This window comes from Microcoleus sp. B4-C2 (assembly GCF_036705265.1).
GTDB lineage: Bacteria > Cyanobacteriota > Cyanobacteriia > Cyanobacteriales > Microcoleaceae > Microcoleus.
The window spans coordinates 48182-105852 of sequence record NZ_JAUBUB010000002.1 but is presented as its reverse complement, the minus strand read 5'-3'; the positions used below and the strand labels follow the sequence as shown (position 1 = coordinate 105852).

The window sequence follows — 57671 nt, the reverse complement described above, 5'->3', positions numbered from 1 at the left end:
ATCTTATTGTTTAGTTTATTCTAGCCTTTGCCAGGAATTATCCACCTCACCCGCCGCCTTCTTACCTGAATAAAAATCGGATAACGTTTATAAAATTTAACACTCCCGTCGCAGGCCCGACAGGTCCGATTACAGCGTTCATGCGATCGACAAAATTGACGAGACCCCTGCGAGATACGATAATCATGTCGTTGTTGCGAAGTTGAGGATTGGTTTCTTCGTTAATTCCTTGAGTTAAATTGACTTCGATCGTCCGTTTAGTAGCTGTACCGTCGTTATTGAGGCGGACTAGCTCAACTTTATCCCTTCTAGCTCTGGTATTCTCGTAGCCAAAAAATCCTCTGGAAACTAAAGCTTGATTCAGTGTGGCATTAGCTGGGAGCCTCAAGGGATCGAGGGATGTTCTGAGTTCTCCTACTACAAAAACGTTAATGCCGACGGGGGCAAAGTTAGTGCTAGCGAGTACGCCAGCTTCTGCCGGGTTAACGATCGTAGCTTTGGGCACGATGATCGTGTCTCCCTCCTGGAGGATGGTATCTTGGGCGCCGTCCCCGGACTCTAGGAACTGCCACAGGTTGACTGGGATAATTTGTTCACCTCTTCTGGTGACGCGCCGCACTTGGATTTGCCGGATGTCGGCATCCGATGTGATGCCACCAGCTAGCTGAATAGCCCGGATGACGGTGGGGAAACCTTCGCGGCTGAGGTCGTTGGTGGTATTGCCACCGATCACGACGTAAGCCCCGGGGCGGGTGACTTGACCAACGATGGAGATCGATCGAGGTTTTTCTGGGGGTGGCGAAAAGTTTGCCGTCGCAAATTGACGAGCTTCTGCTTGGTTGAAGTTGGCGACTGTGGGAATCACGATTGTGTCTCTGTCTTGCAAAATGATGTCTTGAGAGATGTCTCCTTCCTCCAAGAATTTCCACAGGTTGACATTGAGCACTTGATCGGGGCCGTCTCGTTGGGGACGGCGGACGCGGATGTTGCGGATGTCGGCCACACCCGTGACGCCTTCTGCGAGTCTGATCGCTTGGGTGACAGTGGGGTACTGGACACTCGGCGCGGCTCCCGGGCCAGGAGTTAGGGTAATGGTGAAGTTTCCGGGCCTGGTGACTTCTCCGATGACGCCGACGTTGAGGGGGCGGGCGGCGACGAGGCTGACTGTGACTATGGGGTCTTTGAGGACGCGGCGGTAGGCGTTGCGGATGATGTTGGTGGCTTCTACTAAGGTGCGACCGCGGATGGAGACCAAGCCGATCAGGGGCAGGTTGACTGAACCGTCGGAAAGGACTTCGTAGCCACGGCTAAGTTCGGGTACTTCGAGTATTTCTACTTGGATGCGATCGCCACCGCCGAGTTTGTAGCTTTCGGGCGATCGCCTAACGGGCGCAACATTCTGGGCTTGGTCTGCGCCTAGCGGGATGGGAAGTTGTGCCGGGGTGATCCTGGCATCAGCGAGGACACTGGAAGCAAACAAGACAACACCCACAACCGACGGGGCTATCTGCCTTGGAAAATGGGTGTTAACCATACACCACCTAATTTTATTGACTATGATTTATATAAGTGTAGCCTTTTTAGTGCTGGGTAAAAAGCTCATTATTTTAAGCGATCGCCGAAAAAACGATGCTGTATTTTTGCTTTATGCCTAATTTATGTGTTAGCGTGGTTGCGGGTTGACGGCTATATTTTATATCTATATAATTTGATATTGTTGGTGATAAAGGAAAGCAATTATGAATCAACCAGTGTCTCTACCCAATATGCTGAGAGAGCTGATTTTAGGTAGTTTTTCATTGACTTTGATGCTACTTGCTATAGTCGGGATGGCAACTATACTATTATTTCAATTTGCCAGCTATAAAAAAATCGGTTTGGCTTTAGAAAAAAGCTTTGCTGGTCTTTATATTTTTATCTCTCCCTTTTTGATACAACCTCCTTTTAATTACTTGCATTTTGTTAACTTGAAAGATCCAGAAGGGGGGATATTAAAACTAATACCTTATTTTTTTTACCCCTGGGTAGTATTAATTTTGATTTCAAGAATTAAAATTTTTATGAGCAATTTCATAGATATTCTTGCCAAAATATTGATAATGAATCCTTTCTTTTTACTTTATATATTACTTCCCTTACTGTCTACATTATGGTCTCTAGTTCCTGAAGAAACGCTAAGAGCAAGCCTAGCTTTCTCAGGATTTACTGCTTTCGGGTTTTACATTGCAGCCCAATATAAATGGGAGGATTTATCTCGTTTCTGGCGGTGGGGATACACGGCAATCGGTTTGGCAAGTTTTGTAATTAAACCCCCTGGAGCAGGCGATTTTGTTGGCTTGACCCAATCTAAAAATTCTTTGGGGGGAGTCTTAGCTCTCTGTACGGCATTTTGGTATTTGCATTATTTTCAAGGAGCTAAAACTCAGAAAGATCGCTGGATTGCTTTGGGAATGATGTTCTTTTCATTTTACCTAGTAAGGGCTAATAAATCGAGCGCGGCTCTAGTGATTACAATCCTATTAATAATTGCAGTGTCGTCACTAAACTTTCTACAAAAATTAAGTTTTCAGTGGGCCTTTACTGCGATTATATGTTTCCTGGTCGTCAGCATAATTATGACTGTTTTTGTAGTAGACAACCTAGAGGATATTATTGTAGGTGGCTTAGGCAAAGACTTGACTCTAACTGGGCGGACAGAATTCTGGCCGCAGTTAATTGCTGCGGTAAATCAGCGCCCCTGGTTTGGCTACGGATACGATGGATTTTTTCAACAAGATAAGCTAGGATCGGGTACTCCGGCTTATTTTATTTATACTCCTAATGGATTTCAACCGAAAAATCCTCACAATGGCGCGATCGGGATCTTGTTAGCCTTCGGTTGGCCGGGATTAATTTTAATGATGACTTCCTTGCTGCTCAATTTAGCTTACGCAGTTCGGTATTTGAGTCGTAGCACTCTGGAAGAAGCGGGAATACCTATTTGTTTTCTAGTCTCTATTATTATAAGCAACATCACAGAAAGTTATATTATAGAGATAGCAAATCCTTGGCTGAGTTACGCAATGTTGACGGTTCGACTGGCGATAGATAATGCTAACAATAGTTCTAACAGTAGCACCAGTAGCCCTCAAAGGCGTTCTTTAGCTCGCACTGTCCATTGAAGTAAGCATTGGGCGGATCGTGGGTCAATTTGGGGAGCATCTCATATTTGTAAAAACACTTCTTCTGGCTCCTTCCTTCTTCCTCTTTCCTCCTGCCTCCTGCCTCGTGCCTCCTGCCTCCAAACTCCAATTTCTAGGTGGGCTGCTTTCATTGAGATGCTCCCTCAAGTTGTGATATGTTGTTATAGGACCAACCAGTCTAATTTTGCGAGATTGCCGACCCTGCCAGAACTGCGTTTGTGTTTTGTAAAGATTTAAAATATTCTGATGCTAGATAAGTTAACTGCGGTCAGTAAAAGGCTCGGCCCTAATCTGCGCCAGGTACTCAGCAACATAGCTTGGCTGTTCACTGACCAAATCTTGCAGATGGGTCTAGGTCTGTTTGTCGGTCTTTGGGTGGCTCGCTATCTTGGTCCGACACAATTTGGATTGCTCAACTACGCGATCGCCTTTGTGTCGCTGTTTAGTTCGGTGGCAACGATGGGGTTGGGTACTCTGGTAGTGAGGAATATCGCTCGCGACCCAGAATGCAAAAATGAGACCCTGGGAACTGCCTTCGGACTGCAATTTACTGGTGGCTGCATCACTTTGTTGTTAACTGTCACCGTGATTGCGCTACTCAAACCCAACGACACTCTGACTCGGTGGCTGGTAGGTATCATCGCAGCCGGAACTATCTTTAATGCTTTTGAGGCTATCAATTTTTGGTTTCAGTCCCAAATCCAGTCAAAATATACAGTGTTGGCTAAAAATTCAGTATGTTTTTTAGTTGCTGCTGTCAGAATTGGGTTAGTAACAATTAAAGCCCCCCTGCTTGCCTTCGCCTGGGTTAGATTGACAGAGGTCGCATTGGTAGGAATCGCTTATGTATATTTTTATCAGCTTACGGGGAATAAAATTAAGGATTGGCACTTCAGTTGGGAAAAGTGTAAGGAACTGCTATCGGAGAGTTGGCCGATAATTTTGTCGGGATTGGCAATTTATCTTTACTCGAAAACCGATCAGATAATGCTCGGTGCGATGAATCAAAATGCTCAACTGGGCTATTATGCTGCCGCTGTTAAAATTTCGGAAATCTGCGATTTCTTGCCGATGATCATATCCAGCTCTATTTTCCCCAAATTAGCGAATTTGAGAAAGACAAATTATGAAGAATATCTAAATAAATTTCAAATTTACTCGGATATTATGATATTTTTCTGGTTGGGAGTGGCGATACCGATATCATTACTTTCTCCCTGGATAGTGCATCTGCTTTACGGGGAGAAATATGCGAAGTCAGCAGCGGTACTGGCTCTCTATGTTTGGGCGCAATTTGGCAGTAACTTTGGAGTAGCACGGAGTACATATTTGAACATAGAAGGTCAGTTGCGCTACGGTCTTTACTTGACTGTAGTCGGATCTATTTTAAATGTAGGGTTGAACTTTTTGCTGATTCCTAAGTATGGAGCTTTTGGAGCAACGGCAGCTACTCTGATAACTTATTTTTACGTGATTATATTAGTCAATTTCTTGATTAAGGAATTGCACCCCTTCGCAAATTTTATCTGGCGTTCGCTTAACTTATACAAGGCAGCTTGTAGAATCCGAGGATTAGTAAAGTGATTCAAATTAAACCTAAAATCGAACAGCGATCGAATTGCCCCTATTGTGGAACAGAACTTAATCCGAAAAATGTTCTGTGGCACGGTATCCACATTGTTCTAGACTCTAAGTGCGAGGGATGCGGCAGCGAGATAATCGACGATTTGAGAGTAGGTCATGGAGTGAAAAACTACATCCAAGTTAATTTAATAAAAGGAGAAATTTTTGCAGCCGAGGATTACAAGAAGGAATGGTTAGGCCAACCATTACTTAATTCACTCCAAAATCCTCAACCGGAAAAACTTGAGATTGTAAAAGAAATTTTTAAACCCTGCAATCGGGTAATTATCTTAAACTGTATCGATCATCTTTATGGTCATTCCCTGCTCAAGTTGCTAAATGCACAAAGGCACTTAGAATGCAACTCGGACTACGGGTTAGTTGTGATAGTTCCTAAGTTTTTAAGGTGGATGGTTCCTGATGAAGTTGCAGAAGTCTGGACCGTACCTATTTCTTTAAAAAATGGTCAGAATTACTATCCCAGCTTCGCCGAGTTTGTTGAAGAAGAAACTAAACGCTTTGATGAAATTTATGTCAGCGAAGCTCATTCTCATCCCAGTCAGTTCGACATCACGCGCTTTACTAGAGTTCCAAAACATAACTTTGAGAACAAAGAAATAAAAATTACTTTTATTTGGCGCGAAGATCGTTTATTAGTTAACCGTTTGCTGTTTCGAGTGCTTAGAAAAATAGATCAAAAAGCAATGTCACTGCCATTGCAAAATTTAAAAATTCAGCAGTTATTTGAGAAGATCAGGTTGCAAGTACCAGAAGCAAAATTTGCAGTAGCTGGTTTGGGGACAAAAACTAAGTTTCCAGAATGGATTGAAGATTACAGAGTGGATAGTTTTAATGAAAAAGTTGAAAAGGAAATATGCGGTATTTATTCACAAAGCCGCTTAGTAATTGGTCTTCACGGCTCTAATATGTTGCTACCTTCGGCTCATGCTGGTATGACAATTGATTTGATAGATGAGCGTTGGGGGAACTTTGCCCAAGATATTTTATACCAAGAACGTGACCCGAGAATGGCTAGTTTTCGCTATAGATTTTTGCCCTATCAGACTAGCAATGATACACTGGCATTCATAGCGGCTGTGATGGTTCTGAATTGGTCTAAGTTTAAATCCCAGATGACTGCTGATGTTATATAACATCGGGCTAATTAGACCTACTACCGAATCCGCTAGCCTTCAACTATTTTCCGTGTTATAAATATGGATGAACTTGTCAATGTTGTGAAAATCTTTGACATTTTTTCTCAACCATTTTTCATCATTGTCCCACCACTTAAACTTCAGCAGAAAATCAATCTTTTGTTCATCAAACCTATAGCGAATAAGTTTGGCCGGAATTCCTCCATATATAGCATAAGGTGGCACATCTTTTGTGACAACGGCTCCGGCTGCGATAATGGCTCCATCACCAATAGTTACACCATCTACAACAATAACATTTGAGCCAATCCAAACATCATTGCCGATATGGACAGTTTTTTCCTCTTCCTCAAAATATTTTTGGTCTACAAAGGTTGTCCCTACTAGCATCTTTGGCGAATAAAATATCGGATGGCTGGAAACAAAATTTCCCACAGGATGTACGCCTAAGCGAATGATGCAGTTTGGCCCTATCGAACAAAAATTGCCGACAACACCATTGAAAATTCGCGTATTATCGCGCACATAAGTGTAAGAACCAATGACAGAACCTTCTATGGCTACACGACTAGACACACTAACATTGTGACTGATAGTTGAATTTGTAACCAAAGCCATATAGTCTTGATAAAAATTATTATATTTAAACTTGTTTTTCCACCAATTGACTAAAAATCGCAGATATTCAGTGATTGGATTTTTGAGTATAGAACTGAGAAATGTTGAGATTTTAGACATGGTTACTAATTACTTAGTGAAGGTTAAATATTGTGTTCCCACATAGCTTATTTAATTTTTTCTTGATGCGCCTGATTAATGGGGGATGATAATCATAAAATGTATCTTGAGTGAATTGATCCGCTACAAAATTTCGGATCGCGTGGTTGGGATGCTTTAAAGGAAAGGTCATTGCTTCCGTTGGCATATTACTGTATATACTATCTTCTCCTGAAGTATGGGTGGCTTGACTGCCAAATCCAATATTAGAAATTAAATTGTTTTCTGGAATAATAGCAAGTCCATTTTGAACCCAACAAGTAAAAAGCCATCTAAAAAACCAATTGTTGACAGTTCCATCATAGGAAACCTGAAAAGCACTATCCCAAACTTTTACAGATTGAGGATTAGCTAATAAATTTTCGAGAAAACCTGCTTCCCGAAGTTGAGGCCATAACTTCATGTCAACATCATAGTATTGCCATGCTCTGCGCCAAGTCGCCCATCCCCAACAGTTACTAAAACGGGAAAAATAGTAACTGTCTTCTGTTCTTTTTCTACCAAATTGTAAATTTACGCCAGCGATTGACATAATCCGTTTGTCATCTCGATAATGCTCTAATAACTGTTCACAAAAAGGGAAGAAGTTCGGGTGTGGCAAACAGTCATCTTCGAGTATAATTGCTTCTTCTACGGTATTAAATACCCAGTCGAAACCGCTAGAAATGCGATCCCTGCAACCTAAATTAATCTCTGAATAATTTTTCAGAACTTCACAGTCCCAATCGACCCGATCGATAATTGCACGTACAGCGGCGCACTTTTCATCTTCCCCAGGTTTGTTGGCACGAGGGCCGTCAGCAATTACTAACAGCTTAGGGGGTTTAACTTGTCGAATAGCCTCGAAGACTTTTTCAGTAGTATCCACTCGATTGAAAACCACAAAAACAATGGGACTTTTTGTATGATAATGTGGCATTTAAACTGTTCAACTCCTACGAGTATAAATATTTTTGCTTAGTACAACTCATCAATATTATGAATGTGCTAGGAAGTTTGCAGGCTTCGCTTGTTAACTTAAGTTCTAAATTCCAATTTATCACCAAAAAGTTCGCGGGTCAACTATAATACAGCAATAGTTTACCCAGACAGACTTCTAGGACTGACGCTCTTAAACTCTAAAACCTTGATACCCCCACCCCGTTGCCCAAGTGGGGAACTCTTAAAGCCCCATTGTGAAAAGGGGGGGGGGAGCGACTGCGTAAGCCATACTTTCATTTTTGTAGCGACGGTTGCAACCGCCGAGCGAGTGGTAAAATAAAACACTGTTACTTTTAGCCTTACCTATCGTTAAAAGCAGCAAAATTGGGAATAATGAACCGTACTAAAATCGCCGCCCTTTTAACTTGCTTCAACCGCAAAGAGAAAACATTAGCTTGCTTAGATGCTCTTTTTAAGCAGGCACTTCCAGCCGATGTTGATATTTTAGCCTATCTAGTCGATGACGCCAGTACCGATGGCACCAGCGAGGCAGTTCGTCAAATCTATCCTCAAGTCAATATTTTTTCCGGCGATGGTAACTTATTTTGGAACGGCGGAATGCGTGGGGCTTTTACCGAAGCAATGAAAGATGATCCCGACTACTACCTATGGTTAAATGATGACACTCTTATTTATCGAGACACCGTAAGTGTATTGCTAGAAACAACTCAAAAATTATCAGAAAAAGGAGAAACAAAAGCCATCATTGGCGGTTCTACCTGCGACCCCGAAACGGGTAAAACAACATACGGAGGTGTGGTGCGAAATAACCCTTTGCACCCCTTCCGATATGGTATCCTCGAACCAACAAAAGAGCCTCAGATGTGCGATACTATGCACGGCAACTGCGTATTAATTCCCCGCAGTGTTGTGCAAAAGGTCGGCAACCTCGATCCGGCTTTTGTCCATTATATTGGCGATTGGGATTATGGTTTACGAGCCAGACAGAAAGGATGTACAGTTTGGATTTCTCCTGGCTATTTAGGCACTTGTTCTCTCAACCCCCAAGTGATCAAAACGGCTGCTGATAATTTAAGTGAAGGATTGGATAAAATGAGCAAACCGAAAGGTTTATCATTCAAAGATACTACCCTGCAACCGGCTCAAGAGTGGAAAGTATTTACTCAGCGGCATGGTGGCTGGTTGTGGCCAATTTATTGGCTGCTACCTTATCGCAGGTTAGTTTGGCTTTCAGTGTTGAGTAAACTGGGATTGACTAAAAACAAAACTCAAGGTGAATAGGATGGTTGATAGAAATGAACTCCGCATTGCTTGGCTTGTCCCGGAAGTGGAACTGGGAGCTTACTGGCAGCCTGTTTTGAGGGAATTTACGAAATTTTTTAAGAATACTGTATTTTATACTGGTCGTGTTTGGTCTGGGTTCGATCCGACCCTGCCGGGAGCATCGGCAATTCAGTTGGTAGGGGAGACTAAATTTGTCGAGACGGAAAAGATAGAAACAGGATACGATCGCGGATTCATTGTAGTATCGCCTAGTATTATCGGCTATTTGCTAAAATTTAGACCTCATGTGGTCTTTCCCCAAGCTTTCTCTTTGTGGACTGTAATTGTTGCGTTTTTAAAACCGCTACTGAGGTGGAAAGTTGCGATTATTTACGATGGTAGTTCCCCAAATACAGACTTTCGAGATTCCAGTTTTAGGACATTTGTGCGCCGCATCCTTGTGCGGTTTGCCGATGCTTTTGTTGCCAATAGCAATGCGGGTAAAAAATATCTGATGGAAGTTCTAAATGTACCGGAGGATAAAATTTTTACCCGAACCTATCTCGTACCTGATGCGGGAGCTTTGCTGAAACGATTAGATCAAACTCAGCCCCCCAACTTGCAGTTGAAACGCCCGATTTTTCTGTATGTAGGGCGCATCACGGCTAGAAAGGGAATTAAAACGCTTTTAGAAGCTTGCGCTCTTCTTAAAAGTCAAGGTTATGTTGATTATTCGCTGTTGATTGTTGGCAAAGGAGATCAGCGAGAAGAACTGGAAACATTTATTAAAGAGTGCGATTTTGAAGAGCAAGTAACGTGGGCGGGATGGGTAGAGTATGGAAATTTAGGTGCTTATTTTCAGCAAGCTGATATTTTTGTGTTTCCTACTTTTGAGGATGTCTGGGGTATGGTTGTACCCGAAGCGATGGTTTTGGGAAAACCAGTCTTGTGTTCAAATGGTGCAGCTTCCTGTGAGTTAATTATGTCAGGCGAGAACGGTTATATTTTCGATCCTAGCAGTGCTAAAGAGTTAGCGGAGAAAATGCAAGTTTTTCTAGATGCTCCTAATTTGATTGAGTCGATGGGAGAGCGTTCACGACAGATAATTTCTCAAAAAACGCCTGAAACAGCAGCTAAGGCTTACGTCGAAGTTACATCTTTTTTGATGGAGAATAGGTTAAGCAAGTTCGGCAACGGATGAGTGTAAACAATTTAATGGAGATATGGAAGAGGGAAGAGGGAAAATTTAGAAATTACCAATTAGCAATTACCAATTAGCCATGAAAGTTTTATTATCTGCGTTTGCTTGCGAACCGAATCTCGGCTCCGAAGAGGGAGTAGGATGGAATACTGTTATCCAATCTGCTAAACATCACGAAAGTTGGGTATTTACTCGCACGTTTTGTCGATCGTACATTGAAGCAGAACTAGAGCGGAACCCAGTGCCCAACCTGCACTTTGTTTATTTTGATCCGTTTGGGTGGAGCGAAGATTGGAAGGGGAAACAAGGATTGCTGCAACTTCACTACTATCTGTGGCAAATCTGGGCTTATTTTATCGCTCGGAAGCTCGATCGCGAAATTGGTTTTGACATAGTACATCACGTGACTTATGTCAAACATTGGTCTCCCAGTTTCCTGGCGCTGTTGCCGCATCCTTTTATTTGGGGGCCTGTGGGGGGTGCAGAGGCAGCACCAAAGCCTTTTTGGCAAGATTTTAGTCGCCGGGGGAAAATTTACGAAACGCTGCGGGCATTGGCTCAAAGCGTAGGAGAACGCGATCCGTTTGTGGGTCTGACGGCGCGCCGCAGTGCCGTGGCGCTGGCGACTACGGAAGAAACCGCAGCCAGACTGCGATTTCTCAAAGCAAAAAATGTGAAGATTTTCTCGCAAGTCGGTTTATCGCAGCAGGAAATTCAAGAACTAGAGAAATTTCCTACCCCGCCGGAGCAACCAATTAGATTCATCAGTGTTGGTCGTCTCTTACATTGGAAAGGGGTGCACTTGGGACTCCGTGCATTTGCGGAGGCGAAGCTGGAACAATCGGAATACTGGATTGTGGGAGACGGCCCGGAAAGGCAGCGTTTGGAAGCTTTGGCAACAGAATTGGGACTAGCAAATAAAGTATTTTTTTGGGGAACTTTATCTCGCACTGAAACTCTTTCTAAAATGGGGGAGTCTCACGTTCTCCTCCATCCGAGTTTGCATGACTCTGGTGGTTTTGTGTGCACGGAAATGATGGGGGTTGGTCGTCCCACAATTTGTTTGGATTTGGGGGGCCCGGCTACTCAAGTGACGGCTCAAACGGGGATTAAAGTGGCTGCTACTGACCCCGATCGCACTGTGCAAGGTCTAGCAGAAGCTATAGTGTCTTTAGCCCTAGATCGTGAATTGCGAGATCGCTTGGGTCGATCGGGTCAAACGCGCGTCAGGGAAATCTATGATTGGAATATCAAAGGTAAATTCTTTGCCCAATTGTGCGAAGATGTATTCGACGGAAAATCAGGATAACTTCTGATTTATTCGATCGGGCAAAACAAAGAAAACTATATTTTTTCAGGCGGTGAAACGTGGGCGTTGCAATCATTACTGGCTCGGCGGGTTTAATTGGCTCTGAGGCGTGTCAGTTCTTTGCCAAACAAGGCTTAGATATAGTTGGGATCGACAATAATATGCGCCAGTTCTTTTTTGGTGCTGATGGTTCTACAAACTGGAACCGCCAACTGCTCGAAAAGTCCTTGGGTACCAAGTATTATCACTTAGATGTGGACATTCGCGACTATGAAGCGATTACCAATATCTTTCAGCGGTACGGAGAGTCGATCGAATTAGTCATTCACACAGCAGCCCAGCCCAGCCATGATTGGGCTTCCCGTGCTCCGAAAATAGACTTTACCGTCAATGCCAACGGCACTCTCAATCTTCTAGAAGTAACTCGCTTGTACTGTCCTAAAGCGGTTTTCATTTTCACTTCTACCAATAAAGTATACGGCGATACGCCTAACAGTTTGCCTTTAATTGAATTAGAACACAGGTGGGAAATTGAACCTGGCCATACTTACGAAAGTGGCATTCGGGAAGATATGTCCATCGATCAGTGCCTACACAGTTTGTTTGGTGCTTCTAAGGTAGCTGCTGACGTTTTAGTCCAAGAATACGGTCGATATTTTAATATGAACACCGCTTGTTTTCGCGGCGGCTGTTTGACGGGTCCAAATCACTCTGGAGCTCAATTGCACGGCTTCCTCGCCTACTTGATGAAGTGTGCTGTCACGGGAACTCCTTACACAGTGTTTGGCTACAAAGGCAAGCAAGTTCGCGATAACATTCATAGCGCGGATTTAATTTCGGCATTTTATGAATTTTATCAAGCTCCCAAAAGCGCCCAAGTTTATAATACAGGAGGAGGCAGGTACAGCAATTGTTCGATGTTAGAAGCTATCCAGATGTGCGAGGCAATTGCGGAACGCAAGTTTAATTGGACTTATGCTGAAGGGAATCGCATTGGCGATCACATTTGGTGGATTAGCGACAATTCCAAATTTTCCAGTCACTATCCCAACTGGAAAATGAAATATAACGTTAAACAAATCCTACAGGAGATTTATGAATGTAACCGCGATCGTTGGCTGAGAGAGGATTCTAATGATTGAGCGGGGCAAAAAGAATGTGCTGGGAATTTCGGTAAACGATTGAAGAATACAAGGTTAAACAAATCTTAGGGGAGATTTATGAGTGTAACCGCGAGCGTTGACTTAAAGAGGTGCTCCATGATTGATAAAGGGAAAAAGAATGTACTGGGCATATTAGTAAATGCGGTTAATTATGAAGCGGCTGTTAGCAAAATTATTGCTGCAGCCAGCGCCGGAAAACCAATGTCAGTTTCTGCTCTCGCGGTTCACGGGGTAATGACTGGGGTTCTCGACAGCACTCATCGTTATCGGATTAATCACATGGACTTAGTATTGCCAGACGGACAGCCGGTCAGGTGGGCGTTAAATTGGCTCTACCATACGGAATTGCCCGATCGAGTTTGCGGGCCGAATGCGATGTTACAAATCTGCGAACGTGCGGCAGAAGAAGGATTACCTATCTATTTGTACGGATCTCAAGCTTCTGTACTGGAAGCTTTATCTCACAATCTCTGCCAGCGTTTTCCCAAGTTAATTATTGCTGGAACTCAGCCTTCTAAATTTAGGCACGTTTCGCCCCAAGAGAAACAAGAAATTGCACAGCAAATTCGCAACAGCGGTGCAGCAATTACCTTTGTCGGCTTGGGGTGTCCCCGGCAAGAAGTCTGGGCTTACGAATACCGGGACGACTTATCAATGCCGTTGATTGCTGTAGGTGCTGCTTACGATTTTCATGCGGGTAATTTGGCTAAATCTCCTGACTTTTTATCTAAAATAGGTTTGGAATGGCTGTTTCGGATGATGAAGGAACCTCGGCGCCTTTGGCAGCGGTATGTTTTTTTGAATCCACTTTATATCTGGTTGTTTTTGCTACAAGCTTTGAAAATCAAACAGTTCGACCCCACAGACGCCACGCCGCCTGTAGAAGAAGTATTATATGGTTGAAATTTAAACGTTTCTGGTGAATTATGGGCGATCACAAGTAAAAGCTAAAAAAGCAAACACATCGTAACTAATCGTTTTGAGGTGCAAGTGCGATCGCCTGTTCAAAAAAACTTCTATCAAATCCGCTGACATCGGAATTATAGTGGGAGGTTAAGAGTTCGCTATCCAAATCGCGAGTTCTTAACATCCCACTGAGATGATCTGAATATATTAGGGCTTGCTGAATAATCGATCGCATATTGCGTGGCGAAAGGTTTCGATCGCGCGAGCGAGAGTAAAGTCGCCGTGATAAACAGGTAAAATAGGTCAAAACCCGTGCATAGCCACCTGCGATCATGTACAGAAAAGCTGAGCTTGCTCCCCTCCAACCCTTAGACTTTGAACTAACCAACGGATGTAAATTGTCAGCCCTCAACCGTTGGGTAAAAATGGCCCAAATAATCCCGTGGGATGAATTTGAATCAGAATATGCGGCTAACTTCCCGACAGCGCATGGTGCACCAGCCAAATCTTTTCGGATGGCGTTGGGAGTATTAATCATTAAAAAAAAACTGGGAATTAGCGATCGTCCAAGAGTAGAACAGATTAGGGAAAACCCCTATCTACAATACTTTATTGGTCAATCAAGCTACAGTAACGAGCTACCCTTTGACCCCTCTCTATTAGTTCATTTTCGGCAACGAATTAGCCAGAATCTAATTAATAAACTTAACGAACGAATGGTTGAAAAAATCCGCTCCATCACCCCAGTTAAACCATAAAAAAAAAGGATTCGGACGCCAAAAATGAGTCACCCAATCGCGGAAAATTAATCATAGATGCTACCTGTGCCCCAGCCGACATTACCTATCCGACCGACTTAGGACTATTAAACAAAGCCAGAGTTCATACCGAAAAAATTATAGACATCCTGTATAAACAGATCAAATATCAAACCAGTAAAAAACCAAGAACCTACCGTAATCTAGCAAGAAAAGACTACTTAGCAGTAGCTAAACAAAGACAGCCCACCCGAAACAAAAGAAAACAGGCACTAAAAAAACAGCTCCAATATATTAAAAGAAATCTACCTCATATTCAACAGCTAATCGATGCAGGTGCGACCATAGAATGCCTGAACAAAAAGCAATATAAAACCTTGCTAGTCCTTACAGATGTCTATCGCCAACAGCAATGGTTATTTGATAATAATAAACAGAGTATTGAGGATAGAATAGTAAGTTTAAGCCAACCCCACATCCGTCCGATAGTCAGAGGAAAAGCCGGAAAAAGCGTAGAGAGGCGAGCCAAACTATCAGCTAGTTGCTTTGAAGGGTATGTATTCTTAGATCGGATGAGCTGGGATAATTTTAACGAATCAGGAGACTTAAAACAATAGTTCGGACAGTTTTTGGCCCAATGGCTTATGCTCGCTTGACTTTGAGCCACTGTGGATAATTAAATCAATGTCAGCTCCACCCCTGACTTACATTTAATTCGACTTTTTTATGCTCCTTGCCCCGCGTAAGCTTGTAGTATAGTTCCAAAAACTGTCCGGACTATTGTTAAAGAATTTGGAGATAATTATGTAATTAATTTTGCTTGACTACTTAATTTTCATAAAAAATATAAATTAAAGTTAAAAAAGTTAGACTAAAAAAAGTTTGATGGCTTTGATTTTTGAAAAATACCAGTAATATCATCACATCTGCGGAATGTGGGTTTTAGCTTAACTTGTCAGTAATGACGGCGCACTCATGAGCGGGCTGGGCGCTGATGGCGCACCTTACCCCAGATGGCGACTCAAAGAATTTGTTGGCCCTACTCCTATATATCTATTGTTCATATTTATAGTTGGTCGATCGTCCTTGACGCTACCCATACCTGCCGCTGCACCTCGGCCTCATCAGCTACACCCCTAAGTTTTTCGTTGTTAACTGCCCCAGAATTACCTCAAATGTAACGAAATATTACAAGATGACGCTAAAGCAGCATAGAGGCTTGACAGCAAAGAATTAAGCGGCTAATCTGATATACATACCCGGGTAAGTCAATTCACTGTCCTATGCAAGAAAAGCAAAAAGTTACATTGTATCTTCCACCAGAACTGCATCGCCAGCTCAAAATCCGAGCCGCAGTCGAAACTGAACCGATGTCATCAATTGCAGAAAGGGCAATTGTCTTCTACCTAGGAAATCCCGAACTGGTTGACGAAGTAGAAGCCTCCTACGGACAAACCCATCGGGTATACAACTGTCCAGAATGCACGGGTTCAGTAGTAATGCGAGATGGAGAACTGGCATCCGTAACAAGTCAGCCGAGCGTATTGGCTGAACAGGATCTTCCAGTAAAGCAGGTGTCGGGCGTCAGTGCCAGCACGGCAAAACCGGGAGAGGAAGAATTGGTTCCCTGCTAAGAATGCCTTGCTTCCCCAAAAAGCTAAAACTGAACATTTCAGTAAGAGGGCTAATGGCAGCATTGAGATTCAGCAAAGATAGCACCGTCTCTAGTGGGTCGAGGAATATGCAAGAAGAGATCAGTATTCTAATCCAAGCTCAATATCCTCTGATCTACCTCGTGACATCCGAGGAAGAGCGGTGTGAGCAAGCAATTTCGACAATAGCTCAAGCAAAACCACAGCGACGAGTATTTATCTGGACTGTAACTCACGGCATTGTGGAGTATGGTCAACCCCGCACCACCACCCAACACAACACCGTCTCGCCAGAGGCAGCAATTGAATGGGTGATCAGGCAGCGAGAACCCAACAGTAACGCTAGCATCTACATTTTCAAAGATTTGCATCCTTTTATAGATTCTCCTCCGGTAACGAGGTGGTTGCGCGATGCGATCGCCCACTTCAAAGGAACGCAAAAGACAATTATACTGATGTCTCCTTTGCAGCAAATTCCGATCGAGCTAGAAAAGGAAGTAGTGGTATTAGACTTCGCGTTGCCCGACATGAAGGAACTAAACCAAGTATTATCTGGTCAGTTGGAGCAAACGAAATCGCGACGCATTACCACAGAAGGGCGAGAAAAACTTTTAAAAGCAGCCTTGGGATTGACCAAGGACGAAGCTGAAAAAGTTTATCGCAAAGCCCAAGTTTCGACTGGGCGCCTCACAGAAGAAGAAGTAGACATAGTTCTTTCGGAGAAAAAGCAATTAATTCGGCGCAACGGCATTCTAGAGTTCATTGAAGAAGACGAAACCCTGGATGCAGTCGGCGGTTTAGAAGAGCTGAAGCGGTGGCTGAGACAGCGTTCCAACGCCTTTACAGAAAGGGCTAGAGAATACGGTCTGCCCCAACCAAAAGGGATGTTAATTCTCGGCGTACCGGGATGCGGAAAATCGCTGATTGCTAAGACCACCTCCCGCCTCTGGGGACTGCCCCTGCTGAGGCTAGATATGGGTAGAGTCTACGACGGCTCGATGGTGGGTCGATCGGAAGCCAACCTCCGCAATGCCCTCAAAACCGCAGAATCCATCTCTCCAGCCCTCCTCTTCATCGACGAACTAGACAAAGCCTTTGCAGGAGGCACTGGTTCTGCCGACTCAGACGGAGGCACCTCCAGCCGGATTTTCGGTTCGTTCCTCACTTGGATGCAAGAAAAGACTTCCCCAGTCTTCGTAATGGCAACAGCAAACCGAATCGAGCGGTTGCCGGGAGAATTCTTGAGGAAAGGCCGATTTGACGAACTCTTCTTTGTTGATCTGCCTACCAAAGAAGAACGCCAAGATATATTTAAGATTCACCTGTCAAAGCGCCGTCGGGAAATTACTCGCTTCGATTTAGAGCAACTTTCCAATGTTTCCGAGGGCTTTTCAGGTGCAGAGATTGAGCAAGCGCTAGTAGCCGCAATGTACGAAGCCTTCGCTCAAGATCGAGAGTTTACGCAGCTAGACATCATCGCGGCCATTAAATCCACAATGCCACTGTCTAAAACAATGACCGAACAGGTCACCGCCCTGCGAGATTGGGCTAGACAGCGTGCACGGCCCGCTGCGTCTTCCGTCGCTGAATATCAGCGAATGGAATTCTAAAAGCTTTCTCCTGGTCCAAACAGGAGCAAAGGCTAGCAACAGCTAGCAGTTCGATTCAAGAGCCGCCAAGCGGCACCGTTAAATCCAGACCGTTGTTGTTTCTCTCTCAGTTGTATTAGGAGGAAATCCAATGTCTCACTTTAGCACACTGCGTACCAAAATCACCGATGCCGAAATCCTGAAAGCTTCCCTGCGCGACTTGGGCATTTCAGTCAAGTCAGAAGCTGATGTTCGTGGCTATAACGGTCAGCGCGTTCGCTCCGACATCGTGGCGATTCTCGAAGGCGAATATGACCTGGGTTGGTCTCGCAATAGCGATGGTTCTTTTGACCTGATTGCCGACCTCTGGGGCGTCGCCAAAAAACACAATCAAACAGAGTTAATCAACTCTATCAACCAGAAGTACGCAGTTAACAAGACCTTGGCAGCAGTCAAGCAGCGCGGTTTGCAAAATGCCAACGTTAAGCTGGTAGTGCAAAACTAATTGATCTGCATGTTTCCAAGCTCGCGGGTTAACCAAACAAACGGGTTAACCCGTTTTTAGATCGCTAGGAGGTAGAGGGGGGTCTTGGGGCCGCCACATACTTTTTTAGCACCCCCAAGCAGCAGCTTTCAACCTGAAAGCTGCTGCTTTATGCTTTAATGCTCGGCTACCTAATGCTTGGGGCAATCGTCGATCGTTTGTTGATAAATTTCAAGTATTCGATCGACTTTGCGTTCCCAATCAAAATACTGCCGGACTCGTTCCCGTCCCGCACAACCCATACTCTGCCGCAATTCTGGTGACTGAGCGAGCTTGAGCATCGCATCTGTCAGTCCCTTGACAAAGCCTTCTCTGGAAGTGGGTTCTACTAAAATACCGCAAGTGGAATTCAGATAAGGATCGCGAATTAAATAATTTACACTCTTGAAAGTGGGGAGTAGGGGTTGGGCTTATAGCCCGCCCTTTCTGGACGGGCGGGACGCCCATCCCACAAGAACCATCACGCATTGTAAGTTATTTAATTCTCATTCCTAATCTGCCGGGCAGCCCCAGTTCGTTGCTATGACGGGTAAGCCCACTGCCATTGCCTCCATCACCACTGCCCCGCCGCATTCCCGCACACTGGGGAAAACCATTGCATGAGCTTGTTGCATTTTGAGAGCGCACTCCCCCTGAGACAGCCAGCCACTAAATACAACGCTGCTGTCGATGCCGAAGCGAGCTGTTTGAGCTTCGAGTTCCCCTCGGATTTGCCCATCACCGATGATTTCCAACCCACATTCGGCACCATCAACTGGCACATAGGCGGATTGAGGGGGGAAAATTGATACTCCCCACCGATGAATCGGGGGGATTCTTGATTAAGACCACAAAGGGACTTTCAAAGGCGTTATCAATGCACCTCTACCCACTCAGCGATTGGACAAATCCAAGCCTTGCGTATACTTTGTTTGTTTGTTTATGCTTTCAGAGTCCATCACAACGCCAGATAGGTACGCTCAATAATTCACTATTGCTTGTTTGGTCAGGCTACAGTCAAGCTGAGACGAACCAAAGAAAGGAGTTTCACCTTATTAAATTATTTCAACACGTGGATGGTTATTCTTAATCACGTTATAATTATACCGCTTTGTATTAATACCAATTCACTAAGCTGTTACGCATTTAAATTGGAAAATCTGGACAGGCTAGAAGCCCGTCCCACAAGAGTTTTATTGATTTTTGACACACAGTTTAAATGTAGAACAGCTTATGAAGGTACACGCTCATGTAGGCTAAAAGTAGAGGAGATGCAATATGGGCAACAAATTTAAGGTAGAAATCCAGGAAACGGTTGAGGAACTAGAGCATCGACTCGAACGGGCTATAACCGCAGTAAGTAAAGAAAAATTACTGCTATTATACTGAATTGCCACCAAAAAAATCAAAACAAGAGAAGAATTAGCCACGATGCACCGATCGAGACGAATCAACAATATATCGTTGGTTAAGAGCTTACAAACAAGGTGGAATTACCTCATTACTCACAGTAAAAAAAGCTCCCGGTAAGACTCCACATATACCGCCCGAAGTTAGAGAAAAATTAATCAAAAAACTGCAAGAGCCAGAGGGGGAAACAAGTTATGGCAAATTACAGATATGGCTAGAAAAAGAATGCGGAATCAAAGTGAGCTATAAAGTCGTACATGACCTAGTTCATTATAAATTAAAATCTTACCTCAAAGTCCCAAGACCCCAAAGCAATAAGGTGAACGAAGTTGCACAGACAAACTTCAAAAAAAAACTGTGGGAGATTATCAAAGTAATGATTAAATATTTCGGGACAGGACAGCCTGTAAGGATATGGTGTCAGGACGAGAGTAGATTTGGATTGATTACTATGCAGGGTAGGATGATTACATTGAAGGGGATAAAACCCGTCGGGAAAGAGCAATGGAAGCGAGGAAACTTCTATGTGTATGGAGTTGTAGAGCCATCAACAGGTGAACAATATTATCAATAATTTTCTCAGCTCAATCACAACTGCTTTCAAGAGTTTTTACATGGATTTGCTGAAAAATACTCAGACTATTTCAATCTAATTATCATGGATAATGGTAGCTTTCATAAAGCTCTCTTATTAGACTGGCATGACCATGTAATGCCAATATATTTACCTGCCTATAGTCCTGAATTGAATCCGATTGAAAGATTGTGGGAACCTACAAAAAAAGACCTCAAGTGGGAAAATTATTCGAGTTTAGATAAACTCAAAGAACAGGTAGATATAATTATCAAATCTCTCACGAATGAAGAAGTTTTATCTCTCTGTGGTTGGGACTATATCCTTGAAGCTATATTAAGTGCAGGTTCATAGTGAATTGGTATTAGTGAAAAAAACATTATCATTCTCGAAAAAGCTATAAAATCAGATCGGGGCAATCTGGAACGTCATCCACGAATCTAACCAACAAGTCAGAAAAAAAATGGGGATTGCATAACAATATCGATTGTTTTTCTCTGTCCTTTACAAAAAAAAATACCAAAATATGTTCGATATTGTTGCCAATATTCCAAGGCGACTAAGACCTCTTCTTCGAAAGTTAGGATGGTGCGAAGTCCTCTTCTGTCTTTATTATTTTCTACAGCAAAGTTCACCCTTGGCGTTAACTATTGCTTTGAGGGTTTGAATGTTGATACCAAATCAACGTGGAAATTGACAAGATTGCAAATTTATATAAGATTGATTTTTCGTGATTTACTTATTGTGTAATGACAACAGAACTTTCTAGCATCTTATCCTGTCTATGGCAAGACAAGAGTGAAAATAAGTTACGAGTTGGGATTCAATTAACTCAAGCAAAATGTTTCATTATATCATAAAATTATTTTACAATAGGTCTAAGCTGTTGGGCATCTAAATTGTATTTTTGGGGCGGGCTAAGAGTGCCAAACCCTACTCCCCACAAGACTTTTTTTAAATTTGACTATACAATTTAAATGCACTGGGAGCATCTCATATTTGTAAAAACACTTCTTCTGGGTCCTTCCTTCTTCCTCTTCCCTCTTCCCTCCTGCCTCAAAACTCCTGCCTCAAAACTCCAATTTCTAGCTTGCCTGCTTTCATTGAGATGCTCCCAATGCACTTCAGCTTAAGCTCAATGTAACGCAGGCACGGAACACCCTAACCAGGGTGATATGCGCCTGCGTTATCAAGAATCATCTCAATACAAATGAACCCTAACTATTCATCGGCAATCTACCAGATGCAGCCCGCTGCATGGTACTAACTCGCAGCGAGTTAGAGAATATTCCTTGACCTTGCAGTTCAGGGATAGCAGGTTTTACTTCTACTTTTACCACCCTGGCTGTGCAGATAAAAACCGTTTGATCGGCTAAATGGAAAGTCAACCAAGGTTGATTTAACAAATTCAGCAGTTCTTCTTGTAGTTCTTGTGCAGGTATCGGAATAGTGAAAGTTTCAGCCTGACCTTCCACATAATGAAATGTCACTTGAGTTGTGTTCTCTTTATCTTGAGTTAATTTGGCAAAAGAACCTGCGCGCATAAATTTTGCTCCCCAACTTTAGACTATAAAAAAATCAGAATTAAATCTAAAAAATTTGAATTCTGAATTGTTTAACTTTAACCTGTGACAGGGCTGAGGCAGAACTCAGAAGACTGAAGGCAGAATTAAATCGAGTTCAGCCTTCTAGTTTATAGCTGATTCCTGCGAGATCCTATACGTTAGCAGAAGATGTTGGCATCGCACTCATTTTCTCTAAATCTAGAACTTTTGCCAAGTCTTCTGCACTCATTAAACCCCGTTCTAGCACAATTTGCCGCAAAGATTTGCCGGTTTCTAGAGATTCTTTGGCGACGGCGGCGGCGTTGAGATAGCCGATGTGAGTGTTGAGGGCGGTAACGAGGGCGAGACTACCTTCAGCATAAGCGAGACACCGATCGCCCTTAGCTTCAATTTTGGCGAGGCATTGTGTAGTCAAAGCGCTGATGGTATTGCCCAAAATTTCGATGCTGTGAATGAGATTGTAGGCAATCAGGGGCATCATCACGTTTAATTCTAATTGTCCTGCTTGGGCGGCAAGGGCGATCGCGCTATCGTAACCCATAACTTGAAAACAAACCATCGATGTCATTTCTGCCATCACAGGATTGTATTTTCCCGGCATAATGGACGAACCAGGTTGCACAGGAGGCAGTTGAATTTCTTTCAAACCCGTTTTCGGCCCGGAGTCCATCAAACGCAAGTCGTGGGACATTTTAACGCAATCTTGAGCGAGATTTCGCAGTGCACCGGACACATTTACAAACGGTGCCATACTCTGCATAGCTGCCATTAAATGCTTTGCTGGTTTCAGGGGTTGGTCGATTAATTCGGAGAGAATTTCAGCAACTTTTTGACAGTATTCAGGATGAGTATTTAACCCGGTTCCTGCCGCACTTCCCCCCAATCCCAGGGATGTCAAATCATCGGATGCCCTGTCAATTCTCAAGGTATGTTCTCTGAGAATTTGCGCCCAAGCGCCGAAGGTGTCGCCGAGTCGAACGGGCACAGCATCTTGCATATGAGTGCGGCCGGATTTAACAATATCTTTGAACTCTTCGGCTTTGTTTTCTAGGGCGACTACGGCATCCGACAAAGCCGGAAACAGAGTTTTTTCTAATGCCAACAATCCGCCAATCCGAATCGCCGTCGGAATCACATCATTTGTCGATTGACCGTAGTTTACATGATCGTTAGGACTAACGCGCTTGTAATTGCCTTTTTCATCGCCCATAATTTCCAAAGCGCGATTTGAAAGAACTTCATTAACGTTCATGTGGTGAGAAGTTCCGGCGCCGGCTTGGTAGACATCAACTACAAATTGATCGCGCAATTTGCCAGCTAGGATTTCATCTGTTGCTTGGACAATGGCTTGACTGATGTCTTCTGGAATGCAGCCGAGTTCGCCATTGGCGATCGCCGTTGCTTTTTTAATTAAAACACAAGCATCAACGTATGTTGATAAAGGCTTAATGCCGCTAATGGGGAAATTTTCAATAGCCCTTAGAGTTTGGATGCCATAATAGACATTAGATGGGATTTGTTTGTCTCCCATCGAGTCGCTTTCGGTGCGATAGGTTGCGGTTGGCTTTTGAGTCATATCGTCTGGTTTGTGAGAATTAGGAATTGGGATTTTTTTTAAGAATGCTGACTGCCACTGCTGTTTTACCGCGTCGGCGGACTCAGTAAAATACAAGTCAATCGATTTTCGATTTTCGATTTTCGATTTTCGATTAAAGAATTGAAGCATTGACCCCACGGATAAACTGGGGGGGCAAGTTTATCGGATACAGGTTTTTTATTTCTCCACGGATGAATCCGGGGGCTTGTATCCTGGATGCTTTCGCTCACGATTGTAAATAATTATCTCACACTCCGAGTTAAATCTCAAATCTCAAATCTTAAATTAAGATTATTTACCTAAAAGTGTGCAAGAATAGTTGTGTAATTCCGAGTTGTTTAGAACGCCTCCTTCTGTACTTGAGCAGATAAATTTGCGTGCTTAAAAATAAATATTAAACCAGAATTTGAATTTTTGTCACAAAAATTCAAATTACAAATCGGGGAAAGTTGTTATATTTGGTAGCACAAACAATTTTGCAGCAGGCGAATTGCCAAAAATTATGCCGCGTTACCAAACCATAGATGATGTTCCTACCCTCCAAGAGGCACTCGAAGGAATAATTGTTGAAGATTTAAAAAAACTGAATGCACTGCTGTCGGGCGATCGCAAATTAACCCGAAAAGCTGACCTGGTTGCTGGGATTAAACAGCAAATGCAGGGAGAAAAACTTAAGCAAGTTTGGGCGCAATTAGACGATTTGCAAAAAGCGGCCGTAGCGGAAGTTATACATGGGTCAGGTGGTGGCTATGATGCCGATGTATTTATGGCGAAATACGGACAACAACCAGACTGGGGAAAGAGCGATCGCTATGGATACAACCGAGAACCATCCCTACTATGCTTGTTCTTCTACGGCACTGCGATACCCTACGATCTGGAAGAAAAATTGCTGAAGTTTGTGCCAAAACCTCAAGCAACTCCCTTAAATCTGGTTGGGGATGTACTGCCAGATAATTTTATGGTTCGTGTAGAAAAACCTAACTTTCGTACATCTCAAACAGAGGTATCCGAGTACGAACTTCCTTTGACAATTTTTGAAATGGAACGGGCAGCCCCAAAGGATTTGGAAGCAGTTTTGCGTCTGATTCAGTCGGGCAAAGTTGCCGTTAGTGAGAAAACCGCATTACCTGGTGCCGCAACTCTGAAAGCGATCGCCGCCGTATTGCAAGGGGGTGATTTTTATAACGACGAACAGCGCCAAGCTACCTTGGAAAAGGGCGATATATTCTACGAGGTTGGTAACATCAAATCCTTTGCTTGGGCCGCGATCGCCCAAGGGAGCAAATTCGCCGAACTATCCGGCAAAAAGCTTGTTTTGACCAAAGCGGGACAGAAAGCTTTGCAAGAATCACCTGCCAAAGGATTGCAGACAGCATGGAAGCGCTGGTTAAAAACAAACACTTTTGATGAATTTCGCCGGATTGATGCGATTAAAGGACAAACCGGCAAGGGCGCGCGCGGCATGACAGCGGTGGTGGGGCGGAGAGAGGCGATCGCCTCAAGGCTAGCAGAATGTCCTGTTGGTAAATGGGTTCTGTTTAGCGAATTTAGCAGGTATATGTTGGCAACGGGGAATCGGTTTGAAGTAACCCGCGATCCCGACAATCTCTATATTTCTGAATTTGGGTATGGTAACTTAGGATATTCGGGCAGTCACGATTGGCATATTCTGCAAGAAAGATATATGCGCTGCCTGTTGTTTGAGTATGTTGCTACCCTGGGAATAATTGATGTTGCCTATGCCGATCCGTCCCTCCTACCCAGCGATTTTGACGATCTTTGGGGAACGGACGATTTGAGATTTCTCAGCCGCTACGACGGCTTAATCTCTTTTCGCCTGACAGCTTTGGGGGCTTACTGTTTGGGATTGACTGACAATTACACCCCACCAGCAATTGAGTTCAGTCAAACACTCCGCGTACTGCCCAATTTAGATATTGTTGTAGCAGGAGAAGGCATTGCGGCATCAGATGCGATCGTCCTCGATCTCTATGCTAAAAAAGTTTCAGATGTCGTCTGGCAACTCGATCGACAAAAGCTATTTACCGCCATTGAAGCCGGATACCCGCTAGCAGAATTTAAAGAAGTTTTAGAGACAAGAAGTATCGAACCGCTACCCGAAACTGTACAGCAATTTCTGACGGATGTTACAGAACGATCGAATAGTTTGCAAGACTTAGGAACTGCCAAGTTAATCGAATGTGCTAGCCCCCATTTAGCAGTGTTGATTGCCAATGATTCCCGTACCAAAAAATTCTGTCAGCTAGCGGGCGATCGCACTTTAGCAGTTCCATTATCCCAGGAAACTAAGTTTCGCAACGCCCTGCGGCAGATCGGCTACGTCTTACCCCAGCGGGATAAATAGTAAGATATTGTCCGGTGGTATAGCAGGAGGCAGGAGGCAGAAGGCAGGAGGCAGGAGGCAGACGTAATCAGAGCTCATGTTTCAGCAATCGATATCGTCCGGCGCCGCCTTGGCGGTTGTTATATCTGAGATGTTGCACCATTCTCAATAAGGCTTTTATGGGCGGGCAGGATGCCCACCCCACAAGAAATTAATTCTTTGTGGAACAGGCATCTTGCCTGTTCTTGAGAATGGTTCAAGATGTAAGGTGGTATCGATCGCACTCGCGCCAGGGTGAAGCAGTCGCATACAAATCCTGAAATTTATTGCAGGGACAATCGCCCGACTGCTTCACTCCTACAAGTATCTAAAATAGTTTCCTTCTTCCCGATCGCATTTGAGACAAGCCTAATAATTAATCCGTGTATCCGTGTTAATCCGTGTAGTGCATTCCTTCTTCTTATGAATTATGTTCCCGAAAATGCTTTGATCGTGCAAAGCGATCGATCGATCTTACTAGAAGTTCACGCCCCCACAGCACAACAGGCGCGAGAAGCGATCGCCCCCTTTGCCGAATTAATCAAAAGTCCCGAACACATCCACACCTATCGCATCACGCCCCTCAGCGTGTGGAATGCGCGGGCGGCGGGAATGCCAGTTGAAGAGGCGATCGCAGCTTTGCGAAAATATGCCAAGTATCCCATTCCTGAGTCCGTAGCGCAGGAAATTGAACTGTTGGGGGCGCGGTATGGATTAACTGTAATTGAAAGAATCGATGCGGCTAACCCCGATTTACAACTGCGAATTGCCGATTTTCCCCTAGCGGAATTGCTGGTACGGGACGATCGCGTTAAACCAATGTTGGGGAAGCGCATCTCCGATCTTTGCTTTCAAGTCGATGCCGGGAATCGCGGCGTACTCAAGCAAGCTTTACTAGCGGTGGGCTATCCGGCAGAAGATTTGGCTGGATATGTGGAGGGTGCCGAATTAGGGATTTCTTTGCGCGATCGAACTTTAGCGGACTTGCCCTTTAATTTGCGTGCTTATCAACACAAAGCCGCAGAAGCATTCTATCAGGATGGGGACGTAAAAGGTGGCAGTGGGACGATCGTCCTACCCTGCGGGGCTGGTAAAACGATAGTCGGGATGTTAGCGATGAGTTTGGTAAAGCAAAAGACACTCATCCTCACCAGCAGTTTGACTTCAGTGCACCAGTGGCGCAGGGAAATATTAGACAAAACGAGTTTAACTGAGGATGCGATCGCTGAGTACAGCAGTGTCACCAAACAGACGGCTGCTGTCACCCTATCGACTTACCAAATGCTAAGTTATCGATCGAATAAAGATGATGAATTCCCGCATTTCGAGTTGTTTAACGCCCAATCCTGGGGACTAATTATTTATGATGAAGTCCATCTATTACCTGCACCGATATTTCGGATCACTGCTGAATTACAAGCACGGCGCAGGTTAGGTTTAACTGCGACATTGATTCGCGAAGACGGGAAAGAAGGCGATGTTTTCACATTGATTGGGCCCAAGCGCTATGACGTACCTTGGCGCGAATTGGAAGGACAGGGATTTATTGCCACTGCCAATTGTACGGAAATCCGCGTCGCGCAAAATGAGGCGGAAAAAATGGAATATGCCCTAGCGCCCCGCCGCAGCCAGTTTCGGATTGCTGCGGAAAATCCAGCTAAGTTGGATGTGGTGCAAAGTTTGTTGCAAAAGGAAGCGGGACACCGTATTTTAATTATTGGTGAGTATCTCGAACAGTTGGATGCGATCGCCAAAATTACCGAATTGCCTCTGATTACGGGGAAGACAAAACAGGCAGATCGCGATCGGTTATACGAAGCATTCCGTCACAAAGAAATTCCCGGATTAATTCTATCTCGCGTGGGCAATTTTGCCGTCGATTTACCCGATGCCGATGTGTTGATTCAAGTATCGGGAAAGTATGGTTCTCGCCAAGAAGAAGCGCAGCGCCTCGGACGAATTCTCCGCCCGAAATCCGATGGACATACTGCGAGTTTTTATACATTAGTATCGCTACAAACTTGCGAGGAAGATTTTGCCCGACACCGCCAACTGTTTCTGACTGAACAGGGCTACAACTATCGCATAGAAGTTCAAAAAGATGTGTAGTCAGCTTTGCATAATAGACCTCTTACAGTATTAACGCGCTTGTAGTTGCTTTTTTCATCTCAACAAGTTGCTACACTATTAATAACCGCATCCTCACCCACATTTATGTTCGCAAAAGCAATCCTCGCTCTCGGTCCCTTAATCTCGGAAGTGCTGTCACCCATCGCCAGAAATATCGGTCACAAACTAGGAGAAACCCTCGGCAATAAATCTCAACAGTGGCTCGAATTTCTGATTCCCGATCCCAATCAGATATTCTCAGATTCGACTGAGATAGAGCAAGCAAAACAGAGTTATTCCCAAGAACTGCTCGAATACGTCAAAGCGAAAGATGCCAGAGATAACGAATTGTTAAACCTGACATTAGCACAAACAGCACGCCGCCTTGAGTTGCAAGCACAGGAAAAGGAAGACAGACTGAAGCTGGCAGCCTTGCAGCGGGATTTGATGCGGGAATTGCAAGCAAAGGATATTCAGATCAAGCTGGCTGAAATTCAAACAATTTGGGATAAAGATACTTGGTTTTCTAAGTTGAATCGAGAGGAAACTAAGCAGATTTTACTTCAGCAGCAACATCGCCTCTTAATCTTACTATCACCGCCCAAAATTAGCAAGCGATGCCCGGAAACCTTTTGTGAAGATTTGCCCATTGAGATGAGAAGTGTGGGAGATTTTCTCAGACAGCATTATCCTCAACAGGATGTCTTACGCCCAGTTAAGTTTTATAGCGATTATTTCACTGAGTCGATTGGTGATATTGATGTGGAACGCTTGCAGCGAATTTTATCTCCGGTTCCTACTACAATTTTATATAGCGATATCAGCGACTATGCCGTAACTTTTCGCGTCGGCTTTTGGGGATTCCTGAATAGTCAGGAAGTCTCCCTGTTTTCTACCAAAGTTTTTGAGTGGGAAGAGGCAAAAGATGCACTTTTAGCATCTGGAGTAAGTGAGAAAAAAGCCCTACGCATGATTCGGCAGTTGATTGTGGCAATTCACAAGTTACTTGCGGGATTTTTAGCAGATTTGTATTATCTCAATATTGACCCTGGCTATGAACCTTTATTATTTAAGTTAAAGGATGAATTGGCTCAAAATGGGTTGGCAGAAGAATGGGTGAAACCTTATTTTGATATTCTTCAGGATATTCAGGGGCGACAGCGAGAACTGTATGAACAGGAGTTGAAAAAGCTGATTGAGCAAGTAGAGACTGAACGTCAATCTCAAGAAGCTGCCAAAGCTGAAGCTCAACGCCAACAACAAATAGAAGAATCTGCCAAAGCTGAAGCTCAACGCCAACAACAAATAGAAGAAAAAATCATTAGAAAAGCTTACTCCTTCAAATGTGTAAAAACTCTTAATGGCGTAGCTATGTCATCTGTTGATTGCGTAGTTATTAGTCCAGATGGCAAGACTTTTGCTAGTAACAGCAGTGGAAATTGCAGCAAACTTTGGAATCTCCATACAGGAGAGCTGATTCGTACTTTTTCTGCGGATTCAGGTGCGGTTTATTGCGTTGCCATTAACCCTAATGGAACAATTTTAGCTAGTGGAAGTTCTGACCAACAAATTAAGCTGTGGAATCTGGAAACTGGACAAGAGATTAGCACTCTCAAGGGTCACTCAGGTTTAATTCGGTCTCTTGCTTTTAGTTCAGACGGAGAAACTCTTGTTAGCGGCAGTGGTGACCATACTATCAGACTGTGGAATCTGAAAACCAAACAGGAAATCCGCACTCTCACTGGACATTCAAACCTGGTTATGTCTGTCACTATCAGCCCGGATGGAGAAAATATTGCTAGTGGCAGTTGGGACAAAACTATAAAACTGTGGAGTCTGAAAACCAGACAGGAAATTTGCACTTTTACTGGGCATTCAGAGTCAGTTTATTCTGTCGCCTTCAGCCCGGATGGACAAATTCTTGCTAGTGGTAGTGGAGACAAGACTATCAAACTTTGGAATCTGAAGACCACACAGGAAATTTGCACTCTAACAGGGCATTCACACGGGGTTTTTTCCCTTGCCATCAGCCCGGAGGGACAAATTATTGCAAGTGGAAGTAATGACAATACTATCAAGCTTTGGAATCTGAAAACCGGACAGGAAAATCGCACTCTCACAGGGCATTCAAACAAGGTTAATTCGGTCAGTTTTAGCCCGGATGGAAACACTCTGGTTAGTGGCAGTAATGGTGGGAGTATCAAGATTTGGCGGTGTGATGGATGAACTAACAGGGAAAGATAAAAATTAGGGCAGGATTTGCAAACAGGGAACTACAAAACTTGACTGCGTGAGAAATAAACCGATAAACGCTTAGGGAAAGTAATTGAAATGTCAGAAACAATTAATTTTGAGCAAGCAGTGTTAGAGAATCTGCGACAGTTGCCAAGGGAGAAACAACAAGAAATGCTCGACTTTGCACAATTTCTCGTGCAAAAAGCTGATCAGAAAAAGCAGTTATCCAGCGAAAGTTCTGAGTCTAACAGTTCGTCAACAACCGCACCTACTCTCAAGCTATCACAAGCGAGAAATTGCTAGCCTGCCAATAGCAGAACGCCATAAAATACTAGCACCATTTATACCTGCTACAGCCGAAGATTTTTTGACATATCCTGAATTAACCGAGTTTTCGGTACTTGATGGCGAAGACTGGGAGGATGACAGAATTCAAAAAGTCTCAAAACTATATTCATCCTCAAAAACTTCAGACCAAGCAAGTGAGGTTAATTGACATTTTTTACCCATTTCATCCTCGGCATCTTTCACCGCAACTTGAAAACATTTCTCCCAGATAGACTCAATAAAATCACGATTTAAACGCGGCATTTCTTCTTGACTTTCTTCAATCTCTCGCCGCGCCGAACGAATACTAATAGCCCAGCTAGCTGTTCGTTTTTCAGGTTGATTTTTCCATTTAATAATATGAAGCATTAAACGAATTAACTGGCTTTTTAATGCTCGTTTTTCGGTTCTTCCCATTGCTTCAATTAAAGATTCTAAACCTGCCGTTGCTTCCATAGATTTTCCTTCTTTGAGAAGTGTCTGGACTGTGACAGCCGTTTGATAATGAGAACACACTGCTAACCAGTCCCAATCTTGTTTAGTCAGCATTGCCCTATCCTTGAATTTGCTTATATTCCTAAATTTATCATACCGATCGCCCCTCAACTGGGTCCTCCCATCCCCCAACAGCCCAACAATACTTAATAAAAACTTTATAAAACTTACCATTTCCGCATAGATTAGAGTTATCCTAGAAAATCCAGCAATCCTGCAAAGCGTCAACCTTCTCGTCACTTATCCAGTGGTTCGATGACTCAAACCCAAAGCACTAAAACCGCCACCCCAACTGCAATTTATTCCTTGACAATTGCTCCCGCCTGTGTATTGCGGGGTCGATCGGCCTTAGCACAAGCCGGAGATGCGATCGCCCGTTTCGGAAAGCGGCCGCTAATCGTCGGCGGCAGCAACTCCCTCGCCGCCGCCCAACCGTACCTGCAACCAATCCTCGAACAGCAGCAGTTAAAATCCGCCGAAACATTATACGGCAAGGATTGTAGCGAAACCAGCCTCGAAATCCTCCGCGAAGCAGCCCAAACCCATCAAGCCGATTTCATCATCGGTGTCGGCGGTGGCAAAGCCTTAGACGCAGCCAAACTCGTCGCTTATCAGTGCAAAATCCCGATCGTCACAATACCGACATCAGCCGCCACCTGTGCCGCTTGGACAGCCCTTTCTAACATTTATTCAGAACAAGGTGCATTCCAATACGATGTCACATTAGCCAGATGTCCCGACTTATTAATACTCGATTACGGTTTGATTCAAACCGCACCGCAGCGGACATTAATAGCAGGAATTGGAGATGCGATCGCCAAATGGTACGAAGCATCAGTCAGCAGCGGACACTCCGAACAAACCCTGATCATTTCCGCCGTCCAACAAGCTAGAATACTGCGCGATATTTTATTCCAAAAATCAGCCGCCGCCCTCAAAGAACCCGGTAGCGAAACCTGGCAAGAAGTCACAGATGCAGCCGTATTGCTAGCAGGAGTAATCGGCGGAATTGGTGGTGCTCAATGTCGCACCGTCGCCGCCCACGCCGTCCACAACGGCCTAACTCATCTATTAGCAAGTCACGGCACATTGCACGGCGAAAAAGTCGCATACGGCATTTTAGTACAACTGCGACTAGAAGAAATGCTGCAAAACAATCAACTCGCCGCTAGCGCCAGACAGCAACTGCTAAAATTCTACGCCGAGATTGGATTACCCCAAACTTTAGACAACCTCGGACTCGGAGACATTACCATAGCAGAATTGCAGCGCGCCGCCGACATAGCCTGCAATCCTAATTCCGACATCCACCGACTGCCTTTTAAAGTTGTTCCCCAACAATTAATGGCAGCGATGGTTTCTACCACCGCACCTGTGGGAGAATTAAAGATTAAGAATTAAAACAGTTTGTAGTAAGGACTAAAGTCCTGAAAAGGCTGTGCTAGCAAGGACGAAAGTCCTTACTACAAACCACGAAAACTGACAACTGACAAAAAATAAATGACCTTGGATTGGATTACCCCTGCTGACAGGTTGCAAAAACTACCGCCCTACGTATTTGCCCGTCTCGACGAACTCAAAGCCCGCGCCCGCGAACAAGGACTCGATTTAATAGACTTAGGAATGGGAAACCCCGACGGTGCCACTCCTCAACCAGTAGTAGAAGCCGCCGTCGCAGCCATCCAAAATCCTGCAAATCACGGCTATCCACCTTTTGAAGGAACTGCCAGTTTCCGCCGTACTATTACTAAATGGTACAGCCGTCGCTACAATGTTGAACTCGATCCAGAAAGCGAAGCATTGCCTTTGTTGGGTTCTAAAGAAGGTTTAGCACATTTTGCGATCGCCTATATCAATCCAGGGGACTTAATATTAGTACCAAGTCCTGCTTATCCCGTATTATTTCGCGGCCCAATTATCGCCGGTGCAAAAGTTCACAACATCATTCTCAAACCAGAAAACGACTGGGTAATTGACTTAGCCGACATTCCCGACAGCGTAGCCGAACAAGCCAAAATACTCTATTTCAATTATCCCAGTAATCCGACTGGAGCAACTGCACCCCGCGAATTTTACAAAGATATTGTTGCTTTCGCACACAAACATCAAATCTTGCTGGTTCACGACTTGTGTTATGCGGAATTAGCCTTTGACGGCTATCAACCGACAAGTTTATTAGAAATTCCCGGCGGTAAAGAAATCGGTGTCGAATTTCACACCATGTCCAAAACCTACAATATGGCCGGCTGGCGAGTCGGTTTTGTAGTAGGAAACAGCAAGATTATTCAAGGTTTGCGGACCTTAAAAACTAACCTAGATTACGGTATATTTTCCGCCTTGCAAACAGCAGCAGAAACAGCACTGCAATTGCCGGATAGTTACTTGCACGAAGTGCAGAATCGTTACAGGACTCGCCGGGATTTCATGGTGGAAGGATTGGCAGAATTAGGGTGGAATATTCCTAAACCTCTCGCTGCAATGTATCTTTGGGTTCCCTGCACTCGCGGCATGAGCTCGACTGATTTTGCCCTCAATGTTTTGCAGCAAACGGGTGTTGTGGTGACTCCTGGCAATGCTTTTGGGCCGGGCGGCGAAGGATATGTGAGAATTAGTTTGATTGCAGATTGCGATCGGCTGGGAGAAGCATTGCGACGCTTGAAACAAGCAAACATTCGCTATTAGTCAGTAGTCATTAGTCAGTTGTTATTGGTTATTGGTTATTGGTGGGTTGTTAGTTGTTATTGGTTATTTGTTATTTGTTGGCGATCGTAACCAATTATTAACTACCAAGGACTAATGACTACTGACTAATGACTATAAGGTTTTAATTTGCTGAATAACCCAATCAAAAGTTTCCATAACTTGCTTGAGGGCAGATTCGTCTTGCAAAGTAAACAAAGCCAGACTCGGCGACCTTCTCTCACCTGGTTCTATAGGCAGCGACAGACCGATCGCACTCAGCTTACTTCTCAATTCCAGCCAATTTTGTTCCGCATTAAACGGCGGCTGAGAACCGTAATTGTTAGCAGAAATCTCCATTCTGCCAGCAATATCTACAGTGAATAACTGATAAGGTTTTCTTCCCTTTTGAGGCAATTGAGCGGCGAAACCGCCGTAGGCATCCCCCGTTCCCCAGTGGATTTGAACTTCGGGTTCTTGACTTTTTGCCCAAAGGTAAATTGCTTTTGCCATTTGCGCCTCGTCCGCGCCTCGTCTAGCTTTGATTTCGGCAAAAAATGAAGATTCATCCCAGCGCCTTCTTTCGCGGGTTGCGCTGGATTTTTTCTGCTGTGCTTCTGCTGTCTGACCGATCACTCTGGGAACCAGCGTTTTCAAACCGTCTTCACTTACATACTGCTTAATTTCCAGGGCCAAAACTTCAACCGGGTCCATTTGTTCGTTGAGAAATTCCACAACTCGGCGCATTTCAGCGGAAATCTCGTCAGCTACAAACACTAAGCGAACTTTACCCGCTTGCAAATTAGTTTTAACCTTCTGCCAAAATCGGTCTTCATTAGCATTTGCGCCGAGAAACTCTTCAAAAATCTGTTCGGGATCGCGACCCCGATCGCGACAATTAGCTTCAAACAGAGAAATAATTGAATCAATGGGCCAGTAAACCAACGCATTAGCAGCATAGTCGATCGACTGACCCAAAACTTTTTGCCGCAGTTCGGCATTAGGAGTTCGCCTGACATCCACCAAAGTAGGAACTGCATTTTGGTCGAGAAACAAATGATCTAGCGACCACTGCACCGCTGTTTCCTCATCGCTGGGTGCAGCTTCCCGCGAAATTAACAGCCACCTCCGCGCCGTCGCCCGATCGATTTGGTCTCCCGCGATCAAATTAGGATAAGTTACTAGCAAGTCTTGTAACTGGTCTTCCGAGTCGTAGGGCTGTTCCATCATTTCTACCAGCCTGTCGTCGTCCTGAATCAGATAAATACCTCCAGCCATGCCAGCCCACCTACTTAATTTTAGATTTGAGATTTGAGATTTGAGATTTCCGGCTTAGTTATTAGTCTTTAGTCTTCATTCCGCAGCCAATGATATCATGTCCGATCGATTAACCATAATATCCCCGTCGGGGCGGGTTTTTGAGACAGGGTAAACACATCTTAACTTTCACCCAAAATATGCTACAATTAAATCTGACTAAATTTTCATGTCGTTGATTGTAGTTTATTGGTGCTATCAATGGCAAGAGGTTTTAGTAAAGCTGTAACTTCCCAACAAAAACAAACAGATTCATTACCACCTTCAATGAATCTTTTAAGTAATATTTTTTTAGAGCATTTTCGCAACTATAAAGATCCAAGAATAGAAAGAAGTAAAGAACACTTACTTAAAGATATTAGATCGATTGCGATTCTAGCTGTCCAGACGCGGTGCAGACGGATGGGTGGCAATAGAAGCCTAGGTAATGCCAAATATGAATGGTTAAAAAGCTTTCTATAATTACCGAATCGCATACCATCTCATGACACATTTAGTCGGGTATTTTTCCGAATTGAACCACAATAGTTTGAAGAATGTTTTTTGACTTGGGTAAATGCCATAGTCGGGGAATTAGAACTAAACGCGATCGCCCTTCATTGATGGCGAAACAATAAAACAATTATATGACCGAAATAGCCAGCAAAAAGCGATATATATAGTTACAAGCTAGTCTTCATTTCATCAATTGGTTTTAGAAAAAAAAAACATAAAAAATCTAATGGAATGACCAAGAATTTCTTGATGGTACCCGCCACGTGATTTATCCGTGCAATCAATCCAAAATCTAAAATCGAAAATCCTCAAGCCCCCGAATTTATCCGTGGGGTAAAGCCAAAATCTAAAATCTAAAATCTAATGACAGCGATTGCGGAATTAATAGAAATGTTATAAATTGCCGGAAGTGTAATAACTATAGATGATCGGCTGTTATCAAAAAAATATAATATCTCTGATTTTTAAGAAAAAAGAAGATTATATTTTAGCTTTCAAAGGCAATCAACAACTTTTATACAAAGCCGTGAAAGAGTGGTTTGAAGTAGCTCAAGAAGCAGATTATTTAGGAAAAAAGTATGATTATTATGAACATGAACAAGTAGAAGCAGGACATCACCGAGTGTAACAAAGACAAGTCGGGAATGTGGATTTATCCGAGTTACCACCTCTGCATAATCAAGCATTATGGACGGGATCAAAAACAGTTGTCATGATAGTTAGTGAACAAAGATTGTAGAATAAAACCACCACATAAGCTCGTTTTTACGCTTAGTAGTTTCAGCAGTAATGCTGAGACAATTGCTGGGGCGAGCCGCAGTCACTGGGGCATTAAAAATAGCTTATATTGGACGCTTGATGTTACATTTTGTGAATATAAAAGCTGGATTATGAAACAGAACTCTCCCGTAAATTTTGCACTTCAATCGGAGGCTAGCCGTAAATATACTGCAACAAGAAAAAACTTCCGGCACAAAGTCTAAAAATGGAACGCTATCGAGCGGGAATGGATAATTATTGATTTCAAATTTTAAACTTTGCCAGCTAACGCTTAAAAGATAACACCCATCTCTTGTGAAATTTATCCGTATTTTTAAATTTTATAAATTCTTAAAGTTTTGATTGAATCTGCTTCACTGGGGTTAAAGTTAAGAATTTTCCGAATGTTTTTTTAGTTATTTAGTAATGCACAAACTCACTTTTTTGTCCAATTAATTTAGATGAGTTTACCATATTCTAAGTATAATGTTTATGACAACTTGTGTAATGTCTCAACTTATTAAATAATCACAAAAATAGCTGTAAGTGAATATATAATTGCTTTTACACCGCCTAATTTTTATATTTTATAGTTAATTTTTATAAGATTATTAACTTTTTGAAATACTAGGTTCTGTAGAGCAGGAATTAACAACCGAATCAAGTTGATTAAGCGGCAAGCTTATGGATTTGTCAACTTTGATAACTTTCTGGCGAGGCTATTAGCTTGCTTTTCTGATTAGTTTTGCTGATCGTGTTGACTCCAGAAGAACTGAATAAGCTAGAGGCAGTCTAACACCGAAAAGCGTAGCTCCATAGAAGTTACAATATAAAGATATTGTGAACTTACCTTGAGTGTCGCTAAAATATTAAAATAACAGCTCGCGAGTGGAATTTAAGAGGTAAGACTTGAAACAAGTTGGATTAGTGGCGATCGGACGCAATGAAGGGCCGCGCCTGCGCCAGTGCCTAGTATCGGCCACAGACAAAGTTGCCCGCGTCGTGTATGTCGATTCCGGATCAACAGACGGTAGCCTAGAGTTAGCCCGATCGATCGGAGCCGATACAGTAGAACTAAACTTATCTATACCGTTTACTGCAGCACGCGCCAGAAACGAAGGCTTTGCTCGCTTGCTGAAACTATCACCAGACATCGAATTTGTCCAATTTGTAGACGGCGACTGCGAATTGGTTGACGGATGGATCGAACTCGCCCAGCAAGAACTCACAGCCAAACCCGACGTAGCCGTAGTGTGCGGGCGCCGGCGCGAAAGATTTCCCAACGCCACAGCATACAACCGACTCTGCGACATCGAGTGGGACACGCCTGTCGGCGAAGCCAAAGCCTGCGGCGGCGACTCGATGATGCGCGTCGCGGCGTTCGAGCAAGTCGGCGGTTTCAACCCTGCACTCATTGCTGGCGAAGAACCAGAACTCTGCGTGCGGCTGCGTCAAAACGGCTGGAAAATCGAGCGCTTAGATGCAGAAATGACCCTGCACGACGCCCAAATGACAAGTTTTACCCAGTGGTGGAAACGTTCTCAAAGAGCCGGTCACGCCTACGCCGAGGGTTCCTGGCTGCACGGAAACACCCCCGATCGCCACTGGGTCAAAGAGACCACCAGCATCTGGTTCTGGGGATTCGTTCTGCCTGTGCTAGCATTGGGCACAGCCTGGTTCACCCACGGGTGGAGCCTGTGGTTGCTCGCCGGCTACCCGATACTTACCTACCGAATTTACCGCCGGATGTTGCAGCGGAATTTGCCAGCCAAGGATTCTGGTCTTTATGCTATATCTTGTGCGATCGGGAGATTTCCCCAATTGCAAGGTCAGATTCAGTTTCATCAGCGTCGCTTGCTGGGACAGCGCAGCAACTTGATCGAATACAAGAGATCAAGCCCATCAATGGAGCAAGTTAGAATTAGTGCTAAGTCTACTAAGTAGGTTAGCCACCATCAACTTAACAGGTTTTTTCTGGAACGTACTTCTCCCCTGTAATCCCGAGTCCTGTGTAGAGGCGGGTTTTCTCCCCAACCTCTACACCCGACACCGGAACCTCAAAAAACCTGCAACCGATCGAGTAATTTCTTCAAAACTAAACTGACAAAGATCGATTTATAAACAAAGGTATCCAACCAATGAACAACCAAAAATTGTAATTGCTCAACTAGGGGAAAAAAGGGAGCCATCAGTAGAGAGAGCTTGTTGAATGGATTGATAAGCAGTTAAACCCGGACGCTTGCCAGTATTAACAACTGAACGAACGGCAGCAAACAAATCTCGCCCCCATTCCGAACGGAAGCCATTGGTCACACGGCGAAATATCACACTCATCCGAATCGCCTGTTCACTACTATTATTCGTGGGTGGAATTGTCGCATCTTCCAGAAATAGAAATAAATTGTCAATCAGCCCACCGTAACGTTTTCGTAACCGTATACCATCGGGATGCTGTGGTGCTAAATCCAAAATTTTGGTTAATCTTTCCTGTAAATTTATTCGATATCTCAAGAGTCTAGTATCATCCATATTCTCCCGTTGCCGATGGATGATAAAAGCCCTTAATAATAACCTCTTCATCGCTGGGGCAAAAATTCTGGCAAGAGCATCAATCGCATATTGGCAATCCCGCAGTTGATGTGCACTCACACACTTGCCATTGTGGTGCTGGGTGATTTTTTTGAGCGCGGGAGAAATCTGACACCCAGATATCGGGACGATGTTCTGCGAGAACTTCGTTAGGAATGATATCAAATCCGGTAGCATCGGAATTATTCATCTCTGTATTCTCTCCCTCTGCGTTCTCTGCGCCCTCTGCGGTTAAATCATTCCGATGCAACCGGAAACGATATGAGAATTAAATAACTTAGAATGCGTGATGGTTCTTGTGGGATGGGCGTCCCGCCCGTCCAGAAAGGGCGGGCTCTTAGGCCCAACCCACTTTCAAGAGTGTAAATTATTTAATTCGCGATCCTAAGTTATTTATTTTCTATTGCTCAGCGGAAATCTCGTCAGCTACAAACACTAAGCGAACTTTACCCGCTTGCAAATGAGTTTTAACCTTTTGCCAAAATAGGTCTTCATTAGCATTTGCACCGAGAAACTCTTCAAAAATCTGTTCGGGATCGCGACCCCGATCGCGACAATTAGCTTCAAACAGAGCAATAATTGAATCGATCGGCCAGTAAACCAACGCATTAGCAGCATAGTCGATCGACTGACCCAAAACTTTTTGCCGCAGTTCGGCATTAGGAGTTCGCCTGACATCCACCAAAGTAGGAACTGCATTTTGGTCGAGAAACAAATGATCTAGCGACCACTGCACCGCTGTTTCCTCATCGCTGGGTGCAGCTTCCCGCGAAATTAACAGCCACCTCCGCGCCGTCGCCCGATCGATTTGGTCTCCCGCGATCAAATTAGGATAAGTTACTAGCAAGTCTTGTAACTGGTCTTCCGAGTCGTAGGGCTGTTCCATCATTTCTACCCGCCTGTCGTCGTCCTGAATCAGATACAGCCTCTTCGGTGGTTCATGAAGTACACTATAAAGCTATATTGTGTGGTGTTAATCTGTAGGGTGCGTCGCGGCGAAATATTGGTCGATAAAACTTACAGATTGACGGGTGGCGACGCATCAAACAGCAGGCGATCGCTCTTCTTGTGTGTACCACATCTACATGGAATATGCTGTAAATACCTCCAGCCATGCCAGCCCACCTACTCAATTTTAGATTTTAGATTTTAGATATGATATTTTAGGCTTAGTTATTAGTCTTCAGTCTTCAGTCCGCAGGCAATCATATCATGTCCGATCGATTAACCATAATATCCCCGTCGGGGCGGGTTTTTGATCTCGTCAATTATTGGCAGGTATTGTTGGCTCACAGGCCCCTACAAAAATCGCGGTCGCTCGACCGGACATGATATGATTTGTGAAGGCGGAAGGCATTGGTCAGAATTCAATAAAAATTTTGAATTCAATAATTTTTATTGCTTGTTAATTCAACAAAAAATCCTTTCTGACTGATGACTAATGACTGATGACTAATGACTAATCACTCATACAACCAGTAAATACTCGCTGTGCCGGCCCGGTCATGTAAATCCGCCCAGAAACTTCTGCCCATTCGATTTCCAAAACGCCGCCGGGGAGTTCAACCGCAGTTGCCCGATCGCACTTTCCTACCAACACCCCAGCTACCACAGCAGCACAAGCACCAGTCCCACAAGCTAGAGTAACACCCGCGCCTCTTTCCCACACCCGCATTTTTACATAGTCTGAACGTACCACTTGAATAAATTCCGTATTGGTACGCTGCGGGAATGCTTTGTTGTGCTCGAATTGAGGCCCGACAGTTTCTAAAGCAACAGCAGCAACATCCTCTACAAAAGTAATACAGTGAGGATTGCCCATGCTGACGCAGGTAACAGACCAAGATTTATCAGCAACTTCGATCGGCACATCAATAACTTTGGCATCCGGTGCGGCCAAAGTTGTCGGAATTTCCGCAGCCAGTAGCCGGGGAACTCCCATATCCACCTTAACCTGACCGTCCGATCGCAATTCCGGGCTAATCACACCAGCCAGAGTGTGGATGCGGTACTGGGTTTTCGCCTCTGACCCTTCCAAATCCGCGATAAACTTAGCCAAACAGCGAATTCCGTTGCCACACATTTCCGGTTCCGAACCGTCGGAGTTAAAAATCCGCATCGTATAGTCAGTGTTATTTTGACCCGGAAGAGCAAATATCACACCGTCTGCGCCAATCCCAAAATGTCGATCGCACAAATCCACAGCTTGTTCTGGCGTGATCACCGGTTCTGACGAGTGGCGATTGTCAATCAGAATAAAATCATTTCCCAGTCCGTGATACTTCGCAAACTCGATCGGCATAAAAACAAACCTCTTTTGGTTAAAACTGATTAGATAATTTGATTACCAAATTACCCAGTTCCCAGTATTATAAAACTTTATGCAATTTATAGTCCTTTCTACTGAAATATAAACAAATATAATATTTATAACTCCACAGGGATATGTAATTAATGCTGATGTCAATGGCTCAATGAATATTCGTCGAAAAGTAACTGCCAATGGGTTTCTCCCTCATAGAGTAGACGCGCTTGTAGTTGCGGCAGTAAGGGTTAAACGGTATAAAGAGAAGAATATGGTTTAAGGTAATATTTGACTATATTTTTCTGAACTATGTCTGAATTTGAAACCGGATTGCCCAGCGTTCGCTTAATACAAAGCTACATCAAAGACAAACAACAGGTGGAGATCAAACTCCTGACCGGCGACTCACTAGCGGGCAGAATTTTTTGGCAGGATAATAGCTGCATTTGCCTCCTCGATCCGTCAGAAACACAAATTCTGATCTCGCGGCCAGCAATTGCTTATCTCAAACCCAACGGCTGAGGAGAGGGGGAGAGAGGGAGAGGGGAAAAATCTTCCCTCTTCCCTCGAACCTCTTCCAACTTCGGTTTTCCTGACCTCCGTTACATCCGTTACAGAATCCGTTGCCGAACTTCCCTAATCGCTAAACAGCTTTTCACTGACTTGGGTGGCGACAAAAGGCAGCTTTAAAGCAGGTTGCGGCACCGGCGGTGAGGCCATCCGCTGCATCAAGCCGAGCTCGTAGAAGCCACCGCACAGCAGTAAACGATCGCCTTCTTGCAAATTGCTAGTTCCGTCCGGCCAGCGAGTAAATTTCCCCTCCCGGCGGATCGCCCGCACTTGCACCCCGTACTGGATCAGCAAATCTACCTCTGACAGTTTTTTGCCGGCCCAAGGGCTCTTTGCTGGCAGTCTCAGCCACTGGCAAGAACTGTCGCCCTGCGGTACTGCAACTTCCCCCTTCGCCAGCAACTCAAAACTGATGAGTTCTTCGGGTTCTCCCACTACAAAAAGTCGATCGCCCGACTGCAAAGCTGTCTTGCCGTTGGGATAATCAATTTCCTCGCCATTCTCGCGGACGATCGCCATCACACTGACGCCTGTCAACTGGCGCAGGTTAGTTTCTTCCAGAGTCATGCTGGCGATGGGAGAACCCGACGGCAAGTTGTACCACTCGCTGTTCATATCTCGAACCGCCACTTTCAAATCCCGCGAAACCGCCAAAGGTTCGCGCGGTGGCCGCAATTCCAGATAGCGGCTGCTGCGAATTTGCTGCACATCCCGCGCGATCGCCATTGCCGAGAGTCCCATGCCAGCCAGCAAATGGGAAGACAGTTCTAAACTGGCTTCAAACTCCGGCTGCACAACTTCCCAGGCCCCCAGTTGGTAAAGCAGTTCGATGTCTTTATCTTGGTTCGCGCACACCACAATATCTAAATCCGGGACTAATTCTAAAGCCCGCTTCAGACACAAGCGAGTGCTCATGGGATCGGGAAGGGCGATCGCCATTGCTTTTGCCCGTTCCACCCGCGCGGCTTCCAATACGTGCAAGCTGGCAGCATTCCCGTAAATGTAAGGAATTCCTTGGACTCTGCACTCTTGAATTCTACTTTCTGACTCATCGATCACCACAACTGAACAGTTGCGGCTTTGCAGCATTTTGACTAAAATTCTGCCGACTCGCCCGTAGCCACAAACCACAACATAATTTTGTTCCGGCAAAGTTTCAGCTATTGCCACAGGTTGAGATGTTTCGTCAAAATAGCGCTGCAAAGGCCCGAAATTTTCCGCCCATTTCAATAACTGCGGCACGCTTCTCAATACAAACGGAGTTAGCACCAGGGTGACTGCTGTCGTTCCTAAAATTAACAGGTAAACGTTCCGCGAAACCAGCCCCATAGCTTGGCCGGCACTAGCGAGTACAAAGGAGAATTCTCCTATTTGAGCTAAGCCCAAACCTGTGATTAATGCTGTTTTTAGCGGATAGCCAAATAGTCGGACGATCGGCGTTATAATCAAGAATTTGCCGACAAATACTATAAATACCAGTCCCAGAATTACTTCGAGATGGTTCCACAGAAACACCGGGTCAATTAACATTCCGATGGTGACAAAAAATAAAGATGCAAAAATATCTCGCAAAGGCTCGACATAAGTTAGAGTTTGGTCGGCATATTCCACCTCCGAAATCATTAAACCCGCCACAAATGCGCCCATCTCGATCGAAAAACCCAAATATTCTGTCAGTAGCGCAATCCCTAAAGCCAAAACCACAACTCCCAGCAAAAACAGTTCCCGGCTTTCTGTTTGCGCGAGGTATCGCAGCAACTGCGGTACAAGCCAAATGCCCGCGACTACAGCACCGATCGCAAATAACCCGATCCGCAGCAGGGCCCACGCTACCGTCATGCCGATCTCTTCTGCTGGCTGATTGAGTGCCGGCAAAACTGCTAACATTAGCCCCAAAGCCAAATCTTGAACTACTAATATTCCCAGCATGACTTGACCGTGGGAAGTACCGGATTCATTGCGCTCCATCAAGCACTTGAGTACAACTGCAGTCGAGGAAAGCGACAGAATTGCCCCTAAAAACACGCCTTGAGCAGGCGATTCTACCCAGCCTACAGCCAAGGAAATTGCAGTAGTAATGGCGATCGTCAGCACAATTTGCAAGCCCCCTCCGCCCAAACTAATGGCTTTTACTTTCTGGAGTTCGGCGAAAGAAAATTCCACTCCCAAGGCAAATAACAGAAAAGCAACTCCGAATTCAGCCAGGGTGTCTACCTGAATTAATTCTTTAATCAGCCCCAAACCGGCCGGCCCAACTACGATCCCTCCCAGGAGATAGCCGAGAATTACCGGCTGTCGCAATAGCGATGCAAAGAGTCCTCCTGCAGCGGCAGCAGCGAGAACTAGAACTAAGTCAACGATCAGTCGGAAGTCTTCTTGCACAAGTTTATGAAAAAAGTATAAAGTTATATTATAGTGTCTAATGTGTTGACTATGTTTAGTGGGTTGACAGTAGTTGAGGAACAAGCACAACGGCCACCCTCGACTAAGGTATTTTTTCATTGCACAGAGTTCAAATCCTCACAAAAAGCTTAACCTCTGGCAAGTTTATCGAGGGATTGCGGCGGTATTAGTGGTAATGTTTCACCTCAACGAGATGAGCGCCGAGAGATTAAATCAAGTTACTTTTTTTAAATTTATTTCAGGCTGGGTGGAGCGGTGTTGATTACTTTTTTGTATTGAGCGGTTTTATCATGGTATATGTTCACCGATCGGCGATCGGTAAAAAGGATTAGTTAAAATCGTTTTCATTTATTCAAACCCTGCTTGCGGATTGAGCCGATATAGTGGATAATTACTCAGGCACTTTTGTGTCTTTTTCTAGTAATCCCCGGTTTTGCTAACAATAAAAATTTAGGTTTTAGAAAAGTAATTTTGTCGTTGCTCTTGATACCTCAAAATGACTTGTCTATTCGGGATGTAGGTTGGACAAAGCTGCCGTCGCACCTGTAAAGACTGCACTAGAGGCGATCGACTCCCTAACTGTCAGGTCAAACAGATATGGTATTACTTGCTAGAGAAATGCTGCGCGATCCTTATTGGCCGATGCGGGCTGCGAAGCAACTACGTCAATCCGTGCCTGCTCCTATTCAATACGATCGCGCTTGGTGATTAAGCGGATTTGCGATCGATTTTAGGTGAGCCGATTTAATCAATTAACAGGAGTGAATATGTCTGAGATTCAAAACAAGGTTGTGATCATTACAGGAGCAAGTAGCGGTTTAGGTGAAGCCACTACTCATCGTTTAGCCGCCAGCGGAGCCAAACTCATGCTTGCTGCCCGCCGCGAAGATAGACTCAAGGACTTAGTGGCTGCAATCGAAAAAACAGGTGGCACAGTTGCCTATCGAGTCACCGATGTTGCCGAATAAATATAGCGACTACTGTATTTCATCAATCACCGAATATGCTGTAATAAAACTGAGTATCGATTAGCAAGCAACTTTGCCGCATCCGGCTATCACGCAATAACAATGAAGAAATCGGAGAGATACATCGAAAAACATGGGCAATACAAATGCTGTAATTGTTTTTAATAACGCACTTATTTTAGATATATAGCAACCCTAAATCATTCGCCTAATTATTGTAGGGGCAATCCCACGCCCGGTTGCCCCGGTAGATAGGGGGTAGGCACGGGGAGTAGGGGTAGCACTACCCCTACAAATGTACCTGAATGATTTAGGATTGCTATAATAATTACCAAATTATACAATAAATTGAGATTTATGTTTATGTTTATACTATTTTATTTTTTATATTTTATGGAGACTATAAAAGGCATGGGTGAAAAAAGATATTCTATAAATTCTGCTATATTCAAGCTGTTGTGTGTGAACTAAGGATCGCGAATTAAATAATTTACACTCTTGACAGTGGGATGGGCGTCCCGCCCGTCCAGAAAGGGCGGGCGGGACGCCCATCCCACAAGAAGCATCACGCATTCTAAGTTATTTAATTCTCATTCCTAATTAACAATAAATATTGGTTTAATAAACTAATTTTTGCGGATAAATTTAGATTGTGTAGCAGGAATAGCGAGAATCATGTAAACTTGTGTAACAAAAATAAACACTTGTGGCTGCCCACAGGTGAATATGTTAGAATCAATGCCGAACTCAGTTGAACAAAGTAAAAGAAATCAAAGCTATGACATACGTTGCATGCAATTTGTGCGGTAGTAATGACTATACTGTGAGATTTGAGCAGGGAGTAGCCCAGGTAAATCAAATTGTCAATTGTAAAGCCTGTGGATTGATGTATGCTAATCCGAGAAGCACAGAAGTAGATAGTGTATTAATAGAAAACTACGATCCAGAGTTTGTATTATCTGCGATAGTTAACCAAGATTCGCAGAGACTGGAAAAAGAAGCACTGCAGGTAAAAGATTATGAAAAAACCAGAGCTTTTCTTCACAAACATTATCCCCAGAAAGGTAAGTTAATTGAAGTGGGAAGTGGCTTGGGGTATTTGTTAAACTTCTTTAAGCAAGATGGGTGGAATGTAGTTGGGCTTGAACCTAATGTGGGTATGTGCAGATATGCAGAATCGGAGTTTGGAATCGAAATCATCCCAACCATATTAGAAAAAGCTGAACTAGAAGATCGATCGGCAGACGCTGTATTGATGATGCACGTGATCGAACACGTATCCGATCCTTGCAGTACGTTGAAAGAAGTTTATCGGATCTTGAAGCCGGGTGGGATATTCGTGATGGAAACCCCCCGCTACGATACATTGATTTTCAAATTATTGGGTAAAAGAGAAAGAAGTCTCAGTTGCGACGGACATATTTACTTTTTTACGACCACCACGCTAGAAAAACTTGCAACTAAGGCAGGATTTACCGTGCTTAAAACAGATTATGTGGGGCGATCGCTAACACTCGACAGGCTATTTTATAATTTGGGCGTTGTGAGCAAAAGTCAGGTCATTAAACAAATCCTTAAGGATGTGGCAGTTAAACTGCATTTAAATAAAATTTCGTTATATTTAAATACACGGGATATGGAACGTATATATTTGAAAAAACCCGATTCTGGCTCAGCATAACAAAACTTAAGTGCACAGAAAAGATGAGATCACCTCAAATGTTTGAGTGCGCTTGTACCCTGACAGTTATCACCAATTACATTAATCCCCTTGCGCCAGACTCTACGAAGACAAATTTTAGCGAGGGAGGCTGTGGGCGACACCACAAGGGTTTCCGGGCTATACAACGAATCAAGCCAGATGCGGAGTTTTGCGGCTGCGCCGTCTTTTGATGAAGTGCTGCATTAGCTTGGCCATCGGAGAAATCAGCAAGGTGTGCCGGTGGGTTCGATGCACATCCCCTCGCGATGTGTGGGGACTCGCTATCGGTTTCTCTGACTGCATCGTTGTGTCGATCGCACCTTCCCAGGTCAAACTCAACAATCTAATCAATCTAGCAACCATAATATCGGATAATTGTAAAGCAATTCACCAAGCCAAAAGCATGAGTATTGACCAATTAAACACAGACTACGGCATAGCCGGGAACCTCACCTTCGCCACCGGAAACGGTGGTTTCCCGATGATTCACATCGACAACGGTCAAGCCAAAGCCTTAATTTCTGTGTATTCCGGTCAAGTGCTCTCCTTTCAACCAGCCACCGAAACCACAGACTTGATGTTCCTCAGCGACAAAGCCTACTACGCCGAAGGGAAAGCCATCAAAGGCGGTATACCCATCTGTTGGCCATGGTTTGGCCCAGATCCCGAAGCCTTGGGGCGTCCGAGTCATGGGTTTGTGCGGAATCGCCTCTGGAATGTGCTAGAAACCGCCACAACCCCCGACGGCGCAACCAAAGTCACTCTCGGACTCAAGGATAGCGATGAAACTAGAGAAATTTGGCCCCAAGCCTTTGAACTGGCGATCGCAATTACGATCGGCACCAGCCTCACTGTAGAATTAATCACCCGCAATCTAGGCGACAAAGCATTTCCCCTCACCCAAGCTTTCCACACCTATTTCCAAGTCGGGGATATCAACCGCGTGCAGGTTTTAGGTTTAGAAAATAGCCAATATCTTGATAAAGCGGATGGTGGGGTGGAAAAAACTCAAGTGGGTGCAGTGGTAGTAACAGGTGAAGTCGATCGCATTTATCTCGATGTCACCAATGAATTAGTCATTGACGATAGCGCCCTCAATCGTCGGATTCGCATTAAATCATCGGGTAGTAAATCCGTCGTAGTGTGGAATCCCTGGGTGACAATTTCTGCAAATATGGCCGACCTTGATGATGCAGATTATCAGCGCTTACTCTGCGTAGAAACGACCAATGCAGCTACAGATATTGTGGAAGTTCCCGCTCATGGTGAGTTCCGCTTGCAGGCAATTTACAGCGTTGAACGCGACTAAGAAATTAGAGCTTAAGCTTAGCGGTGATGGGGTCAAAATTCTCAGTAAGCGGGTCAACATTTCAATTGGATATTTTGGGCGTTGCTCAAATCCCACCCACAAGACTGGGATTGTTTCTTTAAATACAACTTAAATGCCGATTAGCTGATTGAATTGAAAAACTCTGTCACCGTAATGACTAATAATACCATGTCCGATCGAGCGATTAAAAGGGCGGGTTTTTGAGATTGTCAATTATTGGCAGATATTTTTCGTGAGGGGATCCCCTACCGTATTAGGGGTAATCGACCGGACATGATATAATACCAAATCACAAATTTCTCCCCTGTTTATTTATTAGTCCGCGAAAGACGATCGGCGAAACTGACTCGAACCGTCTAGCAGCAAACGAAAGTTTGTACGATCAGTTTCTACAGCCGAGTCCTATTTTTCTACTAACCATCAATTATTATGCAAATCTTCAACTGGACAAAACTTCAAAATGGATCAGACATTCGCGGTATCGCCCTCGAAGGCGTTCCCAATGAAAAAGTCAACCTCACCCCCGAAATTGCGACAATCTTAGGTAAATCATTTGTCAGTTGGCTGGTGCAAAAAGTCAAGAAACCAGCGCCAGAATTAACGATCGCGATCGGGCGTGACAGTCGCCTATCAGGGCCAACCTTAATGCAAGCAGTCATGGAGGGAATCGCCTCAGTTGGTGCAACCGTGTACGACTTTGAAATGGCCTCAACCCCCGCCATGTTTATGAGTACCATTACCCCTGGTTTTGATTGCGACGGCGCGATTATGCTCACTGCTAGCCATTTGCCCTTTAATCGAAACGGCTTAAAGTTTTTCACAGCCCAAGGTGGGTTACAAAAGCAGGATATTACAGATATCTTAGCACTAGCGCAAAGCAATTATTTTCAGCCATCCTCATCGCCCGGTAAGATTACAAAGCATGATTTTATCTCTGTTTATGCTAACCAATTTGTCACAAAAATCCGGGAAGCAGTCAATCATCCCGATAACTTTGAGGAACCACTAACAGGATTAAAAATTGTTGTGGATGCGGGCAATGGTGCGGGCGGTTTTTATGTTGATAAAGTCTTAAAACCTTTAGGTGCAGACACTACGGGCAGTCAGTTTTTAGAACCAGATGGTACTTTCCCCAATCATGTGCCAAATCCCGAAGATAAACAGGCAATGCAGTCAATTTGTCAAGCGGTAATTGAACATCAAGCAGATTTTGGGATTATTTTTGATACCGATGTCGATCGCAGTGCGGCCGTCGATGGAGTTGGCAAGGAACTGAATCGCAATCGCTTAATTGCCTTGATTTCTGCCATTATATTACAAGAACACCCAGGCTCTACCATTGTCACCGATTCTATCACCTCCGATGGCTTGACACAATTCATCGAACAAGATTTAAAAGGAATTCACCATCGCTTTAAACGCGGCTACAAAAATGTGATTGACGAGTCGATTCGCCTCAATGAAGCCGGACAGGAATCATGGCTGGCGATTGAAACCTCTGGACATGGAGCTTTGAAAGAAAATTACTTTCTGGATGATGGCGCTTATTTGGTCAGCAAATTATTGATTGAATTGGCTAAGTCAAAGCTAGCAAACCAATCTTTGCCGGATTTAATTGCGAATTTAAAAGAACCCGAAGAAAGTGCAGAATTTCGGATTAAAATTGGTGTGGATGATTTCAAGGCTCACGGCGATCGGGTTATTGAGCAACTGCAACAATTTGTCTCAACCCAAGCAGACTGGAAAATAGTTCCCAATAACTACGAAGGTTTGCGAATTTCCTGCACGTCAACTAGCGAATCTGGCTGGTTTCTGTTACGCTTATCACTCCACGATCCGGTGATGCCTTTGAATGTTGAGTCTAATGTTAAGGGTGGTGTTGCTCACATAGTCGCTCGGCTTTTAGCTTTTTTCAAAACAACAGAATCCCTTGATTTTTCGGCACTATCGCTCTAAGTTTTACTCGTGTTAGACTATTAGTAAACCAAACCCAAGGAGGAATTTAATCATGTGGCTTTTAATCATAAAATGTTCTGCTGAAAGCTGGGATACCCATTCCAAAGCTTTCAAAGCGATCGCTGCCAAATATCCTGCCACGCCTTCCTCTTCCAAAAAGATGAAAGGTGATGGTCAACGCATCATGGAATATCAGCTTGAGAATGTCAACGAGGTAGAGGAATTTATGGAAGAATGCTTGACCTTAGATGGTTTTACTGCTACCTTTGAATCCCTGTAAATTTAGGTAATCAGATTATAGAAATTCTCAATTTTTATCTCATACAATTTTAGATGTGAGATTTTAAAATAGGGAATCAATACTATTTTGCCAACAACAGGCTACAATAACTAGAGAGTTTGAGGAACGTTCTCGGCAAATAAACGGCAAAGAAAGAATTGATTTAACAGCAGAGGAGTTAAAAATAATTATGTTGTAGCGCCGTGAACTATAACTAATGCCAATTGTTAAAAGCTATGCAACAGTAGCTAGGACTAATAAAATATAATTCCATCCGCTTAGAGATGAAGAGTGTTTCTGTTGAAACTTGGGTTCTCCTAGATTTGTAGTGGAAACGGTAGTGTGAGCGTCTGGCTGAAGCGGGCTTTCCTCCCCGCACTACAGAAATTTTTATTGCGGATTGCTAGAGTTAGTCTAGATAGTTAAAAATATATCAGTGAGACAAAGGTTAAGGACTGCTAGTGATGGTAATGACTGTGAATCGAGACAACTGCGGGCTAAGTACGGAAATAATTACGGGTCGGATTTTGCGGTGGGGGCAGTTGAAAGCAAACAAGCTAACCGCTGGTTCGATCGGGGGAATTGTTGCTGGCTTTCTGAGTTTTGCCCTGCCGGTACAAGCTTTGCAGGTAGTTGTGACGCCGACAAATCCCCAACTGGGAGATACGCTGTCAGTAATGATTCAGGTTGACGGTAACGGCGGGGAAACTCCAACAGTTTCTCTACAGCAAAAAAACTACCCCGCTTTTCCGATCGGCAACGGCCGCTTTCGGGCCCTGCTACCGACGACGCCGCTAGAGAAACCCGGTGCCCGCCAAATCCAAGTCGCAGGTGACGGACAAGTTCAGAACTTGAGTCTCCAAGTGCGGGATCGAAATTTTCCTACTCAATCCATCTGGCTACCGCCTGGGAAAGACAGCGAAGGTACAGACGCGGAGTTCGATCGCGTAGACGCATTTAAAGCACTCGTGACACCCGAAAAATTTTGGGACGGCAAATTGTTGCGCCCCAACTCCGGCGAAATTACCACTATTTACGGGGTGCGACGTTATTATAATGGGGTATTTGCTCAAGACTACTACCACCGCGGCGTTGATTACGCGGGTGCTTACGGTTCCCCTGTAGTGGCACCAGCCGCAGGTCGCGTGTCTCTAGTGGGACGCGAATCCCAAGGGTTCAAAATCCACGGGAATGTCGTTGGTATTGACCACGGCCAGGGGGTAGCCAGTATTTTGATGCACCTGGCCCGGATTGATGTCAAGGAAGGCGATGTCGTGAAACCAGGTCAAGTAATTGGTACTGTGGGCTCAACGGGGGCTTCCACAGGCCCTCACCTGCATTGGGGACTTTACGTGCATGGGCAGGCAGTCGATCCTGTACCTTGGCGGCTTCAGGGAGTTGAGTAGGAGTTTTTACAGGTTTTGACGGATTTATCAGTCAATTATGGGGTAAGTTTGTGGCTGGGGTGTGCAGATAACTTTATGGGTTATCAGTATTGAGTTAGGATTTGTATAAAAATTCTCAACTCAACTCTCAAAACTCGAATCTCAAGACGCTAACAATCGCGTCTTCACAAAACTTTATTGATGATGCCGTTGAGCGGGGACGCATATATGAGTATTGAAAAAATTGTTGAACAGGCTTTGCAAGATGGCTATTTAACGCCGTCTATGGAAGCTGAGGTGGGACGGATCTGCAATACGGCTTCGGAATTGTCGATCGAAGAGTACATGGCTCTCGATCGTCTGATGGGATCTTTGTTGACTGGCGAAGTTGTGGTTCTGCCACGCAAACAGTTCATCAACGTGATGGAAGAGTTGGTGCTCAGCGATGCGATCGCTAGGGTGGCCGAAATTGAAGCGACGAGCGACCTGAGTCTGGATGTGGGAGATATCGCAGCTTATGCTTTAAATAGGCTGCCACCTCTGTACGCTACGACTGAAGAGGGAGCTCACTTTCAAAGGGCTAGGGCTAAAGAGCAACTTCACGATTTGATTTCCAAAGAAGTCAACGCAGCGATCGCCCGCAACTTGGACAGGCCCGACACCCCAAACCCCACAGCTTTGGGCAAGTCTTCTGGAAACGAAGTTCTTTCACAGCTAAGCACTTGGCTGCAAGCTAACGCCACTAATTTTGAACCCCAGCCTTAGTACCAATCCAACAGCTCTATTTTGATTAAGTCGATCCCGCTCCATTCAGAAAGCGGGATTTTTAGTTTCTGAGCCAGCAAGATTCATCAGATGGCAGAAACCAGAATTCAAAAACAAAAAATTAAAATTTAAGAGTTTTCTATTTTATGTAAAAAATAAAAAACTCCTTCTTCTTTGTTCGTGACATCGGTTACATCTGACATCTTGCAGCAATATCAATAAGAGGATTTTTCGTGGGTCGGGCGGGTTTATAGAACCTATTTGCAAGCTTTCAGGCTGTTGGCGAACCCGCCCCTACGGCTAATTGAGAATGGTGCAAGATATCAGTTACATCCGAAGAAAGCGAATCCGTTGCCGAACTTCCTTCTTCTTTTAAACGATTAATTGCTGCTGTCAGAAGAGTCAGCCGAAGGACCAGCGGTAACTTTTGTCTCTCGTTTTTCGCGTTTTTTCCGTTCCGCTTGGATGACATCTTGAAGCACTATTCGTGCTTGGGCCATTTTTTCCAAATTGCTGCGGTACAAATCTAAATCTTTGCTAACTTTGTCTTCTGGCAGGTGCAAGGCCGCACTGACTTTGGCGATCGCGTCGTTTCGCGTTTCTTGGTCTTTTACTAAGTTAGGGTCAGCTTTTTCTAATAGCGAGAACAAACCGATCGCGAACAAGCGGCTGTACTTAAATTGAGGGTTGCTGGCGATCGCCCCTAAAGACGCTTGCAAATCCGCTGTATCTTCAAAGCTGGTCGAGCGATCGAGCCACGAGAGCAACTCTTGGCCCGAAAGTCTATCCGCCAAGCTTTCCAATCGCTGAGCGTCTTGCTTGTAGCGCTCTGGATCGTCTTCTAGGGATTTGCATAAAGCGTTAAAAATGGAAAGTCTGTCTGCTTCTGGGGCGTACCCAAGCATGAATCGATCGAAAGCTGTCACTACACCCAAAGCATAAATCGGGTCGTATTGAAAATCGGCATTCGCCGAAAGCAAGTGCATTTCTACCATCAACTCTTCCACCACTCGACGGTAAATTGAGTTGATCGGTCGAGTGTGAATCGTATAGAAACTTCGCTTAGTATCTGAAACAGTACGGTTATTGTTCACCTGAGTCTTATAGATAAATAATTTTGCCGTAGCGGGCGTGCCAGCGCGGCGTGAGTAAAGTCGGGGGAGTCAGTCGATTTGAGATTTTAGATTTTAGATTTTAGATTTACCCCACAGATAAATCTGGGAGCTTGAACTTTGGTCTAAAATTTTTATCTTTCCACGACTTAAGTACGTGGCACGGTATCCGTTGTTGGGCTGGGTCAATTCTGCGATCGGGCTGACAAAATTTGCCAGTTTTTTTAAGCGTTGCCGCCTCCTTGCGAGACAAAATTTTATCAAAAATATTTTACGCGCGATCGGCAGCAACAATTAATATGTCGCAATATGAGGGAAAAAACCCAGTATCTTTACAATCATAGCTCTTCTGGGATCGCTCATAAATCTCATCTTCTGACTTGCCCAGCCTTGATATGGTCTTACATATCACAATAACTTTTTCTTGTCAATCCCTAATCGTCAAAAAACAAACATGACAATTTCTCCTGAATTAATAGCTTTAGCCCAGTACATGGCGGGCGAATTTGACAACCGAGAACAAGCGCTAGCAGAGCCGGCGTGGTACGTCCACCTTCGTATGTGGCAAAGACCACTACCCGTTCCTTTATTTTCCGAACCCAGCATTGCCCTGTTTGCCGAACAAGCCAACATTCTGGAATTAGACAAGCCATACCGCCCCCGCATCGTGCAACTGAGGCACTCACAGATAGCGCCGGGACTTATCGAAGCTCAGTATTATATGTTTAATGACATTACAGCCGTCAAAGGAGCCGGTTGCAACCCCGACTTGCTTGGAAAGCTAACGAAGGAGCAAATCCAACTCCTCCCTGGCTGCACCCTGTCGGTTGCGGTGGAAAATTTAGGCTCAAACGGCTATCGATTTCGGGCATCTTTGCCGGAGGGCACTCGCTGCGGCTTTGCCTACGGGGGGCAAAATTACCAAGTAGACTTGGGATTTGAAGCCGCAGGCGAGGAATTTCTCAGCTACGACAAAGGAATAAGCCCCACCACAGGCAAGGCTATCTGGGGAGCTTTAATGGGCCCTTTTAGATTTGTCAAGCGTCAGGATTTTGCTGCTGAGATATTGGTTTGAAGCAAGAAGCAACAAGAAACTAGGAAGAAAAATATAGCTATCTAGGATAGAAGGCAAGACTTTACCTTGACCTATTCTTCTACTTTAGTGTTTTGGTGAACCTCTCAACCTCTCAAGAAAGGAAGAAAGCATAAGGAAGCTGGCAAGAATTTACCTGCTTCCTGTTCTTGTCCAGGGTTCCGGCGCTTTTTGTGAGCCTCAAGCTTAAATTGCGCTTACACCGCAAGCGATGCAAACGGGAGTGGTCAACTTGCGCGCGGCACCCCCTCTAGAGCTTCTTCTTCCGTTTCAAAGATTTCAAACACAGAATCCATCATGGTGACTTCAAACACCAGTTTGGCTTCGGGATGAACATTGCAAATGCGGAAACTTCCCTTAACTTTATCCGCATCCCGCATACCTGCTACAAGTGAGGTCAGGCCAGAGCTATCGATAAAGTTAACCTGACCAAGATTCACTACAACATGGCGGCTAAGTTTGGAAATACACTCTTGCAACTTGAGGCGGAATTGCCAAGCTGTAGTGATGTCCAACCGTCCTGTCGGTGCTAAGACGATAACTGTTGTACCGTCTTGAAGCGTGTGGGTTTTTTGATCAATATGAATCACTGACCCTTCCCTCAAATTTATTATCTATCGCGGTGGTTACTGTCCCAGTAGTTTAACTCAGGTCGGTGACTGCTGAGGCATCCAATTCGCCCAATCTTGCGGTTTTAAGAACTTGGAGTAGAGTTCGGCTTCGGGAGAGTTGGGTTCTGGCTCGTAACAGTATTCCCAGCGTACCAAAGGTGGCAGGGACATGAGAATCGATTCGGTGCGTCCGTTGGTTTGCAAACCAAAGGTCGTGCCTCGATCGTACACCAAGTTAAATTCAACGTAACGGCCGCGGCGGTAAAGTTGGAAATTACGCTCGCGCTCGCCGTATTCTTTCGATCGGTGCTTTTCAACAATTGGGGTGTAAGCTGGCAAAAATGCCCGGCCGCAGTCCTGTACGAAGGCGAACAGCGACTCCCAAGTTCTAGGTTCCGGCGCCCCGATGTTGTTGCTGCACTCGGCTGCTTTGCCTTTGACATGATGGTCGCGGTAAAGCGCGCCTTGAGCGCTTTGGTAGTCAAAAAACAGGCCGCCCACGCCACGGGTTTCTTGGCGGTGGGGGAGATAGAAATATTCGTCGCACCAAAGTTTAAATGTCGGATAATATCCGGGATGGTGGCGATCGCAAGTTGCTTTCAGAGTTTTGTGAAAATGAGCTGCATCCTCAGCCAAGGGGTAATAAGGAGTCAAATCCACACCGCCGCCAAACCACCAAATCGGCCCGGCCTCAAAATAGCGGTAATTCAGGTGAACCGTAGGCAAGTAGGGATTGCGGGGGTGCAGCACCATCGAAGTGCCTGTTGCATAAAAATCGTGACCTGCAGCTTCGGGGTGCTTGGCCAGAATCAAAGCCGGCAAACTTTCGCCCCACACTTGGGAAAAATTGACTCCCCCTTGTTCAAACACATCGCCTTCGCGCATGACGCGAGAACGTCCGCCCCCGCCTTCGGAGCGTTCCCAAGAGTCCTCCTTAAATTTGCCAACGCCATCGAGCTGTTCGAGGGATTGACAAATTTCGTCTTGTAGGGTTTTCATAAATTGGCTGACTCTAGCTCTAGAGTCAGCGGGCGGCAAAAACGGGGAAGTGGCGGTTTTAAGTGTTGTAGAAACAGTCATCCGATTTAAGATTTAAGATTTTAGATTTTAGATTGAAGAATTGCGACCACGGCTCAATTCGCCTATTGTGACCAAATTGCTTTCGGTCGTAGAAATTCTTGCCGATCGCATTTGAGTTTGAGATTGACCGTGAGTCCCAAATCCTGTCGTCATGTAATTATGCCACCGTAGGTCTGCAAATGATCGCTATGAAGTTACATTAAAAAATAGCAATAAAAATATACTTAAACCTGCGATCGAAAATTCGCAAACCCAATTGCAGAGCTATGGTGGAAAACACAATGCCCAATACACTCGATGTTAGTTCAGTCTTAGAAATCCTGCGACCCGTGCAAGACCCCGAACTGCAAAAGAGTTTGGTGGAATTGAACATGATTCGTAACATAAAAATTGACGGCGGTGTCGTCAGTTTTACTTTAGTGCTGACAACGCCTGCTTGCCCGCTGCGAGAATTTATTGTCGAAGATTGCCAAAAAGCGGTCAAACAGTTGCCAGGAGTCGAAAAAGTGGCGGTGGAGGTGACAGCGGAGACGCCGCAGCAAAAGGGAGTGGTCGATCGCCAAGGCATTGAAGGCGTTAAAAATATTATCGCAATTTCCAGCGGCAAAGGCGGCGTCGGCAAAAGCACAGTGGCGGTAAACGTCGCAGTAGCGCTAGCCCAAACCGGCGCTAAGGTGGGTTTGCTGGATGCGGATATCTATGGGCCCAACGACCCCAATATGTTGGGTTTAGGGGACGCAAAAGTGATGGTTAGGGACGGAAAAAGCGGGGAAAGCCTGGAACCCGCCTTCAACTACGGCGTCAAATTAGTGTCGATGGCATTTTTAATTGACAAAGACCAACCCGTGATTTGGCGCGGCCCGATGTTGAACGGGATCATTCGGCAGTTCCTGTATCAGGTGAATTGGGGCGATTTAGACTATCTGATTGTCGATATGCCTCCGGGTACTGGAGACGCGCAGTTGACAATGGCGCAAGCGGTGCCGATGGCTGGTGTGGTGATCGTGACTACACCGCAGACTGTGGCATTGTTGGACTCTCGCAAGGGTTTAAAGATGTTCCAGCAGTTGGGAGTGTCGGTGTTGGGAATTGTGGAAAACATGAGCTATTTTGTGCCACCCGATATGCCCGATAAGCAATACGATATTTTCGGTTCCGGTGGCGGGGAAAAAACTGCTGCTGAGTTGGGAGTGCCGCTGTTAGGCCGCATTCCGCTGGAAATTCCGTTGCGGGAAGGTGGCGATTCGGGGGTGCCGATCGTGGTGGGGCAACCGGGTTCTGCTTCAGCTAGGGAGTTGCGGGCGATCGCGGGCCGCATTGCCGGTAAAGTTTCCGTAGCAGCCTTAGCCTAACTCACATCTTGGATTGTTAATCAGCTTTTGATGGGCGGGCGTCCCGCCCAACCCCTACTCCCCACAAGAAACCTGTTGAATTTGTGGAACAGGCATCTTGCCTGTTGAATTTGTGGAACAGGCATCTTGCCTGTTGAATTTGTGGAACAGGCATCTTGCCTGTTGAATTTGTGGAAC

Annotated in this window: 50 protein-coding genes and 5 pseudogenes; 34 read left to right on the top strand and 21 right to left on the bottom strand. The window is 44.7% G+C overall.

The genetic code is table 11. The annotated features are described in order from the left end of the window. Positions 1-61: 61 nt before the first annotated feature. Positions 62-1534: a polysaccharide biosynthesis/export family protein gene (locus QUB20_RS01605; protein ID WP_333236465.1), complete on the bottom strand. Its 1473-nt coding sequence runs from the start codon at positions 1532-1534 to the stop codon at positions 62-64. Positions 1535-1877: 343 nt separating this feature from the next. Here QUB20_RS01605 and QUB20_RS01600 point away from each other — a divergent pair, with 343 nt between their 5' ends. The 3 genes from QUB20_RS01600 to QUB20_RS01590 all read left to right on the top strand — a co-directional run bounded on the left by QUB20_RS01600 (position 1878) and on the right by QUB20_RS01590 (position 5959). Further along, positions 1878-3161 carry an O-antigen ligase family protein gene (locus QUB20_RS01600; protein ID WP_333291110.1) on the top strand — a complete coding sequence of 428 codons (1284 nt, stop codon included), beginning with the start codon at positions 1878-1880 and terminating at the stop codon, positions 3159-3161. A 267-nt stretch (positions 3162-3428) separates the two neighbouring features. Then, the gene (locus tag QUB20_RS01595) at positions 3429-4766 is read left to right on the top strand and encodes a flippase (RefSeq protein ID WP_333242528.1); all 1338 of its coding nucleotides are present in this window, start codon (positions 3429-3431) and stop codon (positions 4764-4766) included. Further along, positions 4763-5959 (top strand): hypothetical protein, encoded by a 1197-nt coding sequence (locus QUB20_RS01590; protein ID WP_333242531.1) that lies wholly within the window; start codon positions 4763-4765, stop codon positions 5957-5959. The genes QUB20_RS01595 and QUB20_RS01590 overlap by 4 nt, the downstream gene beginning before the upstream one ends. 39 nt (positions 5960-5998) lie before the next feature. On the opposite strand, the gene QUB20_RS01585 is transcribed toward QUB20_RS01590, so the two are convergent. Together QUB20_RS01585 and QUB20_RS01580 are read right to left on the bottom strand one after the other, a co-directional pair. Then, a complete protein-coding gene (locus QUB20_RS01585) occupies positions 5999-6700 on the bottom strand; it encodes a CatB-related O-acetyltransferase (RefSeq protein WP_333233840.1) in 702 nt (233 codons plus the stop codon). 13 nt (positions 6701-6713) lie between these two features. Further along, positions 6714-7658, bottom strand: coding sequence for a glycosyltransferase family 2 protein (locus QUB20_RS01580; RefSeq protein WP_333236473.1), 945 nt, complete (start codon positions 7656-7658; stop codon positions 6714-6716). Positions 7659-8053: 395 nt separating this feature from the next. On the opposite strand from QUB20_RS01580, the gene QUB20_RS01575 reads away from it, so the two are divergent. The 5 genes from QUB20_RS01575 to QUB20_RS01555 all read left to right on the top strand — a co-directional run bounded on the left by QUB20_RS01575 (position 8054) and on the right by QUB20_RS01555 (position 13520). Then, the gene (locus QUB20_RS01575; protein ID WP_333242534.1) at positions 8054-8962 is read left to right on the top strand and encodes a glycosyltransferase family 2 protein; all 909 of its coding nucleotides are present in this window, start codon (positions 8054-8056) and stop codon (positions 8960-8962) included. Between the two features lies 1 nt (position 8963). Then, entirely contained in the window at positions 8964-10145 is a 1182-nt protein-coding gene (locus QUB20_RS01570) for a glycosyltransferase family 4 protein (RefSeq protein ID WP_333242536.1), read from the top strand. Between the two features lie 79 nt (positions 10146-10224). Next, positions 10225-11454, top strand: a complete 1230-nt coding sequence (locus QUB20_RS01565; protein ID WP_333236478.1) for a glycosyltransferase — start codon at positions 10225-10227, stop codon at positions 11452-11454. A 59-nt stretch (positions 11455-11513) separates the two neighbouring features. Next, positions 11514-12596, top strand: coding sequence for an NAD-dependent epimerase/dehydratase family protein (locus tag QUB20_RS01560; protein WP_333236480.1), 1083 nt, complete (start codon positions 11514-11516; stop codon positions 12594-12596). Between the two features lie 78 nt (positions 12597-12674). Then, positions 12675-13520: a WecB/TagA/CpsF family glycosyltransferase gene (locus QUB20_RS01555; protein WP_333057265.1), complete on the top strand. Its 846-nt coding sequence runs from the start codon at positions 12675-12677 to the stop codon at positions 13518-13520. 67 nt (positions 13521-13587) lie between these two features. Here the strand turns inward: QUB20_RS01555 and QUB20_RS01550 are convergent, their stop codons facing one another. After that, on the bottom strand, positions 13588-13758 hold the full coding sequence (locus tag QUB20_RS01550; protein WP_333211145.1) for a hypothetical protein: 171 nt from the start codon (positions 13756-13758) through the stop codon (positions 13588-13590). Positions 13759-13855: 97 nt separating this feature from the next. Between QUB20_RS01550 and QUB20_RS01545 the strand changes: the two are divergent. The 4 genes and pseudogenes from QUB20_RS01545 to QUB20_RS01530 all read left to right on the top strand — a co-directional run. Beyond that, a pseudogene (locus tag QUB20_RS01545) lies at positions 13856-14892 on the top strand (IS5 family transposase); the annotation flags it as partial. 672 nt (positions 14893-15564) lie between these two features. Further along, a complete protein-coding gene (locus QUB20_RS01540; protein ID WP_006635783.1) occupies positions 15565-15915 on the top strand; it encodes a hypothetical protein in 351 nt (116 codons plus the stop codon). 107 nt (positions 15916-16022) lie between these two features. Beyond that, the gene (ycf46, locus tag QUB20_RS01535) at positions 16023-17543 is read left to right on the top strand and encodes a stress-responsive protein Ycf46 (protein ID WP_333057291.1); all 1521 of its coding nucleotides are present in this window, start codon (positions 16023-16025) and stop codon (positions 17541-17543) included. 130 nt (positions 17544-17673) lie between these two features. Next, complete coding sequence (locus QUB20_RS01530) at positions 17674-18027, top strand: DUF1257 domain-containing protein (protein ID WP_006635781.1); 354 nt, start codon at positions 17674-17676, stop codon at positions 18025-18027. A 170-nt stretch (positions 18028-18197) separates the two neighbouring features. Here the strand turns inward: QUB20_RS01530 and QUB20_RS01525 are convergent, their stop codons facing one another. Next, the gene (locus tag QUB20_RS01525; RefSeq protein ID WP_445299364.1) at positions 18198-18347 is read right to left on the bottom strand and encodes a glycosyltransferase; all 150 of its coding nucleotides are present in this window, start codon (positions 18345-18347) and stop codon (positions 18198-18200) included. 210 nt (positions 18348-18557) lie between these two features. Next, a complete protein-coding gene (locus QUB20_RS01520; protein ID WP_333242541.1) occupies positions 18558-18827 on the bottom strand; it encodes a glycosyltransferase in 270 nt (89 codons plus the stop codon). A 668-nt stretch (positions 18828-19495) separates the two neighbouring features. On the opposite strand from QUB20_RS01520, the pseudogene QUB20_RS28580 reads away from it, so the two are divergent. Together QUB20_RS28580 and QUB20_RS01515 are read left to right on the top strand one after the other, a co-directional pair. Continuing rightward, positions 19496-20029, top strand: a pseudogene (locus QUB20_RS28580) (IS630 family transposase); the annotation flags it as partial. Between the two features lie 21 nt (positions 20030-20050). Continuing rightward, a pseudogene (locus QUB20_RS01515) lies at positions 20051-20383 on the top strand (transposase); the annotation flags it as partial. An 863-nt stretch (positions 20384-21246) separates the two neighbouring features. On the opposite strand, the gene QUB20_RS01510 reads toward QUB20_RS01515, so the two are convergent. Next, a complete protein-coding gene (locus tag QUB20_RS01510) occupies positions 21247-21573 on the bottom strand; it encodes a hypothetical protein (RefSeq protein ID WP_333057269.1) in 327 nt (108 codons plus the stop codon). Positions 21574-21745: 172 nt separating this feature from the next. After that, positions 21746-23170, bottom strand: a complete 1425-nt coding sequence (locus QUB20_RS01505; protein WP_333242706.1) for an aspartate ammonia-lyase — start codon at positions 23168-23170, stop codon at positions 21746-21748. Positions 23171-23693: 523 nt separating this feature from the next. On the opposite strand from QUB20_RS01505, the gene QUB20_RS01500 reads away from it, so the two are divergent. The 4 genes from QUB20_RS01500 (at position 23694) to QUB20_RS01485 (ending at position 30224) form a co-directional block, all read left to right on the top strand. Further along, positions 23694-25559 carry a hypothetical protein gene (locus QUB20_RS01500; RefSeq protein ID WP_333242543.1) on the top strand — a complete coding sequence of 622 codons (1866 nt, stop codon included), beginning with the start codon at positions 23694-23696 and terminating at the stop codon, positions 25557-25559. Between the two features lie 441 nt (positions 25560-26000). After that, complete coding sequence (locus QUB20_RS01495; protein WP_333242547.1) at positions 26001-27686, top strand: DNA repair helicase XPB; 1686 nt, start codon at positions 26001-26003, stop codon at positions 27684-27686. A gap of 105 nt (positions 27687-27791) precedes the next feature. Continuing rightward, entirely contained in the window at positions 27792-29912 is a 2121-nt protein-coding gene (locus QUB20_RS01490) for a serine/threonine protein kinase (RefSeq protein ID WP_333242551.1), read from the top strand. A gap of 105 nt (positions 29913-30017) precedes the next feature. After that, positions 30018-30224: a DUF2281 domain-containing protein gene (locus QUB20_RS01485; protein WP_333242554.1), complete on the top strand. Its 207-nt coding sequence runs from the start codon at positions 30018-30020 to the stop codon at positions 30222-30224. A 129-nt stretch (positions 30225-30353) separates the two neighbouring features. On the opposite strand, the gene QUB20_RS01480 is transcribed toward QUB20_RS01485, so the two are convergent. Further along, the gene (locus QUB20_RS01480) at positions 30354-30797 is read right to left on the bottom strand and encodes a DUF29 domain-containing protein (RefSeq protein WP_333242557.1); all 444 of its coding nucleotides are present in this window, start codon (positions 30795-30797) and stop codon (positions 30354-30356) included. 201 nt (positions 30798-30998) lie between these two features. Here QUB20_RS01480 and QUB20_RS01475 point away from each other — a divergent pair, with 201 nt between their 5' ends. After that, complete coding sequence (locus tag QUB20_RS01475) at positions 30999-32144, top strand: iron-containing alcohol dehydrogenase family protein (RefSeq protein ID WP_333242560.1); 1146 nt, start codon at positions 30999-31001, stop codon at positions 32142-32144. Positions 32145-32243: 99 nt separating this feature from the next. Next, the gene (locus QUB20_RS01470) at positions 32244-33425 is read left to right on the top strand and encodes an aspartate aminotransferase (RefSeq protein WP_333125020.1); all 1182 of its coding nucleotides are present in this window, start codon (positions 32244-32246) and stop codon (positions 33423-33425) included. Between the two features lie 132 nt (positions 33426-33557). On the opposite strand, the gene QUB20_RS01465 is transcribed toward QUB20_RS01470, so the two are convergent. Beyond that, the gene (locus QUB20_RS01465) at positions 33558-34700 is read right to left on the bottom strand and encodes a hypothetical protein (protein WP_333242564.1); all 1143 of its coding nucleotides are present in this window, start codon (positions 34698-34700) and stop codon (positions 33558-33560) included. A 240-nt stretch (positions 34701-34940) separates the two neighbouring features. Here QUB20_RS01465 and QUB20_RS01460 point away from each other — a divergent pair, with 240 nt between their 5' ends. From QUB20_RS01460 to QUB20_RS01445, 4 genes and pseudogenes are all read left to right on the top strand, one after another. Then, a complete protein-coding gene (locus tag QUB20_RS01460) occupies positions 34941-35201 on the top strand; it encodes a transposase family protein (protein ID WP_333242567.1) in 261 nt (86 codons plus the stop codon). Positions 35202-35658: 457 nt separating this feature from the next. Beyond that, on the top strand, positions 35659-35862 hold the full coding sequence (locus tag QUB20_RS01455; protein ID WP_333057284.1) for a hypothetical protein: 204 nt from the start codon (positions 35659-35661) through the stop codon (positions 35860-35862). A gap of 775 nt (positions 35863-36637) precedes the next feature. Further along, positions 36638-36736, top strand: a pseudogene (locus QUB20_RS01450) (transposase); the annotation flags it as partial. Positions 36737-36902: 166 nt separating this feature from the next. Further along, positions 36903-37937, top strand: a complete 1035-nt coding sequence (locus QUB20_RS01445) for a glycosyltransferase family 2 protein (protein ID WP_333242570.1) — start codon at positions 36903-36905, stop codon at positions 37935-37937. 219 nt (positions 37938-38156) lie between these two features. Here QUB20_RS01445 and QUB20_RS01440 read toward each other — a convergent pair whose 3' ends face one another. The 5 genes and pseudogenes from QUB20_RS01440 to dapF all read right to left on the bottom strand — a co-directional run bounded on the left by QUB20_RS01440 (position 38157) and on the right by dapF (position 40884). Then, positions 38157-38642: an IS66 family transposase gene (locus tag QUB20_RS01440; protein WP_333057287.1), complete on the bottom strand. Its 486-nt coding sequence runs from the start codon at positions 38640-38642 to the stop codon at positions 38157-38159. Continuing rightward, positions 38602-38772: a hypothetical protein gene (locus QUB20_RS01435; RefSeq protein ID WP_333242573.1), complete on the bottom strand. Its 171-nt coding sequence runs from the start codon at positions 38770-38772 to the stop codon at positions 38602-38604. Before QUB20_RS01435 ends, QUB20_RS01440 begins: the two co-directional genes overlap by 41 nt. Positions 38773-38988: 216 nt before the next feature. Next, positions 38989-39471, bottom strand: a pseudogene (locus QUB20_RS01430) (hypothetical protein); the annotation flags it as partial. Between the two features lie 61 nt (positions 39472-39532). Then, positions 39533-39697, bottom strand: a complete 165-nt coding sequence (locus QUB20_RS01425) for a hypothetical protein (RefSeq protein WP_333291107.1) — start codon at positions 39695-39697, stop codon at positions 39533-39535. A 344-nt stretch (positions 39698-40041) separates the two neighbouring features. Continuing rightward, a complete protein-coding gene (gene dapF / locus QUB20_RS01420; protein WP_333242576.1) occupies positions 40042-40884 on the bottom strand; it encodes a diaminopimelate epimerase in 843 nt (280 codons plus the stop codon). A gap of 312 nt (positions 40885-41196) precedes the next feature. Here dapF and QUB20_RS01415 point away from each other — a divergent pair, with 312 nt between their 5' ends. Further along, the gene (locus tag QUB20_RS01415) at positions 41197-41409 is read left to right on the top strand and encodes an Hfq-related RNA-binding protein (RefSeq protein ID WP_333242579.1); all 213 of its coding nucleotides are present in this window, start codon (positions 41197-41199) and stop codon (positions 41407-41409) included. A 114-nt stretch (positions 41410-41523) separates the two neighbouring features. On the opposite strand, the gene QUB20_RS01410 is transcribed toward QUB20_RS01415, so the two are convergent. Beyond that, positions 41524-43839 (bottom strand): cation:proton antiporter, encoded by a 2316-nt coding sequence (locus QUB20_RS01410; RefSeq protein WP_333242582.1) that lies wholly within the window; start codon positions 43837-43839, stop codon positions 41524-41526. A gap of 788 nt (positions 43840-44627) precedes the next feature. On the opposite strand from QUB20_RS01410, the gene QUB20_RS01405 reads away from it, so the two are divergent. Both QUB20_RS01405 and QUB20_RS01400 read left to right on the top strand, forming a co-directional pair. Beyond that, complete coding sequence (locus tag QUB20_RS01405; RefSeq protein ID WP_445299363.1) at positions 44628-44828, top strand: SDR family NAD(P)-dependent oxidoreductase; 201 nt, start codon at positions 44628-44630, stop codon at positions 44826-44828. A 778-nt stretch (positions 44829-45606) separates the two neighbouring features. Beyond that, entirely contained in the window at positions 45607-46509 is a 903-nt protein-coding gene (locus QUB20_RS01400) for a class I SAM-dependent methyltransferase (protein WP_333291105.1), read from the top strand. Positions 46510-46680: 171 nt separating this feature from the next. On the opposite strand, the gene QUB20_RS01395 is transcribed toward QUB20_RS01400, so the two are convergent. Further along, positions 46681-46893 carry a hypothetical protein gene (locus QUB20_RS01395; protein WP_333242588.1) on the bottom strand — a complete coding sequence of 71 codons (213 nt, stop codon included), beginning with the start codon at positions 46891-46893 and terminating at the stop codon, positions 46681-46683. A gap of 40 nt (positions 46894-46933) precedes the next feature. On the opposite strand from QUB20_RS01395, the gene QUB20_RS01390 reads away from it, so the two are divergent. From QUB20_RS01390 to QUB20_RS01370, 5 genes are all read left to right on the top strand, one after another. Beyond that, the gene (locus QUB20_RS01390; protein WP_333242591.1) at positions 46934-47839 is read left to right on the top strand and encodes a D-hexose-6-phosphate mutarotase; all 906 of its coding nucleotides are present in this window, start codon (positions 46934-46936) and stop codon (positions 47837-47839) included. 450 nt (positions 47840-48289) lie between these two features. Next, complete coding sequence (locus QUB20_RS01385) at positions 48290-49816, top strand: phosphomannomutase/phosphoglucomutase (RefSeq protein ID WP_333242595.1); 1527 nt, start codon at positions 48290-48292, stop codon at positions 49814-49816. A 52-nt stretch (positions 49817-49868) separates the two neighbouring features. Then, positions 49869-50096: a hypothetical protein gene (locus QUB20_RS01380; RefSeq protein ID WP_333242598.1), complete on the top strand. Its 228-nt coding sequence runs from the start codon at positions 49869-49871 to the stop codon at positions 50094-50096. 464 nt (positions 50097-50560) lie between these two features. Continuing rightward, positions 50561-51502: a M23 family metallopeptidase gene (locus QUB20_RS01375; protein ID WP_333242601.1), complete on the top strand. Its 942-nt coding sequence runs from the start codon at positions 50561-50563 to the stop codon at positions 51500-51502. A 207-nt stretch (positions 51503-51709) separates the two neighbouring features. Then, the gene (locus QUB20_RS01370) at positions 51710-52246 is read left to right on the top strand and encodes a late competence development ComFB family protein (protein ID WP_006631395.1); all 537 of its coding nucleotides are present in this window, start codon (positions 51710-51712) and stop codon (positions 52244-52246) included. 380 nt (positions 52247-52626) lie between these two features. On the opposite strand, the gene psb29 is transcribed toward QUB20_RS01370, so the two are convergent. Beyond that, positions 52627-53340 carry a photosystem II biogenesis protein Psp29 gene (gene psb29 / locus QUB20_RS01365; RefSeq protein ID WP_333242604.1) on the bottom strand — a complete coding sequence of 238 codons (714 nt, stop codon included), beginning with the start codon at positions 53338-53340 and terminating at the stop codon, positions 52627-52629. A 472-nt stretch (positions 53341-53812) separates the two neighbouring features. Between psb29 and QUB20_RS01360 the strand changes: the two genes are divergently transcribed. Further along, positions 53813-54433: a chromophore lyase CpcT/CpeT gene (locus QUB20_RS01360; protein WP_333242607.1), complete on the top strand. Its 621-nt coding sequence runs from the start codon at positions 53813-53815 to the stop codon at positions 54431-54433. Between the two features lie 245 nt (positions 54434-54678). Here the strand turns inward: QUB20_RS01360 and QUB20_RS01355 are convergent, their stop codons facing one another. Both QUB20_RS01355 and hemF read right to left on the bottom strand, forming a co-directional pair. Next, complete coding sequence (locus QUB20_RS01355; protein WP_006631392.1) at positions 54679-55041, bottom strand: STAS domain-containing protein; 363 nt, start codon at positions 55039-55041, stop codon at positions 54679-54681. Positions 55042-55098: 57 nt separating this feature from the next. After that, the gene (gene hemF / locus QUB20_RS01350) at positions 55099-56142 is read right to left on the bottom strand and encodes an oxygen-dependent coproporphyrinogen oxidase (RefSeq protein ID WP_333242610.1); all 1044 of its coding nucleotides are present in this window, start codon (positions 56140-56142) and stop codon (positions 55099-55101) included. A gap of 281 nt (positions 56143-56423) precedes the next feature. Here hemF and QUB20_RS01345 point away from each other — a divergent pair, with 281 nt between their 5' ends. Beyond that, the gene (locus QUB20_RS01345; RefSeq protein ID WP_333057242.1) at positions 56424-57494 is read left to right on the top strand and encodes an Mrp/NBP35 family ATP-binding protein; all 1071 of its coding nucleotides are present in this window, start codon (positions 56424-56426) and stop codon (positions 57492-57494) included. A 16-nt stretch (positions 57495-57510) separates the two neighbouring features. Here the strand turns inward: QUB20_RS01345 and QUB20_RS01340 are convergent, their stop codons facing one another. Continuing rightward, positions 57511-57648, bottom strand: a complete 138-nt coding sequence (locus QUB20_RS01340) for a hypothetical protein (RefSeq protein ID WP_333291103.1) — start codon at positions 57646-57648, stop codon at positions 57511-57513. Positions 57649-57671: the final 23 nt, after the last annotated feature.

Coding starts and splice junctions, on each gene's coding strand:
- QUB20_RS01340 (WP_333291103.1), bottom strand. CDS start 57,648: ATGCCTGTTCCACAAATTCAACAGGCAAGATGCCTGTTCCACAAATTC.
- hemF (WP_333242610.1), bottom strand. CDS start 56,142: ATGACTGTTTCTACAACACTTAAAACCGCCACTTCCCCGTTTTTGCCG.
- QUB20_RS01475 (WP_333242560.1), top strand. CDS start 30,999: ATGACTCAAACCCAAAGCACTAAAACCGCCACCCCAACTGCAATTTAT.
- QUB20_RS01380 (WP_333242598.1), top strand. CDS start 49,869: ATGTGGCTTTTAATCATAAAATGTTCTGCTGAAAGCTGGGATACCCAT.
- QUB20_RS01505 (WP_333242706.1), bottom strand. CDS start 23,170: ATGACTCAAAAGCCAACCGCAACCTATCGCACCGAAAGCGACTCGATG.
- QUB20_RS01575 (WP_333242534.1), top strand. CDS start 8,054: ATGAACCGTACTAAAATCGCCGCCCTTTTAACTTGCTTCAACCGCAAA.
- QUB20_RS01415 (WP_333242579.1), top strand. CDS start 41,197: ATGTCTGAATTTGAAACCGGATTGCCCAGCGTTCGCTTAATACAAAGC.
- QUB20_RS01455 (WP_333057284.1), top strand. CDS start 35,659: ATGATCGGCTGTTATCAAAAAAATATAATATCTCTGATTTTTAAGAAA.
- QUB20_RS01385 (WP_333242595.1), top strand. CDS start 48,290: ATGCAAATCTTCAACTGGACAAAACTTCAAAATGGATCAGACATTCGC.
- QUB20_RS01395 (WP_333242588.1), bottom strand. CDS start 46,893: ATGGTTGCTAGATTGATTAGATTGTTGAGTTTGACCTGGGAAGGTGCG.
- QUB20_RS01460 (WP_333242567.1), top strand. CDS start 34,941: ATGGCAAGAGGTTTTAGTAAAGCTGTAACTTCCCAACAAAAACAAACA.
- QUB20_RS01360 (WP_333242607.1), top strand. CDS start 53,813: ATGACAATTTCTCCTGAATTAATAGCTTTAGCCCAGTACATGGCGGGC.
- QUB20_RS01480 (WP_333242557.1), bottom strand. CDS start 30,797: ATGCTGACTAAACAAGATTGGGACTGGTTAGCAGTGTGTTCTCATTAT.
- QUB20_RS01470 (WP_333125020.1), top strand. CDS start 32,244: ATGACCTTGGATTGGATTACCCCTGCTGACAGGTTGCAAAAACTACCG.
- QUB20_RS01525 (WP_445299364.1), bottom strand. CDS start 18,347: ATGCTCAAGCTCGCTCAGTCACCAGAATTGCGGCAGAGTATGGGTTGT.
- QUB20_RS01595 (WP_333242528.1), top strand. CDS start 3,429: ATGCTAGATAAGTTAACTGCGGTCAGTAAAAGGCTCGGCCCTAATCTG.
- QUB20_RS01555 (WP_333057265.1), top strand. CDS start 12,675: ATGAGTGTAACCGCGAGCGTTGACTTAAAGAGGTGCTCCATGATTGAT.
- QUB20_RS01570 (WP_333242536.1), top strand. CDS start 8,964: ATGGTTGATAGAAATGAACTCCGCATTGCTTGGCTTGTCCCGGAAGTG.
- ycf46 (WP_333057291.1), top strand. CDS start 16,023: ATGCAAGAAGAGATCAGTATTCTAATCCAAGCTCAATATCCTCTGATC.
- QUB20_RS01490 (WP_333242551.1), top strand. CDS start 27,792: ATGTTCGCAAAAGCAATCCTCGCTCTCGGTCCCTTAATCTCGGAAGTG.
- QUB20_RS01495 (WP_333242547.1), top strand. CDS start 26,001: ATGAATTATGTTCCCGAAAATGCTTTGATCGTGCAAAGCGATCGATCG.
- QUB20_RS01400 (WP_333291105.1), top strand. CDS start 45,607: ATGACATACGTTGCATGCAATTTGTGCGGTAGTAATGACTATACTGTG.
- QUB20_RS01390 (WP_333242591.1), top strand. CDS start 46,934: ATGAGTATTGACCAATTAAACACAGACTACGGCATAGCCGGGAACCTC.
- QUB20_RS01405 (WP_445299363.1), top strand. CDS start 44,628: ATGTCTGAGATTCAAAACAAGGTTGTGATCATTACAGGAGCAAGTAGC.
- QUB20_RS01540 (WP_006635783.1), top strand. CDS start 15,565: ATGCAAGAAAAGCAAAAAGTTACATTGTATCTTCCACCAGAACTGCAT.
- dapF (WP_333242576.1), bottom strand. CDS start 40,884: ATGCCGATCGAGTTTGCGAAGTATCACGGACTGGGAAATGATTTTATT.
- QUB20_RS01585 (WP_333233840.1), bottom strand. CDS start 6,700: ATGTCTAAAATCTCAACATTTCTCAGTTCTATACTCAAAAATCCAATC.
- QUB20_RS01345 (WP_333057242.1), top strand. CDS start 56,424: ATGCCCAATACACTCGATGTTAGTTCAGTCTTAGAAATCCTGCGACCC.
- QUB20_RS01565 (WP_333236478.1), top strand. CDS start 10,225: ATGAAAGTTTTATTATCTGCGTTTGCTTGCGAACCGAATCTCGGCTCC.
- QUB20_RS01375 (WP_333242601.1), top strand. CDS start 50,561: ATGGTAATGACTGTGAATCGAGACAACTGCGGGCTAAGTACGGAAATA.
- QUB20_RS01370 (WP_006631395.1), top strand. CDS start 51,710: ATGAGTATTGAAAAAATTGTTGAACAGGCTTTGCAAGATGGCTATTTA.
- QUB20_RS01425 (WP_333291107.1), bottom strand. CDS start 39,697: ATGGCTGGAGGTATTTACAGCATATTCCATGTAGATGTGGTACACACA.
- QUB20_RS01510 (WP_333057269.1), bottom strand. CDS start 21,573: ATGCGCGCAGGTTCTTTTGCCAAATTAACTCAAGATAAAGAGAACACA.
- QUB20_RS01550 (WP_333211145.1), bottom strand. CDS start 13,758: ATGCGATCGATTATTCAGCAAGCCCTAATATATTCAGATCATCTCAGT.
- QUB20_RS01500 (WP_333242543.1), top strand. CDS start 23,694: ATGCCGCGTTACCAAACCATAGATGATGTTCCTACCCTCCAAGAGGCA.
- QUB20_RS01605 (WP_333236465.1), bottom strand. CDS start 1,534: ATGGTTAACACCCATTTTCCAAGGCAGATAGCCCCGTCGGTTGTGGGT.
- QUB20_RS01580 (WP_333236473.1), bottom strand. CDS start 7,658: ATGCCACATTATCATACAAAAAGTCCCATTGTTTTTGTGGTTTTCAAT.
- QUB20_RS01530 (WP_006635781.1), top strand. CDS start 17,674: ATGTCTCACTTTAGCACACTGCGTACCAAAATCACCGATGCCGAAATC.
- QUB20_RS01485 (WP_333242554.1), top strand. CDS start 30,018: ATGTCAGAAACAATTAATTTTGAGCAAGCAGTGTTAGAGAATCTGCGA.
- QUB20_RS01465 (WP_333242564.1), bottom strand. CDS start 34,700: ATGGCTGGAGGTATTTATCTGATTCAGGACGACGACAGGCTGGTAGAA.
- QUB20_RS01435 (WP_333242573.1), bottom strand. CDS start 38,772: ATGAATAATTCCGATGCTACCGGATTTGATATCATTCCTAACGAAGTT.